The sequence below is a fragment of the Faecalibacterium gallinarum genome, from assembly GCF_022180365.1.
Lineage (GTDB): Bacteria > Bacillota > Clostridia > Oscillospirales > Ruminococcaceae > Faecalibacterium > Faecalibacterium gallinarum.
Window position 1 is genome coordinate 1 of record NZ_BQKV01000018.1, and the last position, 56,408, is coordinate 56,408.

General features: G+C 60.1%; 52 protein-coding genes, 7 tRNA genes and 1 other annotated feature (1 of these 60 running past the window's edge). Of the genes, 12 read left to right on the forward strand and 47 right to left on the reverse strand.

The features are described 5' to 3' along the window. Positions 1-208: 208 nt before the first annotated feature. The 6 genes from JCM17207_RS01810 to JCM17207_RS01835 form a co-directional block, all read right to left on the reverse strand. On the reverse strand, positions 209-2,623 hold the full coding sequence (locus tag JCM17207_RS01810; RefSeq protein ID WP_238315905.1) for an endonuclease MutS2: 2,415 nt from the start codon (positions 2,621-2,623) through the stop codon (positions 209-211). 38 nt (positions 2,624-2,661) lie between these two features. Next, positions 2,662-3,408, reverse strand: a complete 747-nt coding sequence (gene recO / locus JCM17207_RS01815; RefSeq protein ID WP_238315906.1) for a DNA repair protein RecO — start codon at positions 3,406-3,408, stop codon at positions 2,662-2,664. Next, the gene (locus tag JCM17207_RS01820) at positions 3,359-3,529 is read right to left on the reverse strand and encodes a hypothetical protein (RefSeq protein WP_238316068.1); all 171 of its coding nucleotides are present in this window, start codon (positions 3,527-3,529) and stop codon (positions 3,359-3,361) included. Before JCM17207_RS01820 ends, recO begins: the two co-directional genes overlap by 50 nt. A gap of 93 nt (positions 3,530-3,622) precedes the next feature. Beyond that, the gene (era, locus tag JCM17207_RS01825) at positions 3,623-4,555 is read right to left on the reverse strand and encodes a GTPase Era (RefSeq protein ID WP_238315907.1); all 933 of its coding nucleotides are present in this window, start codon (positions 4,553-4,555) and stop codon (positions 3,623-3,625) included. A gap of 53 nt (positions 4,556-4,608) precedes the next feature. Then, the gene (gene ybeY / locus JCM17207_RS01830; protein WP_238315908.1) at positions 4,609-5,100 is read right to left on the reverse strand and encodes an rRNA maturation RNase YbeY; all 492 of its coding nucleotides are present in this window, start codon (positions 5,098-5,100) and stop codon (positions 4,609-4,611) included. Positions 5,101-5,136: 36 nt separating this feature from the next. Continuing rightward, the gene (locus JCM17207_RS01835; RefSeq protein WP_238315909.1) at positions 5,137-6,099 is read right to left on the reverse strand and encodes a PhoH family protein; all 963 of its coding nucleotides are present in this window, start codon (positions 6,097-6,099) and stop codon (positions 5,137-5,139) included. Between the two features lie 345 nt (positions 6,100-6,444). On the opposite strand from JCM17207_RS01835, the gene JCM17207_RS01840 reads away from it, so the two are divergent. After that, positions 6,445-6,520 (forward strand) — tRNA-Thr (locus tag JCM17207_RS01840). Between the two features lie 98 nt (positions 6,521-6,618). Continuing rightward, entirely contained in the window at positions 6,619-7,530 is a 912-nt protein-coding gene (locus tag JCM17207_RS01845) for an alpha/beta hydrolase (RefSeq protein WP_309295398.1), read from the forward strand. Positions 7,531-7,547: 17 nt separating this feature from the next. On the opposite strand, the gene JCM17207_RS01850 is transcribed toward JCM17207_RS01845, so the two are convergent. The 8 genes from JCM17207_RS01850 to JCM17207_RS01885 form a co-directional block, all read right to left on the reverse strand. Continuing rightward, the gene (locus tag JCM17207_RS01850; protein ID WP_238315910.1) at positions 7,548-8,831 is read right to left on the reverse strand and encodes a glycosyltransferase family 2 protein; all 1,284 of its coding nucleotides are present in this window, start codon (positions 8,829-8,831) and stop codon (positions 7,548-7,550) included. A gap of 138 nt (positions 8,832-8,969) precedes the next feature. Further along, on the reverse strand, positions 8,970-10,865 hold the full coding sequence (locus tag JCM17207_RS01855) for an ABC transporter ATP-binding protein (protein WP_238315911.1): 1,896 nt from the start codon (positions 10,863-10,865) through the stop codon (positions 8,970-8,972). Then, positions 10,858-12,642, reverse strand: a complete 1,785-nt coding sequence (locus tag JCM17207_RS01860) for an ABC transporter ATP-binding protein (protein WP_238315912.1) — start codon at positions 12,640-12,642, stop codon at positions 10,858-10,860. The genes JCM17207_RS01855 and JCM17207_RS01860 overlap by 8 nt, the downstream gene beginning before the upstream one ends. 183 nt (positions 12,643-12,825) lie before the next feature. Then, positions 12,826-12,901, reverse strand: a tRNA-Gly gene (locus JCM17207_RS01865). Between the two features lie 38 nt (positions 12,902-12,939). Further along, a tRNA-Phe gene (locus JCM17207_RS01870) sits at positions 12,940-13,015 on the reverse strand. Between the two features lie 4 nt (positions 13,016-13,019). Next, positions 13,020-13,096, reverse strand: a tRNA-Asp gene (locus tag JCM17207_RS01875). A gap of 4 nt (positions 13,097-13,100) precedes the next feature. Next, positions 13,101-13,176 (reverse strand) — tRNA-Val (locus tag JCM17207_RS01880). Positions 13,177-13,182: 6 nt separating this feature from the next. Continuing rightward, positions 13,183-13,258: transfer RNA gene (locus tag JCM17207_RS01885), tRNA-Gly, on the reverse strand. Positions 13,259-13,501: 243 nt separating this feature from the next. Between JCM17207_RS01885 and JCM17207_RS01890 the strand changes: the two genes are divergently transcribed. From JCM17207_RS01890 to JCM17207_RS01900, 3 genes are all read left to right on the forward strand, one after another. After that, entirely contained in the window at positions 13,502-14,344 is an 843-nt protein-coding gene (locus tag JCM17207_RS01890; RefSeq protein WP_238315913.1) for a sulfide/dihydroorotate dehydrogenase-like FAD/NAD-binding protein, read from the forward strand. 2 nt (positions 14,345-14,346) lie between these two features. Further along, positions 14,347-15,744: an NADPH-dependent glutamate synthase gene (gene gltA, locus JCM17207_RS01895; RefSeq protein WP_238315914.1), complete on the forward strand. Its 1,398-nt coding sequence runs from the start codon at positions 14,347-14,349 to the stop codon at positions 15,742-15,744. A gap of 208 nt (positions 15,745-15,952) precedes the next feature. Beyond that, positions 15,953-17,320 carry an MATE family efflux transporter gene (locus JCM17207_RS01900; RefSeq protein WP_238315915.1) on the forward strand — a complete coding sequence of 456 codons (1,368 nt, stop codon included), beginning with the start codon at positions 15,953-15,955 and terminating at the stop codon, positions 17,318-17,320. 81 nt (positions 17,321-17,401) lie between these two features. On the opposite strand, the gene JCM17207_RS01905 is transcribed toward JCM17207_RS01900, so the two are convergent. After that, on the reverse strand, positions 17,402-17,938 hold the full coding sequence (locus JCM17207_RS01905) for a PadR family transcriptional regulator (RefSeq protein WP_238315916.1): 537 nt from the start codon (positions 17,936-17,938) through the stop codon (positions 17,402-17,404). Between the two features lie 212 nt (positions 17,939-18,150). Between JCM17207_RS01905 and JCM17207_RS01910 the strand changes: the two genes are divergently transcribed. Continuing rightward, positions 18,151-19,530 (forward strand): MATE family efflux transporter, encoded by a 1,380-nt coding sequence (locus tag JCM17207_RS01910; protein WP_238315917.1) that lies wholly within the window; start codon positions 18,151-18,153, stop codon positions 19,528-19,530. Between the two features lie 144 nt (positions 19,531-19,674). Here JCM17207_RS01910 and JCM17207_RS01915 read toward each other — a convergent pair whose 3' ends face one another. Then, entirely contained in the window at positions 19,675-20,379 is a 705-nt protein-coding gene (locus tag JCM17207_RS01915; RefSeq protein WP_238315918.1) for a gamma-glutamyl-gamma-aminobutyrate hydrolase family protein, read from the reverse strand. A 428-nt stretch (positions 20,380-20,807) separates the two neighbouring features. On the opposite strand from JCM17207_RS01915, the gene JCM17207_RS01920 reads away from it, so the two are divergent. Genes JCM17207_RS01920 through JCM17207_RS01930 form a run of 3 tightly spaced genes read left to right on the forward strand, consistent with a single transcriptional unit; the run spans position 20,808 to position 24,399 of the window. Further along, complete coding sequence (locus JCM17207_RS01920; RefSeq protein WP_238315919.1) at positions 20,808-22,094, forward strand: galactokinase; 1,287 nt, start codon at positions 20,808-20,810, stop codon at positions 22,092-22,094. Then, complete coding sequence (gene galT, locus JCM17207_RS01925) at positions 22,091-23,590, forward strand: UDP-glucose--hexose-1-phosphate uridylyltransferase (RefSeq protein WP_238315920.1); 1,500 nt, start codon at positions 22,091-22,093, stop codon at positions 23,588-23,590. Before JCM17207_RS01920 ends, galT begins: the two co-directional genes overlap by 4 nt. 29 nt (positions 23,591-23,619) lie before the next feature. After that, positions 23,620-24,399, forward strand: coding sequence for a copper homeostasis protein CutC (locus tag JCM17207_RS01930; RefSeq protein ID WP_373871903.1), 780 nt, complete (start codon positions 23,620-23,622; stop codon positions 24,397-24,399). Positions 24,400-24,535: 136 nt separating this feature from the next. Here JCM17207_RS01930 and tyrS read toward each other — a convergent pair whose 3' ends face one another. The 25 genes from tyrS to JCM17207_RS02055 all read right to left on the reverse strand — a co-directional run bounded on the left by tyrS (position 24,536) and on the right by JCM17207_RS02055 (position 46,060). Further along, positions 24,536-25,753 (reverse strand): tyrosine--tRNA ligase, encoded by a 1,218-nt coding sequence (gene tyrS / locus JCM17207_RS01935; RefSeq protein WP_238315921.1) that lies wholly within the window; start codon positions 25,751-25,753, stop codon positions 24,536-24,538. Between the two features lie 66 nt (positions 25,754-25,819). Further along, positions 25,820-26,081 (reverse strand) — a binding site (T-box leader). Positions 26,082-26,133: 52 nt separating this feature from the next. Beyond that, positions 26,134-27,825: a DNA repair protein RecN gene (recN, locus tag JCM17207_RS01940; protein WP_238315922.1), complete on the reverse strand. Its 1,692-nt coding sequence runs from the start codon at positions 27,823-27,825 to the stop codon at positions 26,134-26,136. Between the two features lie 45 nt (positions 27,826-27,870). Next, entirely contained in the window at positions 27,871-28,359 is a 489-nt protein-coding gene (locus JCM17207_RS01945; RefSeq protein WP_238315923.1) for an arginine repressor, read from the reverse strand. Positions 28,360-28,401: 42 nt separating this feature from the next. After that, positions 28,402-29,259 (reverse strand): NAD(+)/NADH kinase, encoded by an 858-nt coding sequence (locus JCM17207_RS01950; RefSeq protein WP_238315924.1) that lies wholly within the window; start codon positions 29,257-29,259, stop codon positions 28,402-28,404. 41 nt (positions 29,260-29,300) lie between these two features. Beyond that, positions 29,301-30,104: a TlyA family RNA methyltransferase gene (locus JCM17207_RS01955; protein ID WP_238315925.1), complete on the reverse strand. Its 804-nt coding sequence runs from the start codon at positions 30,102-30,104 to the stop codon at positions 29,301-29,303. 32 nt (positions 30,105-30,136) lie between these two features. Further along, complete coding sequence (dxs, locus tag JCM17207_RS01960) at positions 30,137-32,008, reverse strand: 1-deoxy-D-xylulose-5-phosphate synthase (protein ID WP_238315926.1); 1,872 nt, start codon at positions 32,006-32,008, stop codon at positions 30,137-30,139. A 42-nt stretch (positions 32,009-32,050) separates the two neighbouring features. Further along, positions 32,051-32,530, reverse strand: coding sequence for a divergent PAP2 family protein (locus JCM17207_RS01965; protein ID WP_238316051.1), 480 nt, complete (start codon positions 32,528-32,530; stop codon positions 32,051-32,053). 43 nt (positions 32,531-32,573) lie between these two features. Continuing rightward, a complete protein-coding gene (locus tag JCM17207_RS01970; protein WP_238316053.1) occupies positions 32,574-33,455 on the reverse strand; it encodes a polyprenyl synthetase family protein in 882 nt (293 codons plus the stop codon). Then, on the reverse strand, positions 33,455-33,691 hold the full coding sequence (xseB, locus tag JCM17207_RS01975) for an exodeoxyribonuclease VII small subunit (RefSeq protein ID WP_238315927.1): 237 nt from the start codon (positions 33,689-33,691) through the stop codon (positions 33,455-33,457). The genes JCM17207_RS01970 and xseB overlap by 1 nt, the downstream gene beginning before the upstream one ends. Then, positions 33,678-34,892 (reverse strand): exodeoxyribonuclease VII large subunit, encoded by a 1,215-nt coding sequence (gene xseA, locus JCM17207_RS01980; RefSeq protein WP_238315928.1) that lies wholly within the window; start codon positions 34,890-34,892, stop codon positions 33,678-33,680. The genes xseB and xseA overlap by 14 nt, the downstream gene beginning before the upstream one ends. After that, on the reverse strand, positions 34,877-35,818 hold the full coding sequence (locus JCM17207_RS01985; protein WP_238315929.1) for a tRNA (adenosine(37)-N6)-threonylcarbamoyltransferase complex transferase subunit TsaD: 942 nt from the start codon (positions 35,816-35,818) through the stop codon (positions 34,877-34,879). Before JCM17207_RS01985 ends, xseA begins: the two co-directional genes overlap by 16 nt. Beyond that, entirely contained in the window at positions 35,815-36,270 is a 456-nt protein-coding gene (gene nusB, locus JCM17207_RS01990) for a transcription antitermination factor NusB (RefSeq protein WP_238315930.1), read from the reverse strand. Before nusB ends, JCM17207_RS01985 begins: the two co-directional genes overlap by 4 nt. Before the next feature lie 89 nt (positions 36,271-36,359). Next, complete coding sequence (locus JCM17207_RS01995; protein ID WP_309295400.1) at positions 36,360-36,737, reverse strand: Asp23/Gls24 family envelope stress response protein; 378 nt, start codon at positions 36,735-36,737, stop codon at positions 36,360-36,362. Positions 36,738-36,921: 184 nt separating this feature from the next. Continuing rightward, positions 36,922-37,533: a SpoIIIAH-like family protein gene (locus JCM17207_RS02000; protein WP_238315932.1), complete on the reverse strand. Its 612-nt coding sequence runs from the start codon at positions 37,531-37,533 to the stop codon at positions 36,922-36,924. 45 nt (positions 37,534-37,578) lie between these two features. Next, complete coding sequence (locus JCM17207_RS02005; RefSeq protein ID WP_238315933.1) at positions 37,579-38,085, reverse strand: SpoIIIAG-related protein; 507 nt, start codon at positions 38,083-38,085, stop codon at positions 37,579-37,581. Further along, complete coding sequence (locus JCM17207_RS02010) at positions 38,082-38,558, reverse strand: hypothetical protein (RefSeq protein ID WP_238315934.1); 477 nt, start codon at positions 38,556-38,558, stop codon at positions 38,082-38,084. Before JCM17207_RS02010 ends, JCM17207_RS02005 begins: the two co-directional genes overlap by 4 nt. A gap of 2 nt (positions 38,559-38,560) precedes the next feature. Then, positions 38,561-39,670 carry a stage III sporulation protein AE gene (locus JCM17207_RS02015; protein ID WP_238315935.1) on the reverse strand — a complete coding sequence of 370 codons (1,110 nt, stop codon included), beginning with the start codon at positions 39,668-39,670 and terminating at the stop codon, positions 38,561-38,563. Continuing rightward, positions 39,652-40,035, reverse strand: coding sequence for a SpoIIIAC/SpoIIIAD family protein (locus JCM17207_RS02020; RefSeq protein ID WP_238315936.1), 384 nt, complete (start codon positions 40,033-40,035; stop codon positions 39,652-39,654). Before JCM17207_RS02020 ends, JCM17207_RS02015 begins: the two co-directional genes overlap by 19 nt. After that, a complete protein-coding gene (gene spoIIIAC / locus JCM17207_RS02025) occupies positions 40,032-40,226 on the reverse strand; it encodes a stage III sporulation protein AC (RefSeq protein ID WP_238315937.1) in 195 nt (64 codons plus the stop codon). The genes JCM17207_RS02020 and spoIIIAC overlap by 4 nt, the downstream gene beginning before the upstream one ends. 29 nt (positions 40,227-40,255) lie before the next feature. After that, positions 40,256-40,729: a stage III sporulation protein SpoIIIAB gene (gene spoIIIAB / locus JCM17207_RS02030; protein ID WP_238315938.1), complete on the reverse strand. Its 474-nt coding sequence runs from the start codon at positions 40,727-40,729 to the stop codon at positions 40,256-40,258. Then, positions 40,726-41,622 carry an AAA ATPase domain-containing protein gene (locus JCM17207_RS02035; RefSeq protein ID WP_238315939.1) on the reverse strand — a complete coding sequence of 299 codons (897 nt, stop codon included), beginning with the start codon at positions 41,620-41,622 and terminating at the stop codon, positions 40,726-40,728. The genes spoIIIAB and JCM17207_RS02035 overlap by 4 nt, the downstream gene beginning before the upstream one ends. Positions 41,623-41,801: 179 nt before the next feature. Continuing rightward, on the reverse strand, positions 41,802-42,440 hold the full coding sequence (locus JCM17207_RS02040) for a sugar O-acetyltransferase (protein WP_238316055.1): 639 nt from the start codon (positions 42,438-42,440) through the stop codon (positions 41,802-41,804). A gap of 168 nt (positions 42,441-42,608) precedes the next feature. Next, complete coding sequence (spoIVB, locus tag JCM17207_RS02045; RefSeq protein WP_238315940.1) at positions 42,609-43,835, reverse strand: SpoIVB peptidase; 1,227 nt, start codon at positions 43,833-43,835, stop codon at positions 42,609-42,611. A gap of 226 nt (positions 43,836-44,061) precedes the next feature. Then, positions 44,062-45,702 (reverse strand): chaperonin GroEL, encoded by a 1,641-nt coding sequence (gene groL, locus JCM17207_RS02050; protein WP_238315941.1) that lies wholly within the window; start codon positions 45,700-45,702, stop codon positions 44,062-44,064. A gap of 70 nt (positions 45,703-45,772) precedes the next feature. Further along, a complete protein-coding gene (locus JCM17207_RS02055; RefSeq protein WP_238315942.1) occupies positions 45,773-46,060 on the reverse strand; it encodes a co-chaperone GroES in 288 nt (95 codons plus the stop codon). Positions 46,061-46,846: 786 nt separating this feature from the next. On the opposite strand from JCM17207_RS02055, the gene pheS reads away from it, so the two are divergent. Both pheS and pheT read left to right on the forward strand, forming a co-directional pair. Then, entirely contained in the window at positions 46,847-47,869 is a 1,023-nt protein-coding gene (gene pheS, locus JCM17207_RS02060) for a phenylalanine--tRNA ligase subunit alpha (RefSeq protein WP_238315943.1), read from the forward strand. Positions 47,870-47,887: 18 nt separating this feature from the next. Then, entirely contained in the window at positions 47,888-50,296 is a 2,409-nt protein-coding gene (gene pheT / locus JCM17207_RS02065; RefSeq protein ID WP_238315944.1) for a phenylalanine--tRNA ligase subunit beta, read from the forward strand. A gap of 523 nt (positions 50,297-50,819) precedes the next feature. On the opposite strand, the gene aspS is transcribed toward pheT, so the two are convergent. Then, a complete protein-coding gene (gene aspS, locus JCM17207_RS02070) occupies positions 50,820-52,154 on the reverse strand; it encodes an aspartate--tRNA(Asn) ligase (RefSeq protein WP_238315945.1) in 1,335 nt (444 codons plus the stop codon). A 172-nt stretch (positions 52,155-52,326) separates the two neighbouring features. Then, positions 52,327-52,409 (reverse strand) — tRNA-Leu (locus tag JCM17207_RS02075). A 209-nt stretch (positions 52,410-52,618) separates the two neighbouring features. On the opposite strand from JCM17207_RS02075, the gene JCM17207_RS02080 reads away from it, so the two are divergent. Continuing rightward, complete coding sequence (locus JCM17207_RS02080; protein ID WP_238315946.1) at positions 52,619-53,410, forward strand: polysaccharide deacetylase family protein; 792 nt, start codon at positions 52,619-52,621, stop codon at positions 53,408-53,410. A gap of 76 nt (positions 53,411-53,486) precedes the next feature. On the opposite strand, the gene JCM17207_RS02085 is transcribed toward JCM17207_RS02080, so the two are convergent. The 4 genes in view from JCM17207_RS02085 to JCM17207_RS02100 are tightly spaced (at most 32 nt apart) and all read right to left on the reverse strand, a layout consistent with a single transcriptional unit that may run on beyond the window. After that, the gene (locus JCM17207_RS02085) at positions 53,487-54,881 is read right to left on the reverse strand and encodes an aminopeptidase (protein WP_238315947.1); all 1,395 of its coding nucleotides are present in this window, start codon (positions 54,879-54,881) and stop codon (positions 53,487-53,489) included. A 32-nt stretch (positions 54,882-54,913) separates the two neighbouring features. Next, a complete protein-coding gene (locus JCM17207_RS02090; protein WP_238315948.1) occupies positions 54,914-55,477 on the reverse strand; it encodes a lytic transglycosylase domain-containing protein in 564 nt (187 codons plus the stop codon). After that, the gene (gene coaE, locus JCM17207_RS02095) at positions 55,474-56,109 is read right to left on the reverse strand and encodes a dephospho-CoA kinase (protein WP_238315949.1); all 636 of its coding nucleotides are present in this window, start codon (positions 56,107-56,109) and stop codon (positions 55,474-55,476) included. Before coaE ends, JCM17207_RS02090 begins: the two co-directional genes overlap by 4 nt. Next, positions 56,106-56,408, reverse strand: partial view of an L-threonylcarbamoyladenylate synthase gene (locus JCM17207_RS02100; RefSeq protein ID WP_238315950.1) — the 3' portion only. The gene runs 723 nt beyond the window's last position; the window shows 303 of its 1,026 coding nt (coding positions 724-1,026); its start codon lies off the right edge, out of view — the gene reads right to left on this strand; its stop codon occupies positions 56,106-56,108. The genes coaE and JCM17207_RS02100 overlap by 4 nt, the downstream gene beginning before the upstream one ends.

Consider the following 56,408-nt stretch of genomic DNA (forward strand, 5'->3'; position numbering starts at 1 on the left):
CGTTCATTTTGAATGACCTCCCTTTGCTTGGTTGTGCAGTTGGCAGACCGCACTTCTATTTTAAGCAAAGGGAGTTTTTCTGTCACCATGATCGACATAAGTCTTTTTTAGAACCACTCGCCTAGCGAGTGGTTTTCGTTATACAAAAACGCCCTCCAGTTGCAATGCCTGGAGGGCGCTGGATTTTGGTGCAGATCCGGGGCCTGGATTATTTCAGTTCGACGACCGTCACGCCGCTTTCGCCCTCGCCATAGCGGCCCAGCCGGAAGCTCTTGACCATCCGATGGCCGCGAAGGTGTTTCTGGATGGCATTGCGCAGAGCGCCGGTGCCGTTGCCGTGGATCAAGTAGACCATGGTCTGCCCGTTGAGGATGGCCCGGTCGATGAACGCATCGGCCTCATAGATTGCCTCGTCCACTGTCAGGCCCAGCAGGTTACACTCCATTTTGGCGCTCCGCTGGACCCGCTCTACCCGGCCCTCGGTAGGGCCGCCGCTGCCGGTCTGGCGGGAATACCGCTGCTGTGCTTTGGTGACCGGTTTGGTCTGGGTTTTGACCATTTTATCCGGCTGCTTGAGGCCGCTCAGGGGAACTTTGGTCTTGATGATGCCCGCTCGGACCAGAACATCGCCGTTTTTATCCGGCAGCGCCAGCACCGTGGCCAGCTGGCCCAGCTCTGCAATACAGACCTCCTGCCCTACCTGGACGCTTTTGAGGGGCACAAACTCCCGCACCGGGTTGTGGACCACATCGGTATTGGCAAAGAGTTTTTCGGTCTCCTTTTTGGCGATCTCTCGCGCCCGGAGCGCCCGCTGCTGGGCGGACATTTTCTCGTCTTTTTGCAGACGGCGCAGTTCGTCGGTAAGGGCAAATGCCTGCTCCTCCACCTGCTGGGCGATCTGCCGGGCCTTGGCGCGGGCAGCTTCCAGCTCGTTTTCGCCCTGACGGATCAGCTCTTCCCGCTTTTTCTGGGCGGCGGCCAGCTGGTTGGCGGCTTCGCTCCGCATCCCCTCCAGCTCGTCCTGGCTGGCTTTCAGCTGGAGCTTCAAGTCGTCCAACTGGCCCAGAACGGCATCCAGCCGCTTGTCGTCCGCGGACAGGTGCTGCCGGGCCGCTTCAATGATCTGGGCCGGGATGCCCAGTTTTTCGCTGATGAGAAACGCGTTGGATTTACCGGGCACACCGACGCTCAATTTATAGGTCGGCCGGAGCGTTTCCAGGTCAAACTCACAGCTGGCATTGACCACGCCCGGAGTTTCCAGGGCAAAGACCTTCAGCTCGGCGTAATGGGTGGTGGCCATCAGCAGCACGCCGCGGCGGCGGAGCGCTTCGATGATGGAGACGGCCAGTGCCGCGCCCTCGGCGGGGTCAGTGCCGGCGCCCAATTCGTCCAGCAGAACCAGGGTGTCCGGCCGCGCCAGCTCCAAAATGCCGGTGATCTTTTTAATGTGGCCCGAGAAGGTGGAAAGGCTCTGTTCGATGCTCTGTTCGTCGCCAATATCCACCAAAAATTCCTGGAAAACACAGACCTCGCTGCGCTCGTCGGCCGGGATCAAGAAGCCACACTGGGCCATCGCGCAGAGCAGGCCGGCGGTTTTCAGGGTGACAGTTTTACCGCCGGTGTTGGGGCCGGTGATAATCAGGGCGTCGTATTCCTGCCCCAGAGAAATATCCACCGGGACACACTTGGCCGGATCGATCAGGGGGTGCCGGGCCCGGATCAGAGAGAACGAAGTCTCGTACCGGACAGCGGGCTTAAACGCCTTCATCTCCAGGGCCATCCGGGCTTTGGCCAGCAGAACATCAATTTCCAGCATTGCCTGGTAGCTGAACTGGAACTGGGGCTCGATGGCCGCCACCTGTCCGGTGAGGGCGGTCAAAATCCGCTCAATCTCCTGGGCTTCCTGGGCGCGGTACTGCAAAATTTTTGCGTTGGCCTCCACCACGGCCTGAGGCTCCACAAAGACGGTGGCGCCGGTGGAGGAGACATCGTGGATGATGCCGCTGAACTCGCCCCGGTATTCACTCTTGACCGGGACGACGTACCGCCCGTTTCGGATGGAAACGACGCTCTCCTGGAGATACTTGGAGGTGTCCATATTGTGGACCAGGCTCTCCAATCGGTCGCGGATGCTGTTCTCGGTGGCGCGAATTTTCTTGCGCAGCTCATTCAGAGTGTGGGATGCGGTATCCGCCATGGCGTCCGGGGCCAGGATCGAGTCGGAGATCTCCTTCTCGAGGCCAGGCTGAGGCGCCAGCGCATAGAACAAATCGTCGGTGGGCAGGGCCTCATGATCGGTGGAGCCATACCAGGCCACCAAGTTCTGGAAGTTCCGCAGCGCACCCGCCACCAGCAGCAGCTCGCCCATGGACAGAACGCCGCCTTTGACGGCCCGGGCGGCCAGCTGGCTGACTCCCTCTACCCCGCCAAACCGGGGCGAACCGTTTTTGATCAGCAAAGAGTTGATGGCGTCGGTCTGTTCCAGGGCATACCGAACCTCGTCGGGGTCACACTGGGGCTCCAGGGCCAACAGTTTCGCCTTGGCTTCCTTACAGACACAGCCCTCCGCTGCTCGCTGAATGATTTTATCCAATTCCAGGGTATGAAGATAACTGATTTCCATAAAACAATCCTTATGTGGATGCCCCGCGGATTACGCCGTCAGGGCAAAACCGATTTTAAAAAATCATACGATTTGAGGGGTTTGTCCAGGTGGGTCAGGGCGTACCGCTCCGCCACAGCCGACAAACGGGTCAGGCTGGCCGCAGAAATGCGGAAGCCAAAGATCCGCTTATCCTCCACCAGGCAGATATGCCGCAGGGCAAACAGCGCCCCCGCGTCCAGGCCACCCCGCTTGTTTTCCCGGGCGGCGCAGTTTTCGCAGAGCAGATACCCCTCCTGGACATCAAAATAGAACCCCGAGCCGTCGTAGGCACCGCAGCTTTTGCAGCAGAGCAGCTGGGGCATAAAGCCGCACTCGCTCATGGTGCGCAGTTCAAACACCGCTTTGATGACCCGCAGGTCTGCCTTTTGTTCGCTGATCATGTACAGACAGTTGAGCAGCAGCCGCAGCTCTTTGTCTGCTTCCTGGTTGGCGGGCGAAAGGGCCGCCGCCATCTCGGCCAGGTACATGGCCAAGCTCATCCCCTCGATGCTGGATGAGATCCCGTGAAACATATGCAGATTCTCTGCTTCCAGCACGTTGAACATGTTTTTGCCCGGCATCAGGGTAAACTCAGAATAACAAAACAGTCCGCAAGCGCTGAAAAGCTTGTTTTTCAGCCGCAGACTGCTTTTGGCCGAGGCGGAGATTACGCCCTGATCGGGCGTCAAAATCGTAAGAATACGGTCCGACTCTTTATAGCGTGTTTCCCGCAGAACCAGACCCGTGGTGACAAAGCTCTCCATTTTCTCTTCCCTCAGCCGGATGGACGGGCGGTATCTCTGCCGCCTGTTTGTAATCCAGATAACGGTCGATGCTGCCCGTACAGGCAAACATCCGCCACAAAACCTCTGCTTTCGTCTCCATCTGTCAGAACCTCGCTTCCTTCGGATTCTCCCCGTGGTTAGTGTTCACCCTATCCTACCGCTTCATCCGAGGGAAATCTGTCCGGTCCTGCCATCAGCGCCCGCTCTCCTGTTTAAAGCCGAAGCTGTTGAGCAGGAACTCGTTGTCCCGCCAATCCGCTTTCACCTTGACCCAGCATTGCAGGTTGACCCGGCAGCCGAGGAACTCCTCGCAGTCCACCCGGGCTGCGCTGGCGATCTTTTTGAGCATCGCGCCGCCCTTGCCGATCACCATTCCCTTGTGGCTTTCCCGTTCGCAGTAGATGTTGGCGTCAATGTCGATCAGATCGGTGCCCGGGCGCTCCTTGAAGCGCTCCACCACCACTGCAATGCCGTGGGGAATTTCATCCCGCATAAAGAGCAGGGCCTTTTCACGGATCAGCTCGGCCACCAGCTCTTTTTCCGGCATATCGGTATAGGCATCGTCGTCGAAGTAATGGGGGCCCTGGACCGCATACCGGCCCAGCGCCTCAAACAGCGTTTCACAGTTCTTTTTATCCCGCACACTGACGGTATACACTGCGTCAAATACCCCGAGAGCCTGGATCTCGGCTTTGCGGGCCTCCAGATCTTCCGGCGCTTTGACCAGGTCTGTTTTATTGATTACCGCAATGGCCGGCCCGCTCCGGCGCAGCTGATCCACCAGAGCCAGCTCGGACTCATTCAGGGCCCCATAGGGCTCAAAGAGCATCATCGAGACGTCCACATCCCCCATGGAGTCGCTGGCGGTTTTATCCATCCGCTTGCCCAGTTTGTTGCGGGCTTTGTGGACGCCGGGGGTGTCCAGCAGAACATACTGGATCGGGCCGCGGGTAATCACACCGGTGATCCGGGTACGGGTGGTCTGGGGTTTGGAGGTGACAATGGCCACTTTTTCCCCCACCAGCAGGTTGGTCAGGCTGGATTTGCCCACATTGGGGCGGCCGATCACCGCCACAAAAACCGAGGCGGTATCGTAGTGCGGGGTGTTTGTCGCTGTATTGCTCAAAATGATTCTCCTGTCCTTTGATTTTCCTGTGGGCGCCGGATGTAATGGAACGATTATTCGGTGTAGCTCACCGTGCGGGACAGACCCAGCTGTGCCAGGACCGACTCTTCTTTTTCCCGCATACGGACCGCCTCCAGGCCGCCGTTTTCGTGGTCGTAGCCCAGAAGGTGAAGCATGGAGTGGACGGTCAGAAAGGCCACTTCCCGCTGGAGAGGATGGCCGTAAAGGGTCGCCTGCTCCATGGCACGCTCCATGCTGATGACGATATCCCCCAGCATCTTGCAGCCGTTGTTGGCGTCGATATCATACTTGCCGTTTTCGCCCAGAGGGAAGCTGAGCACATCGGTGGGCATGGGTTTGTTGCGGTACTGGTTGTTCAGCTCGGCAATGGCTGCATTGTCCACAAACGTCACGCTTATTTCGGCCGGCCCCTCAAAGTGCTCGTGTTCCAGCACGGCGTTGCAGGCCCGGCGGATGAGAATCCGAAGACCGGAGGGAATTTTGACGGCCTTCTGAGAATCGGTAATTAAAACCTTGTTCGACATCGTCTGTCGCCCCTTTCTATTTTTCATCATGCTTTTTTATCGTTTGGCCGGGTGCGCTGCGGCTTCATAAGCCTTGATAATCTCCTGCACCAGGCGGTGACGCACTACGTCTTTTTCGGTAAAATAACACTGCGCAATCCCATTTACGCCCTTGAGCACCTGCAATGCATCCACAAGGCCGCTGCGGGTCCGGTCGGGCAGATCGATTTGGGTGACATCGCCCGTCACCACCACTTTGGAACCCACGCCCATCCGGGTCAGGAACATCTTCATCTGTTCCGGGGTAGTATTCTGCGCCTCGTCCAGAATGATGAAGGAATCATCCAGAGTCCTCCCCCGCATATAGGCCAGCGGGGCGACCTCGATGATCTGCTTTTCCACCAATCGCTCGTAGGTCTCGGCCCCCAGCATATCAAACAGCCCATCGTACAGAGGCCGGAGATACGGGTCTACCTTCTGCTGAAGGTCGCCGGGCAGAAAGCCCAGTTTCTCCCCTGCTTCCACCGCCGGGCGGGTCAGGACAATCCGGGAGACATCCTTTGCTTTAAAGGCTTTGACCGCCATAGCCACCGCCAGGTAGGTTTTGCCCGTACCCGCCGGGCCCACTCCAAAGGTGATGGCGTGGCTGCGGATGGCTTGCAGATATTCCTTCTGGCCCAAGGTCTTGGGGCGGATGGGGCGGCCTTTGGCCGTAACGATGACAAAGTCATCCGTCAGCTCCCGGACCCGTTTTTCCTCGCCGTCGTGGGCCAGGCTCATGCAGTAACGAACCGTCTGATCTTCCAGCGGGGTGCGATTCTCCATCAAAAGGAGCATCCCTTCCACCGCTCGGGCCGCAGCAGCCACCGAATCCGCCTCGCCCGAAAGCCGGAGAGTCGTTCCGCGGCAGACCGCCGTAACAGAAAACTCTTTTTCCAGCAAACGAATGTTGCAGTCACAGTTGCCGAACACCGCAGCCGCCGCTTCGACGCTGTCCAGTTCTATGCATTTCTCAGCCATGCAGTTCCTCCGTGCCGATTCAATTTTGTCTTTAACATTCTATGCCTGTCCGTACAGACAATGACCAATCTGCCCTTTAGTGTACCCGCCGGGCAAACAATTGCATTTATGCTGGTATTATATCATTATAATAGGGCAAGTGCAAATTCTCCCAGCCAGCTTATTTGTATAGATATTATATCACCAAAACTTTCGCGAGGAAACTGTGAGTTTTACACAAAATCTTTTCCGCGTTCCGAGTGGTTTTCCACGAAAGACGGCGGCCTGTACCATAAGCATCGATCCCGCCGGGCCCTTGACACAGAACCGTTTCTATGATAAAATATTCCACGTCGCAAATCAAGTGCTGGAATAGCTCAGTTGGTAGAGCAGCTGATTCGTAATCAGCAGGTCGCGTGTTCAAGTCACGTTTCCAGCTCCAGAAAACCCTGTAAACAAGTGTGTTTACAGGGTTTTTCGTTGTATGTTGTTTGCCGCTCATACTTTTCCGATCAAAACAGAAAGCGAGGATCACCGGATATGCATACATTTGCAGCCGACGGCAAAATCATATCCATTTTCCCCAGTGATGAACCCGGGGCCCCTATCCTCTACCTCAACACCTTCGCTCAGGAAGGTCAGAACGTATTCAAAGCCGCACAAGCCGCCGGGTGCCCGCCCTTTACTCTGGCGGCAATCAGCGATCTGGACTGGAACCATGACATGGCCCCGTGGGATTGCCCGCCTGCTTTTAAAAATGCCGCACCCTGCACCGGGGGTGCAGAGGATTATCTGGGTCTCCTGACAGAGGAAATCATTCCAAAGGCAGAAAGGAATCTCCCCTCTATGCCGCGGTGGAGAGGAATTGTCGGCTACTCGCTGGCGGGGTTGTTCGCTCTGTATTCACTCTATCAGACGGATCTGTTTTCCTGTGCAGCCAGCGTGTCCGGTTCCCTGTGGTTTCCCGGGATAAAGGAATATCTTGTTTCTCATAAGCCGAAGCGCCGGCCGGATTGCCTCTACTTTTCCCTTGGAGAGAAGGAGAGCAAAACCCGAAACCCCATTTTAAAGAACGTCCGGCAGAACACCGAGGCGATCAGCGCCTTTTATCAAAGCCAAGGGATCCACACGGTATTTCATCTAAACCCCGGCAATCATTACGATCACGCCGCCGAGCGAACCGCTGCGGGGATTTGCTGGCTTCTAAACCAGCAGGCCAAAACCCCTCTCAGGGTTAATCTTTTTCAAATTTTGTTCTTGATCCGGGGCGCTGTGCCGCCGGGCGTTCACAGCAAAGAGGGCCGGGGGAATTTCCCCCGGCCCATTGTTTGTGTTTCACGCCCGATCCATTTTACCGGCGGAAAAACAGCAGCGCCAGCAGAACCGCAGCAGCGGAAACCAGCACGCCAATGTAAAACAGCATGCCCCATAGCCCTTTGCCCAGTTTCATGATCACCCCTCCTTTCGGGTCATTTCCATGCAAGCGCATGTTTTGTCAAAGCGGCCAGATACCCGGTCAGGGAACAAACCGACTGGATTGCCTGAAAAAACAATACAAAGCAAATAAACCCGCAAAAACTGTTCTGGATTCTGACCGCCGGGATCTTGCTCTGAAAGCGGTACACACTGGCCGAACTGATGAGCAGCGCCGGCAGGGTCAACAAGGTCAGCCAACCCACAAACCAGGGCATCCCCAGCAGGGCCAATACTACCCCCACCAGGAAGCCAAAGACATAGGCCCAGTCCAGAAAGAAAATCGAGAGATTCAATGCCTCAAAATAGCCGCTGCTGGCTGCCGGCTGCCCCCAGGGGCGGACGGCACGCAGACCCTCGATCATCCCTTTGGCCCAGCGGGTGCGCTGGCGGCAGAGTGCCCCCAGGGTCCCGGGCGTAAAGGTATACCCAACCGCCTGGGGTTCGTACACCGACGCCCTTCCCTGGGCCAGCAGCTGGTAGGTCAAAACAATGTCTTCCCCCGCGCTCTGGACCCAGCCGCCCGCTCGTTTTACGGCATGGGTATCGTATGCACTGAACGCCCCCTGCGCCACCAGGGTGGATTGGTAGCTTCCCTGGTAGCGTTTAACCGCGGCGATACTGATAAGGTAATCATAAATTTGCATCTTCTGCACCCAGGTCGCAGGCTGCGCTGCCAGCAAATTCCCCGCCACACAGGCAGCCCCGCTGACGGTGATCCGCTCCACAATCGCGGCAACAGCGGTTTTCTCCAACAGGGTGTCGGCGTCCACTGTAAGGAAAAAACGGGTCTTTACCTCTTCCAGGGCGGTATTCAGGGCATAGGCTTTCCCCGGTTGAGCACACTCCAACAACCGGATACGCCGGGTTTGGCTTTGCAGCTGTTCTGCGGCCCGCAGGATCTCAGCCCGGGTCCGGTCCGTCGAGCCGTTATCCACGCAAAGGATCTCGATGGGGCCCGGGTATTCCTGCTCGGCGATGGCACGAATGGTCCGGTAGATAATCCGCTCTTCATTGCGGGCGCAGATCACAACGGTGACCGCCTGCTCTGTGCCCGCCCCGGTGAGGGGCATGAGTTTGCGGTTCATCAGGTTGGACAAAAACATGGCGCACATCAGATACCCCGGCAGCAGCGCGATCCCAAAGACCACCAGCAGCACATAAACCAGGGGTAGTTTTTCGTCCAGATGGGCAATCCACGGGACCGCCAGCCAGATGGACAAAAACAGCCAAACCAGCGCCCCGACGATGCTGAGAAAAAAAGAACACTTCTGCTTCATAAAAAAGACCTCCCAGCCATTCTATGGCCGGGAGGCAACGGGGGTTCAGGGGCTTTACCGTCCACCCGGCGCAGAAAAACCCCGGCCCGCCGCCTTTTTATAAGGCGAAGCAGGCCGGGGTTTCATAAAATGTCCGGATTATTCCGAAACGGATTTTCCGATCTGTTCCCGATGGTATTGGAGGGTGTAGAGCTGGTAATAACGCCCGTGGGCCGCCAGCAGCTGCTGGTGGGTGCCCTGCTCCACAATCTTGCCCAGAGAGAGAACGATGATGTTGTCCGCATGCTGGATGGTGGACAGGCGGTGGGCCACGATCAACATGGTGCCGATGTTCTTCATCTTCTCAAGGGAGTCCTGAATCAGAAGTTCCGTTTCCGTGTCAATGTTGGCGGTGGCCTCATCCAGGATCATCACCGAGGGTTTATGGAGGATGGTCCGGGCGAAGGAAAGCAGCTGACGCTGGCCGGCCGAGAAGTTGTTGCCCCGCTCCCGCACCGGCTCGTCCAGCCCTTGATCCAGCTTCTGGATAAAGTGGTCGGCGTTGACGTAGCGGCAGATTTCCATGATCTGCTCATCGGGGATATTCTCCTCCCGCAGAACGATGTTGCTGCGGATGGTGCCCGAGAAGAGGAAGACATCCTGGAGCATCTGACCAAAGTGACGGCGCAGGCAGGAAATCTTGATTTTGCGGATATCCACCCCGTCGATCAGGATCTCCCCTTTCTGGAATTCATAGTTCCGGCAGATCAGGGAAAGGATGGTGGTTTTGCCTGAACCGGTGGAGCCCACAAAGGCCACCGTATCTCGGGGGTTCACATGGAAGGAAACCCCTTTCAGCACCCACTCGCCCGGGATGTAGCTGAACCAGACATCTTTAAATTCAATCTCGCCCTTGATCTCCTCCAGTTCGATGGCGTCCGGTGCGTCCACCATCTTGGGCTGGATATCCATCACGGAAAAGACCTTTTCCGAGGAGGCCAGCGCCGACTGGAGCCAGTTGAACTGTTCCGCCAGGTTCTGAATGGGGTTGAAGAACTTGGAGATATACATATAGAAGGTGACGATGGTGCCGCCCGTCAGGGTCTGGCCCAGGAAGACCTGATTTTCCAGATAGCCCATGCCGCCCAGATAGAACAGGCAGAGGATGCAGCCGATGTAGAGCATATACACCAGCGGACGGAAGACTCCAAAGACGAAAATCTGTTCCTGCTTGGCCCGGCCCAGCTCCAGGCTGCGGCGGCGGAAATCCTCCATCTTGGCCTGCTCCCGGTCGAACACCTGGGTGATCTTGATGCCCGAGAGATTCTCGGAAAGATAGGTGTTGATGTCGGTGGTGCGGTCCTTGACCCGGCGGTAGGCCCGCCGGGAGAATTTGCGGAAGATCACCGTAAAAATCACAATGAAGGGCACAAAGCAGAGCACCATCAGAGTCAGCTCATAGTTGAGCATCAGCATGGCCACCAGGATGCCCAGGATGACAAAACAGTTCTTGACCAGGTTGGCCAGGAGGCTTGTGAACATCATGGAGATGGCGTTGGTGTCGTTGGTCACGCGGGTGACCAGCTTGCCCACCGGGATCTCGTTGAGCTGCTCATGGGCCAGGGATTCGATGTGGGTGAAAAGGTCTTCCCGCAGATCAGAAACAATCTTCTGGCCCACCTTCTGGAGGATGATGGCCTGGAAGTAGGAGCTGACCATGGAGAAAACCAGAACGCCCGCGTAGACCGCCACCGTGGAAAAGAGTTTTTCCAGCCGGAACTCGCCTACCACCATCTCTTCGATGTAACCCACAATCAGGGGCGAGAAGATATCATAGGCAATCGAGAAGAGGACCAGAACCCCTACCAGCACAAACTGCTTGGTATAGGGCCGGGCGTACACCGCCAGACGGCGGACAATCTCGCCGTCCGCCATGTTCCGGTCAAAGCCCATGGCTGCCTTTTTGTCCTTGACGGAGGCATAGGCAAAAATCAGCAGGGCGGTGATGGTGCCGATCAGGCCGCCCAAAAGCAAAAGCGGATTCATCTCAGACATTGCCGTTCCCTCCCATCTCGTCTTCCAGCCGCTGCAGATCCACCATCCGGCGATAGTCTGCGCAGGCCGCATACAATTCATCGTGGGGGCCGACGGCTACCACCTCGCCGTCCTCCATATAGACAATCTTATCCATCTGTTCCACCGTGGAAATCCGGTGGGCGATCAGGATGGTGGTTTTGCCCGCCCGGCTCTGGCGCAGGTTTTGCAGAATCACCTTCTCGGTCCGGGTATCCACAGCCGAGACCGAGTCATCCAGAATCAGGATGGGGGCATTCTTGAGCAGCGCCCGGGCAATGGAGATCCGCTGCTTCTGGCCGCCCGAGACGGTCACGCCCCGCTCGCCCAATACGGTGCGGTAGCCCTCTTTAAACCCGGCGATGTTGTCGTTGACATCCGCCAGAGTGGCCGCCCGGACAATCTCGCTCTGGTCGGCCTCGTCCAGGCCAAAGGCGATGTTGTTGGAAATGGTGTCCGAGAAGAGGAAATTATCCTGGGGCACATAGGCGCAGGCCGCCCGTACCGAGTGTATGCTCAGCTGGTTGACGTCCTTTCCGTCGATGAAAAGGGTTCCGTCCGGGACGTTGTAGGTGCGGAGAATCAGGTCCACCAGGGTGGTTTTGCCCACACCGGTCTTGCCCACAATGCCCACGCTTTCCCCCGGCTGAATGGCAAAGGAGACATTCTTCAGCACATCGTATTCGCCGTCCGGATACCGGAAGGTCAGGCCCCGGAACTCGACGCCGCCTTTGGCATCCCGCAGCTCCTCCACGCCAGGCTGATCGGCCACGTCAATTTCGGCGTCCAAAAGTTCACTAATCCGGTTGAGGGAGGCTTTGCCCCGGGAGGTTTTCTCAATCAGCATGGAGATGGCCATGATGGGCCAGACAATGGCCGAGAAATAGCCGATGTATTCCACCAGCTGGCCGGCGTTGAACCGCCCCTGATAAACCAGATATCCGCCGTAGCCCAGAATGATGCAGATGACCGACTCCACAAAAGCGGTGACCAGCATATTCAGCAGGGTGGAGAATTTGGTATAGACGACGTTGGCCTCCTCATTCTGCTCGTTGAGCTTGCGGAACGCCATCAGCTCCTTGAGTTCCTTGACAAAGGCCTTGATCACCGCGATGCCCGAGAAATTCTCCTGGGCGAAATCGGACAGATCCGAAAAAGCCTGCTGGCGCTCCTCCCACTTGCGAGTCAGCACCTTGCCCATGATGTTGCCGATCACCAGCATGATGGCCGCCGGGATCATGGCCAGCAGGGTCAGCCCCTGATCCATTTGCCACATCTTTAAAAAGGCCAGTACGCCCAGGAAGAGGGCGTCGCAGAACATCAAAATGCCCTCGCCGAAGCACTCCTGAATGGTGTCCAGATCGTTGGTGTAAAGGCTCATCAGGTTGCCCACCTTATTGACCTGGTAATACGCCTGGGAAAGATTCTTGCTGTGGTCAAACATCCGGTTGCGCAGATCGGTCTCCACCCGGATGGCGGCCCCGAAAAAGCAGATGCGCCACAAAAAGCGGCCCACCACCATGGCAAAGACGATGCCGATCATGGGCAGACAGATGTTCTGCATCAGCACCTCTTTTGTAAAGGCAGCAGATTGCCCGCTCACCAGCACGCTGCCGCTGTTGATGCCGTTGATCAGCATCCGGTATAGCTCCGGGATGATCAGCTGGAAGTAGTCCACCGCAATCAGCGCCGCAAGCCCCAGCAGCAAGATGGGGGCATTTTTGAGGTAATAGCGGTTAATATGTTTGCCAAAGATCACAAGCCCGTTCCTCCTTTTGGGGCAGTCCCCCTGGTTTGTTTTGCCGCAAAAAAACGGCCGGATTCCGGCTGCCGCGACAAATCGTTACAGAATATAAAGTATAGTTTGGCAGAACCTTTCTGTCAATAAAAAAGCGCAGCGAAAAGGCCGCTGCAAACGTCTTTCGCTTGCAGCGGCCTTTGATGGAGCGGCCGACGAGGCTCGAACTCGCTACCTCCACCTTGGCAAGGTGGCGCTCTACCAGATGAGCTACGGCCGCATATGAGATGCGGCAGAATGAATCTGCCGCACCGGGCGTGGTGCCTCCGATCGGAATCGAACCAATGACACGGGGATTTTCAGTCCCCTGCTCTACCGACTGAGCTACAGAGGCATAATGGCGACCCGGATCGGGCTCGAACCGACGACCCCCAGCGTGACAGGCTGGTGCTCTAACCAACTGAGCTACCGGGCCACATTGGTGGAAGTTAACGGGCTCGAACCGCTGACCCTCTGCTTGTAAGGCAGATGCTCTCCCAGCTGAGCTAAACTTCCACAAAATGGAGCGGCCGACGAGGCTCGAACTCGCTACCTCCACCTTGGCAAGGTGGCGCTCTACCAGATGAGCTACGGCCGCACAACTCTATGTGGCGTGCCGGCGTGACCGGCAACGTAGTGCATTATACACTGATTCCCGCCGGTTGTCAAGACTAAATTTCGATTTTTTCCGCCGGGGTCCAGAATGTACCGCCCGGACCGGATTGGGGTTTGCATTATTATATAAAAGTATGTATAATGAATCTTGTCGAGGCTTCGCAGACGGAGCAGCCCTCTGCTCTGCTTGTGGGAAAAGCAATTCCGGGATAAAAGGAGAATCGCAATGTATAAGATCATACAGAAAGTCGCGCTGAATCCTACCGTTACGAAAATGGTGATTGAGGCGCCCCTGATCGCCAAGAAAGCCCAGCCGGGCCAGTTCATCATCGTGCGTCCCTTTGAGGACAGCGAGCGCATCCCCCTGACCGTCGCCGGCTATGACCGCGCCGCCGGCACGGTGGATATCATCTTCCAGATCGTGGGCGGCACCACCATGGAGCTGAACAGCCTGAACGAGGGCGACTGCGTCCACGATTTTGTCGGCCCTCTGGGCCGCGCCACCGAGACCGAGGGTCTGAAAAAGGTCTGCGTGGTGGGCGGCGGCGTCGGCTGTGCCATCGCACTGCCGGTGGCCCGCAAGCTCCACGAGCAGGGCTGCGTGGTCCACAGCGTGGTGGGTTTCCGCTCCAAAGATCTGCTGATCCTGGAAGATGAGTTCCGCGCTTGCAGCGACGAACTGCGGGTGATGACCGACGACGGCAGCTACGGCACCAAGGGTGTTGTCACCGCCGCTCTGGAGGAGCTGATCAACGCCGGCAACCAGTACGACCTGGTCATCACCATCGGCCCGCTGATCATGATGAAATTTGTGGTCAAGACCTGCCAGAAGTATGGCCTCAAGAGCATCGTCTCCATGAACCCCATCATGATCGACGGCACCGGCATGTGCGGCGGCTGCCGCCTGACCGTGGGCGGCCAGACCAAGTTCGCCTGTGTGGATGGCCCCGATTTTGACGGCGACCTGGTGGATTTTGACGAGGCGATGGCCCGCGGCACCATGTACCGCCCCTTTGAGGCCCACGCCCGTGAGGCCGCCTGCAATCTGCTGAAGATGGAGGTAAAGTAATCATGGCTTTCAATATGGACCCGAAAAAGTGCCCCATGCCCACCCAGGACCCCAACGTGCGGAACAAAAACTTTGAGGAAGTTGCCCTGGGCTACACCGCCGAGATGGCCATCAACGAGGCCAAGCGCTGCATCCACTGCAAGAACAAGCCCTGCCAGTCCGGCTGCCCGGTGGGCATCGATATTCCCGGCTTTATCGAGAAAGTCGCCGAGGGCGACTTTGAGGCCGCCTATCAGGTTATCCACAAGGATTCTTCCCTGCCCGCCATCTGCGGCCGGGTCTGCCCCCAGGAGAGCCAGTGCGAGGGCAAGTGCACCCGCGGCATCAAGAACGAGCCGGTGGGCATCGGCCGTCTGGAGCGTTTTGTGGCCGACTGGCACCGGGAAAACGTCCACACTCCGCCGGTTGTCCCCGCGTCCAACGGCCACAAGGTGGCTGTGATTGGCGCCGGCCCTGCCGGCCTGACCGCTGCCGGCGACCTGGCCAAGATGGGCTACAAGGTCACCGTCTACGAGGCCCTGCATGTGGCGGGCGGCGTTCTGATGTACGGCATCCCCGAGTTCCGTCTGCCCAAGGCCATTGTCCAGCAGGAAATCGACGGCCTGAAGAAGATGGGCGTGGATTTTGAGTGCAACATGGTCATCGGCAAGGTGCTGACCATTGACGAGCTGATGGGCGAATACGGCTACGAGGCCGTCTTTGTGGGCTCGGGCGCCGGTCTGCCCCGGTTCATGAACATCCCGGGCGAGAGCCTGAAGGGCGTCTACTCCGCCAACGAGTTCCTGACCCGCTCCAACCTGATGAAGGCTTACCTGCCCACCAGCAAGACCCCCATCCATGTGGGCAAGGCGGTGGCTGTCGTGGGCGGCGGCAACGTGGCCATGGACGCCGCCCGCAGCGCACTGCGCCTGGGCGCCGAGAAGGTCTACATCGTCTACCGCCGCAGCATGAACGAGCTGCCCGCCCGTAAGGAAGAGGTGGAGCACGCCGAGGAGGAGGGCATCATCTTCAAGACCCTCTGCAACCCGGTGGAGATCCTGCCGGATGACAACGGTTTTGTCCGTGCCATCACCTGCATCGAGATGGAGCTGGGCGAGCCCGATGCTTCCGGCCGCCGCCGCCCCATCGAGAAGCCGGGCAGCGAGTTCACCATGGAAGTGGACACCGTTATCATGAGCCTGGGCACCAGCCCCAACCCCCTGATCCGTTCCACCACCCCCGGCCTGGAGACCAACAAGCACGGCTGCATCGTCACGGCCAGCGATGCCGGCGACACCAGCCGTGAGGGCGTCTATGCCGGCGGCGATGCCGTTACCGGCGCTGCCACCGTCATCAAGGCCATGGGCGCAGGCAAGGCTGCCGCCAAGGCCATCGACGAGTACATCAAAGCCAAGGCCTGATTTTCCTCTTTTATATGAAGCTCTCCCCTGCGTTCCTGTGGCGCAGGGGAGTTTTACGTTGATTTTACAGGGGCTTGCCTTTTATTTTACTGGTGATATAATGGTGTCTATGCGCTGTCGTGGGTAGTATCCCACAGCAGCAGCCCCCGCCCAGATCGGGGCGGGAGGATGGTGTGTGTGTAAAATAATTTACAGGAGGCAAACAATCATGGCACAAACAAGCACGGCTGCAAGCGCCACGCGCGGCTCCTTGCTGAAAAACATCATTTTCTTTTCCGTTCCCCTCGCTCTGTCCAGTGTTCTTCAGCTGCTGTTCAATGCGGCGGACGTGGTAGTGGTGGGCCGTTTTGTGGGCAGCACCGCCCTGGCCGCGGTCGGCTCCAACTCCGCGTTGATCAACCTGCTGGTCAACTTGTTTGTCGGTCTGTCCATCGGCTCCAATGTGGTGGCCGCCCGCTGTTTTGGCGCCAAAGATGACGCGGGTGTGCGGAACACGGTACATACCTCGGTGGCCATCGGTTTTATCAGCGGCGCCTTTCTGGCCTTTGTGGGCTTTTTTGCAGCCCGGTATCTGCTGGAGCTGATGTCCTGCCCGGTGGATGTCATTGACCTGTCTACCATCTATCTGAAAATCTATTTCATCGGCATGCCGGTCAACATGGTCTATAACTTCAGCTCGGCGCTGCTGCGGGCTGTGGGTGACACCCGCCGCCCCCTGTACTGCCTGGCAGCTTCGGGTGTGGTCAACGTAATCCTGAACCTGGTTTTCGTCATCGGCTTCCAGCTGAGCGTGGCGGGTGTCGCTCTGGCCACCATCATCAGCCAGGCCCTTTCCGCCGGGCTGGTGCTCTGGCTGCTCTGCCGCGAAAAAGGCGCCCTCCATCTGAACATGCGCGCCCTGAGCATCCACCGCGGCACCCTGATCCAGATCCTGCGGATCGGCCTGCCCGCCGGGCTCCAGAGCACCGTGTTCAGCCTGTCCAACGTGGTGATCCAGTCGGCCATCAACTCCTTCGGTTCCATCATCGTGGCCGGCAACTCCGCCGCCTCCAACATCGAGGGCTTTGTCTATATCTCGATGAACGCCTTCTCTCAGGCGGCGGTTACCTTCACCAGCCAGAATGTCGGCGCCCGGCAGTATCACAACATTGATCGCGTTCTGATCAACTGCCTGGGCTGCGTCGGTGTAACGGGTCTGGTGATGGGCGTGGGCGCTACCATTTTCGGTGAGCCGCTTCTGGGCATCTATTCTTCCGACCCGGCGGTCATCGACGCCGGCATGATCCGGTTAATTATGATCTGCTCCTGCTATTTCCTCTGCGGCTTTATGGACGTTCTGGCCAACTGTCTGCGCGGGCTGGGTTACTCGGTGATGCCCATGGTTGTTAGCCTGGTGGGCAGCTGCGCCCTCCGGTTGATCTGGATTGCCACCATCTTCCAGCTGTTCCACACCACCCGGATGCTTTATCTGAGCTATCCCGTCAGCTGGGGCCTGACCGTGCTGGCACACTTGATCTGCTTCTTTGTGGTGCGCCGCAAGTGGCAGAAAGAACTCCGCGCCAAAGCGGCAGTGTAAAAACAGGATCTCTTTTCAATTTATATAAACAGAAGGCCGGAGGGCCGCAAGCACATGCTTGCAGCCCTCCGGCCTGTTTGTTTATCCTTCTGTCCCATCAAACGGCCCTACCGATGCGATCCACTCTTCCATCGCCTGGGCCAGTATATATTGTTGGCGCAGAACCGCCAGGCCGGCCGCCGGAACATCCGGCACCCCTGACTTTACCTGCAAATTGTTTTCCAGATTCTTTTTCAGCGTTTTGATGTTCTCCGCAATCTCATCAACACACTTTTTTTGCTGCTCCCGCGGAAGCGAATCCAGGTTAACGATCACTGCGTTAAAATCCAAAAAGAGATGAATCGGACTGGATGAGATCTCCCTCATAAGCCGCTCAAATTCAGCCTCCCCTGCTTCCGTCAGGGTATAAACGGCTTTTTCCGGCATCTTCCCTTCCCGAATGATTTCTCCTTGAATCAGCCCTTTTTCTTCCAGTTGAAGCGCCTTTTTGTAGATAGAGGGTGTACTGATTTTCACACATTTGGAGATATTGCGGTATTCCACGAGTTTCTGAATTTCATAAGCGCTCATGGGGCTCTTTTTTAAGATTCCCAATACAATCAAATCAATCGCGGCCATGCAGGCCCCCCTCTCTTACCAGTTTTGAACTGAATCCCAGCCTCTTAAAAATTGCTATAAAATAGAGTAGTATATTTTATCTATTTTGTCAAGAATAATTCCTCTCCCTTTTCTTGACAAGTACTATAAATTATAGTATTATGTCCCTTGCAGCCGGTTGATATAAATTATAGTACTATAATCAATATTATTTAACAGAAAGGAACAATACCATGGCTGAACCAAATCATAAACTTATACTCTTAAGCAGTGCTCCCATCCCCAAAGCTCTCATGGCTCTCGGCTTCCCGATTATGATCGGGATGTTAATCAATGCGTTTTATAATCTGGCAGACGCTTACTTTGTAGGCGGGCTGGGAGAACGTCAAATGGGCGCGATCTCTGTCGTTTTCCCGTTGGGTCAGGTTGTTGTGGGGCTGGGTCTGATGTTCGGAAATGGCGCCGCCTCCTATTTATCCCGACTATTGGGGCGCAAAGACCTGGCAACTGCAAACCAGGTTGCAAGCACGGCCCTTTATTGCAGTGTCCTGCTCGGGGGAGTGGTAATTTTATTGGCAACGTTTTTCCTGCGACCCATTCTAACCCTGCTTGGCGCCACTGAAACCATTCTGCCGTATGCTCTCACTTATGCGCGGATCTACGTACTTTCCTGTATTTTCAATGTTTTTAATGTAACCATGAACAACATCGTCAGCAGCGAGGGGGCCGCAAAAATCGCCATGTGCGCCTTGTTGCTGGGCGCCCTGCTGAACATTGGGCTGGACCCTCTTTTTATTTACACATTGAATCTGGGCGTCGCCGGAGCCGCCATCGCCACAGCCCTCTCTCAGATGGTTTCTACGCTGGTATATCTGGCTTATATCTTAAGTCATAAGAGCGTTTTTACTTTTTGCATCAAAGATTTTTCCCCGACACGGCGCCTTCTGACCGAAATTTTGAAGATTGGCATTCCCACCTTGACATTCCAGCTGCTGACCAGTCTTTCGGTTGCTCTGATCAACCGCGCCGCAAACGATTATGGCGATGCGGTGATTGCAGGGATGGGGGCTGTAACACGGATCAGCTCTATGGGGACTCTGGTTGTGTTTGGCTTCCTCAAAGGATTTCAGCCAATTGCCGGGTTTAGTTATGGTGCGAAAAATTTTGGACGTCTGCGCCAAGCCATCAAAACATCCCTCATTTGGTCCACGGGGTTCTGTGGGGCAGCGGGCCTGTGTATGGCGCTGTTTTCGGCTCAGATCATCGGTCAGTTTTCGGGTGGGAACCCGGAGGTATTATTGGCCGGCCAGCGTTCCCTGGCTGCAAACGGCCTCTCCTTTTTCCTGTTTGGGTTTTATACCGTATATTCTTCCCTGTTCCTTGCCCTTGGCAAAGGCAAAGCAGGCTTTTTTCTGGGAGCATGCAGACAAGGGATTTGTTTTATTCCCATCATTCTGCTGCTGCCTTCTATCTGGGGTCTGAATGGGATTCTTTACGCCCAGCCAATTGCAGACCTTCTCTCCGCCGGGATTACCGCAGTGATGGCCCTACAGCTTCATTGCGAGTTGGATTTAGCGGAACGCTGTATCTCCTTCGGCGGGGCTGGAATATAACCCCATCGAAAGAAAATTGTCTTTCTTAATCCGCAAAATCTACAAAACCCGGCGTGCGGTCTCTCTGCGAGGCGGCACGCCGGGTTTGATCGTTTCTTATCGTTTTTTCTACTGTGCCAAAGGTACAAACGATGCGCTTTCGGATTACTGGCAGCTCTCTACAAAAGCCCGGAAGATCTCGCGGCTGGCTTCGCTGACCTTGTGGGAAAACTCCGGGTGCCACTGCACCGCCCAGACAAACCGCTTGTCCGGCATCCAGACCGCTTCCACCAGGCCGTCCGGCGCATAGGCCATGGCGCTCAGGCTGTCGGCCAGATTTTTAATTCCCTGGTGGTGGCAGCTGTTCACGGGCAGGGTTTTCACCCCCAGGCGCTCGGCCAGGGGGCTGCCCCGCAGCAGCGAAACCTCATGAGAGGGCTGATCGTAGGGAGGCTGCTGATGGTGTACCACCGTGGAGTAGTGCTCCACGGGCAGATCCTGATACAGGGTCCCCCCCAGCGCCGCATTTAAAAATTGAACGCCACGGCAAATGCCCAGAACCGGAAGATCCCGCCGCAGAGCCTCGTCCAGCAGCAGCCGCTCCATCCGGTCCCGGCCCGGACAGCAGGCCCCGCACACTTCCCGCGGGGTCTCTCCGTAGACTTCGGGCGAGACATCGTGGCCGCCGGTGAGCAGAACGCCGTCGCAGGTTTCTGCCAGCCGGGCGATGGCCTCCGGGTCGTCGGTCAGAGGCAGCATCACGGGGATGCCGCCGGCTTCCTCGATTCCCTCGAAATACCCGGGCAGCATCCAGAAACTTTCCCGTTCCTCATCCACCAGAGGAACCACTCCAATCATCGGTTTTTTCATTGTTTCCCCTCCATAGGCCCGCCTGCCTCATATACAGGCCGGGCAAAAACCTAAAAGGACAGCGAACCGATGGCCGGCCTCGCTGTCTGGTGTTTTATTATAGCACCCGCCCGCTGTTTCGGCAAGGCCGCCCGCTGATGGTTCTCCCGGAAGGATTTGCCGTGCCATGAGCGATTTTTCCGTTAAGCGCGCAGCTGGCCACAAAAAGGATTCCCCCGCATTTCAGCCCTCTGCGTCGTCTTAATTGCCGAAATATTTTACAGTCCAGAACATTTTTTGTGGAAAGGCTCTATAAACCCGGGCGCAAAGTTTGTGCAATATTTCATTGATCGGCAACAATAATATATGTAATTTTGCCGCCGGATTCTTTATTATTAAAGCAAAGGGTTTTATTAGAACCGCCGCACATTGAACAAGGAGGAAACAGAATGAAAGACGTTCGTATTTGGAAGCAGGAGCTGGCCAACGGCACTCATGCAGACCGCCTCGCCAGCCTCTATTGCTGCGCCCCCGAGCAGACCGCCGCCTTTGCGGCGCGTTATCAGGCCGTATTGGACGGCCTGGAGGCAACCTTCGGTGCACACAGCGAAGCCGCCCTCTTCAGCGCCCCGGGCCGCACAGAGATCGGCGGCAACCACACCGATCATCAGCACGGTCAGGTGCTGGCCGGCAGCGTCAACATTGACATGATCGCCGCTGTGGGCCCCAACGACCGGAACGAGCTGCGGGTCCAGAGCGAGGGGTACGATCTTTGCATCATCCCCCTGAACGATCTGGAAGCCCGCAAGGAAGAGGAAAACACCAGCGCCGCCATCCTGCGGGGCGAGTGCGCCGCCTTTGTCCAGCGGGGCGCCGTCCTCTCCGGCCTGGATGTGTATATCTCCTCCAATGTTCCCAAGGGCAGCGGCGTATCCTCCAGCGCAGCCTTTGAGGTTCTGATCGGCACCATCCTGAACGAGCTGTTCATGGGCGAGGCCAAGGTCTCCCCCATCGAGATCGCCCAGATCGGCCAGTGGTCGGAGAACGTCTACTTCGGCAAGCCCTGCGGCCTGATGGATCAGATGGCCTCCAGCGTGGGCAACATCGTCACCATCGACTTTGCAGACCCCGCCAACCCCATCGTCGAGCCGGTCAAGGTGGACTTCTCCCAGGCTGGGCTGGCCCTCTGCATCCTGGATTCGGGCGCAGACCATGCCGACCTGACCGACGAGTATGCTGCTATCCCCAACGACTGCCGCGCCGTGGCTAAAGTCTGCGGCGGCGAAGTGCTGCGGGATGTGCCTTTCGAGACCTTTATGGCCAAGCTGCCCGAGTGCCGGGCGGCCTGCGGCGACCGCGCCGTTCTCCGCGCGCTCCATGTCTACGCCGACAACCAGCGGGTGGTCAAACAGGTAGCCGCCCTGCGGGCCGGTGATTTTGACACCTTCCTGGCACTGGTGAACGAGTCCGGCCTGAGCAGCTGGGAGTACCTGCAGAACGTCATCCCCGCCGGGTACAAGGAGCACCAGGAAGTCGCTGTCACCATCGCTGCCGCAAAGCAGCTCCTGGGCGGCCGCGGCGCGGTGCGTGTCCACGGCGGCGGCTTTGCCGGCACGGCCCAGGCTTTTGTTCCCCTGGATATGCTGGACGAGTTCAAGACCGGCATTGAGCGCATCATCGGCGAGGGCCGCTGCCATGTGCTCTCCATCCGCCCGGAAGGAGGCGCCGTGTTATGATTTCTGCTGCCATTCAGCAGCTCGTCAACTACGGCCTGGACACCGGCCTGATCCTGCCTGACGACGAAATTTACATCCGCAACCAGCTCTTGATGACCATGCAGCTGGATTCCTTTGAGGAGCCCGAGGGCGAGTGTTATTACACCGACCTGGAGTCCATCCTCAAGACGCTGGTGGACGACGCAGTCGCCCGGGGCGTCTGTGACGACAACATCACCGCACGGGACCTGTTCGACACCAAGCTGATGGGCGTTCTGACCCCTCGCCCCAGCATCGTGCGGGCCAACTTCTACGAGCGGTATGAGACCGAAGGCCCCCAGCAGGCCACCGACTGGTTCTACAAGTTCAGCCAGGACACCGACTACATCCGACGCTACCGCATCAAACGGGACGTCAAGTGGGTGACCTCCACCGTCTACGGTGACCTGGACATCACCATCAACCTCTCCAAACCCGAAAAGGACCCCAAGGCCATTGCCGCCGCCAAGCTCGCCCCCCAGAGCGCCTACCCCAAGTGCCAGCTCTGCATGGAGAACGAGGGCTATGCAGGCCGGATGAACCATCCCGCACGGGAGAGCCACCGCATTATTCCGGTGGTCATCAACGACAGCGCCTGGAACTTCCAGTACAGCCCCTACGTCTACTACAACGAGCACTGCATCGTCTTTAACAGCGAGCACACCCCCATGAAGATCGAGCGGGCCACCTTCCGCAAGCTGCTGGACTTTGTGGCCCAGTTCCCCCACTACTTTGTGGGCAGCAACGCTGATCTGCCCATCGTGGGCGGCAGCATCCTGAGCCACGACCATTTCCAGGGCGGCCACTACGAGTTCGCCATGGCCAAAGCCCCCATCGAAAAGACCTGGGTTTTCCCCGGCTTTGAGGATGTGGAGGCAGGCATCGTCCACTGGCCCATGAGCTGCATCCGGCTGACCTGCGGGGACGACGAGCGTCTGGTGGAGCTGGCGGACAAGATTCTGCGCGCCTGGCGCGGCTACACCGACGAGAGCTGCTTTATCTATGCAGAGACCGACGGCGAGCCCCACAACACCATCACCCCCATCGCCCGGATGCGGGACGGCAAGTTCCAGCTGGATCTGGTGCTGCGCAACAACATCACCACCCCGGAACATCCCCTGGGCGTCTATCACCCCCACGCCAAGCTCCACCACATCAAGAAGGAGAACATCGGCCTGATCGAGGTCATGGGTCTGGCCGTCCTGCCCAGCCGCCTCAAGAGCGAGATGGCTGAGCTGGAGGTGGCTCTGGCCGCCCGGACTCCGGTGAGCGAGTACAGCGAAGCCATTCAGAAACACGCCGAGTGGGCCCAGGAAGTTCTGGCCAAGCACCCCGAGCTGAACGCCGGGAACGTCCACGACATCCTTCAGGAAGAGATCGGCCTGGTCTTTGCCCAGGTGCTGGCAGATGCCGGCGTCTACAAACTGGACGAGGCCGGCCGGGCCGGGTTTGAGCGGTTCCTGGCCAGTGTGAACTGATTTCTCCCCCATCCCGAAAGGAGAGCACCATGCCGGACAAAAAGCAGCTGCCCAAGATTCTGGAAGTCTGTGTGGACAGTACCGCCAGCGCCCTGGCCGCCAAGCGAGGCGGGGCCGACCGGCTGGAGCTCTGCGCCGACCTCATCATCGGCGGGACAACCCCCAGCCTGGCCCTGCTTCGACAGGTCAAAGCGGAAACGGGTCTGCCGGTGCGGGCCCTGCTCCGCCCCCGGTTTGGGGATTTCCTCTACGACCCCTGGGAGCTGGCCCAGATGGAAGAGCTGGCCTTTGAGCTGGTCTATTCCGGCGCTGACGGGATTGTGACCGGCGTCCTAACCCCGGAGGGCGCGTTGGATCTGCCCGCCATGGAGCGGATCTGCACCGCCGCCCGGAAAGCCGCCGGCCCGGCGGGGGTAGACCTGGCCCTTCACCGCGCCTTTGATGTCTGCCGCGACCCACGCGAAGCTCTGGAGGCCGCCTGTGCCCTGGGGATGAAAACCATCCTGACCAGCGGCCAGGCCCCCGATGTCATGCTGGGTATGGCCACCCTCTCCGATCTGGTAAGGCTGGCGGACGGACGAATTGAAATTCTGGCCGGGTCCGGTGTCATTCCGGCGGCCATCCCCCTTCTGGCCCAGATGGCCGGGGTCCGTTCTTTCCACCTTTCGGGCAAGGAACGGCGGGGCAGTCGGATGACGTTCCGGCGGGAAAATGTCCCCATGGGTCTGCCCGGTTTTGACGAATACGAGCTGTGGCAGACCAGCGAGGAAGTCATCCGCAGCGCGAGACAGGCCCTCGACGGGATTTAAAGGAACTCTCCTCCCCCAGGCTCTTTAAACCCAATACAAAAAGCGCCCCACCGCGTGAAGCGATTTTCATGCGGTGGGGCGTCTTATTTTTGTGTCAAGCATTTAAGCTTTACATGGCATTTTGGGATTCAAGGCCTCAGAGCGTCACTTTGTGGTAGACCTTTTTGCCCTTCTTGATGACCAGGCCCTGGGCCAGCTGCTGGGCGGTGTAGCTGGTGGTGGGGTCGGCCACCTTTTCGCCGTCCACCAGGACGCCGCCCTGGGTCACCAGACGGCGGGCCTCACCGTTGGAGGCGGCCAGGCCAGCCTTGACCATCAGGGTCAGGATGCCGATGCTGCCCTGGTTCAGGTCGGCCTCGGTCAGCTGGGTGGTGGGCATATGCTCGGTATCGGCGGCGCCGCTGAACAGAGCGCGGGCGGTGTTCTGAGCCTTTTCGGCTTCCTCCTTGCCGTGGACCATGCTGGTCAGCTCGTAGGCCAGGATCTCCTTGGCCTCGTTGAGCTTCTGATCCTTCCAGCTGCTCATCTCCTCGATCTGCTCCAGGGGCAGGAAGGTCAGCATCCGGATGCACTTCATGACATCGGCGTCATCCACGTTCCGCCAGTACTGGTAGAACTCGAAAGGGCTGGTCTTGTTGGGATCCAGCCAAACGGCGTTGCCGGCGGTCTTGCCCATCTTCTTGCCCTGGGAGTCGGTCAGCAGGGTGATGGTCATGGCGTAGGCATCCTTGCCCAGCTTGCGGCGGATCAGCTCGGTGCCGCCCAGCATATTGCTCCACTGGTCGTCGCCGCCAAACTGCATGTTGCAGCCGTAGTGCTGGAACATGTAGTAGAAGTCGTAGCTCTGCATGATCATGTAGTTGAACTCGAGGAAGGACAGGCCCTTCTCCATCCGCTGCTTGTAGCACTCGGCACGGAGCATGTTGTTGACCGAGAAGCAGGCGCCCACCTCACGCAGCAGTTCCACGTAGTTCAGGTTCAGCAGCCAGTCGGCGTTGTTCAGCATGATGGCCTTGCCCTCGCCGAAGTCGATGAACCGCTCCATCTGCTTCTTGAAGCAGGCGGCGTTGTGGGCGATATCCTCTTTGGTCAGCATCTTGCGCATATCGGTACGGCCGGAGGGGTCACCGATCATGGTGGTGCCGCCGCCAATCAGGGCGATGGGCTTGTTGCCCGCCATCTGAAGCCGCTTCATCAGGGTCAGGGCCATGAAGTGACCGGCGGTCAGGCTGTCCGCGGTGCAGTCAAAGCCGATGTAGAAGGTGGCTTTGCCCTCGTTGATCAGGTCGATGATCTCTTCATCGGTGATCTGGGCCACCAGGCCGCGGGCTTTGAGTTCGTCGTAGAGTTTCATCTTGTGTTTACCTCCCTTGGTTTGTGTGGGCAGAGGAAACAAAAACGCCCTCTGCCAATCGAATTGGCAGAGGGCGAGAAAATCGCGGTACCACCTCTGTTTGCCGGCCCCTCACGGGGACAGCCTCACGAGTGCGGGCCCCAGAAGTTAAGGGCTACACTCCTGCGTTTGTAACGCTCGCACGCGGCACAGCCTACTAGGGGCGGCACCCCATTCAGCCTACAGCTCCGGGAGGTATTTCGCCTGTGGTTCTGCACGCCCCTTTCACCAACCGGGGCCTCTCTGGGCAGAAAACCGACAGGGTACTTGTTCCCATCAACGCTTTTCTTCTGCGCGGACCAACCGCGCTTAGCTTATTATAGACACAAAAAAGACGATTGTCAAGCGGGAAAACTCCCCTGCTCTTTTTGGGCGGCGGCCAGGCCCAACATCTCCCGGGCGTTGGCCAGGGCCAGCTCGGTAACCCGATCCCCCGAAATCAAATGGGCCAGCGCATCCACCCGGCCCTCCTGGTCCAGCGGGTAAACCTCGGTATAGGTGCGGTCCCCTGTGACGTTTTTCTGGATCATCAGGTGACAGTCGGCCAGGGCCGCAATCTGGGCGGTATGGGTAATGCAGAGGATCTGATGGCTGGCGGCGCTCTGCCGCAGCACTGCCCCGATCTTGCCCGCCGCCTTGCCGGAGACGCCGCTGTCGATCTCGTCGTAGATGACGGTGGGCACAGCATCCCGGTCGGCCAGGGCGTTCTTGACCGCCAGGGTAATCCGGCTCAGCTCACCGCCGGAGGCAATCTTGGCCAGGGGTTTGGGGGCTTCGCCGGGGTTGGTGGAGATGAAAAACTCGATGGTGTCCTGTCCGTGACCGGCCAGCGGCCCCCGGGTGTGGTGGAGGGACATCCGCACCCCCGGCATATTCAGAAAATCAAGGGTATCCGAAATTCGGCGGTTGAGCTCCTCAAACGCCTTGAGGCGGGTCTGGGTCAGAACCTCGGCCCGCTCCCGGGCCAGATGATAGAGCCGCAGTTTCTCCGCCTGGAGCTGCTCCTGCTCTTCCTGGGAGGACTGGATCCGCTCCAGCTCGGCCCGGGCTTTCTCGCCAAAGGCCAGGATATCCTCCACCGTTCCGCCGTATTTGCGTTTGAGTTTATAGATCAGGTCCAGCCGCTGCTCGATCTCGTCCAGGGCCTCGTCGTTGCTCTCGTAATTTTCCAGCCGGCCCACCAGCTCCGCCGAGAGATCCTTGGCCATATAATAAAGATCCATCAGCTGGCCCGCCGGGCCGGCCAGACTTTCATCCAGCTGGGCGGCCGCGTCCACGGCGTTGGAGGCTTCGCCCAAAAGGTCCACCCCGCCCAGGGATTCATCCCCCCCGGAGAGGGCCCCATAGGCCTGGGCAATCCGCTCCCGGATGGCGGAGGCGTTGGCCAGCACCTTGCGGCGGGCGGTCAGCGTCTCCTCCTCGCCAGGGGTCAGGGCGGCCGCGTCAATCTCATCGGCCTGGTAGCTCAGAAGCTCAATCTTCCGCTGTTTTTCGTCCTCGTCGGTGATGAGGGCATCCATCGCACGTTTGACCCGGACCAGCTCCCGATAGACGGTGCGATAGTCCTGATAGGCTTTCTCGTTTTGGGCGTAGGCATCCAACAGCTCCTGATGGTTGGCCGGGTTTAACAGCCCCACCGAATCGTGCTGGCCGTTGATGTTGATCAGCCCGCCGCAGATCTCCCGCAATACCGAGGCGTTGGCGGGCATCCCGTTGATCCGGCAGCTGCTCTTGCCCTCCGCCGAGATCTCCCGGGTCAGCAGCAGCGCATCGCTCCGCTCATAACCGGCTTGTTCCAGCCGGTCCTGGACCGCGGCGGGGATGCCGTCAAAGGCGGCCCGAATCACCGCTTTGGATGCGCCGGTGCGCACCAGGTCCCGGGAGGTCCGGCTGCCCAAAATCGCGTTGATGGAGTCGATCAGGATGGATTTGCCCGCACCTGTCTCGCCCGTCAGGACGTTCAGCCCTTTTTCAAAGTGCACCTCGGCCTTCTGGATCACGGCCACATTTTCGATTTGCAGGCTGGTCAGCATCTCAAACAATTTCCTCCCAACAAGAAAAATGGGCGCAGAGCGCCCTTATTTCTGCCCAATGTGATGGGCCAACTCGGTGCAGATGGTCTTGGCGTCCCGCTCCGAGCGAACAACGATCAGGAACGTGTCGTCTCCCGACAGGCTGCCCACCACGTTCTTCCACTGGAGCGAGTCGAACACCTGGCAGGCGGCGTTGGCCATGCCGGGATAGCACTTGACTAACACAATATGCCCGGCAAAATCCACCTTCAGCACCGACTCACGGAAGATGGTCTCAAACCGGCCCTGTGCCTTGGGGTCATAGCCCTCGTTGTGGCTGGACACATAGCGGTAGCCTTCCTCCGTGGCGGCCTTGACCAGGCACAGCTCACGAATATCCCGCGAGATGGTGGCCTGGGTCACCTCAAAGCCCTCCTGCAAAAGGTAGGCTTGCAGCTCCTCCTGGCGGCTGATGGGATGCTCCCGGATCAGCCGGAGAATGGCCTGCATCCGTTCGTTTCGGGTTTTTGCTCCGTCCTGTATTTTACGACTCATTCGAATCGCCCCCCTGCTTTTTCATATTTGTATGCGCCGCGGTTATCTACGGCTGCGCAGCTTCTTGTCGATCGCCTGGAACTGGTCGGCCTGGCTGAAGGTAATCAGTTGAACAATCTGGTCAGACAATCGGATCTGTGCGGTGGCTCCGGCCCGCAGCGGATAACCCGCCGCGCCGTCACAGCTGATGAAAACTTCATCGTCCGCCACCTGGCCCACACAGACCCCCAGCCTGCGCTCCTGGGCAAACACCATGGCAGGGGTGGCCAGACTATGCGGGCAGATGGGTGTCACCACAATGCCTTTGGTCTGAGAATCCAGGATCGGCCCCCCCGCTGCCAGCGAGTAGGCTGTGGAGCCGGTGGGGGTTGCCACAATCACCCCATCTCCCCGGAAATGCTCTACCAAAATATCGTCGCAGTAGATGCTGAAATCAATGGCCTGTTGCAGCCGGCCTTTGGTGACAACCACATCGTTGAGGGCGTGGCCCTCCCAGCCGTCGTCCCCCAGCACCCGGGCATAGAGCAGCATCCGGCTGTCCAGATCAAAATCCCCCCGGGCCACCGCGCTGAGCTTAGTTTCCATCTCGCCGATCTCACAGGTGGCCAGAAAACCACAGCGCCCCAGGTTGATCCCCAGAATGGGTTTACGATATTTGAGGGAGAGGTTTGCCTCGTGGAGAATGGTTCCGTCCCCGCCAATGGTCAGAATCACATCGGTTTGTTCAAGACATTTCTCCAGCGGCAGATACTGTACTCCCGCAATATTGCAGCTGGACCGGAGCGTCTCCTGCATCAGGACCCCGGCGCCATGGGTCAGCAGAATCTGCGCCGCCCGCAGAGCAACCTCCCCCGCAGAGGATTTGCCCGGGTTGGGCGCAATGTAAACAGTGATGGCCATAGATCCGGCAACACCTCCCCTCTACCCTTTCCATTCGCTTCTCAGCGGTCCAGGGTGGAGTGGCTGGCCGCCACCACCTGATCCACCTGGTCGTCCCCCAGCACGCGGGGCGCATCGCTTTTTTCCACAAACATCAGGTATTCGATATTGCCCTCCGGGCCTTTGACGGGGCTGAAATCCAGGCCCCGGACGGTGAAGCCGTTGGCGGCCGCATAGCCCATGGCATTGTGCAGCACCTCCCGATGGGTGGCGGGGTCCCGCACCACACCGTTTTTGCCGACCTTTTCCCGCCCGGCCTCAAACTGCGGTTTGACCAGGCAGACGCCCGCCGCAGTCTCGGTGGTAATCTGCTGTGCCACCGGGAAGATGTGGTGCAGCGAAATAAAGGAGACATCCACGCTGAAGAACTCAATGGGTTCGGCCAGCATATCCGGGGTGACGTTGCGGATGTTGGTCCGCTCCATGTTCACCACCCGCTCATCCGTCCGGAGGCTCCAGGCCAGCTGCCCATATCCCACATCCACGGCGTAAACCTTGACGGCTCCGTTCTGGAGCATGCAGTCGGTAAACCCGCCGGTGGAGGCGCCGATATCCATGCACACCTTGCCGGCCGGCGTCAGGGGGAACACCTGCATCGCCTTTTCCAGCTTGAGGCCGCCCCGGCTGACATAGCCAATGTCATGGCCGCGCACTTCCACCTTGGCGTCCTCTTTGATCATCTCGCCGGCTTTGTCCACCTTCTGCTCGTTCACAAACACAACGCCCGACATGATCATGGCTTTGGCCCGCTCCCGACTCTGGATCAGCCCATGCTGCACCAGATATTGATCCAATCGAATTTTCAAAACGGTTTCTCCTTTCCCGTATCCGGCTGCCTTTACAGCCGTTCCAGTGCGTCACGCACCGCCTGGGCCAGCTGTTCGGGAGCAAGGCCCAGAATCTCTTTCATTTCCGGCACAGTGGAATGGGTCAATTTGGTATTGTCTACCCCACAGTGGATAAACTGGCCCTTCCAGCCCCGCTGGCTGAGGGCAAAGGACAGATGTTCGCCAATGCCGCCCCGGGCCACACACTCTTCCGCCAGCAAAACAACGTCATACTGCGAGATTTTTTCCAAGAAATCGTCTGTAAAGGGATACAGCTTTACAAGCTTGAAGCCGTCACAGGGGAGGTTTTGCTCCGCCAGAATCCCGCAGGCGGCGAGCATATCCTCCACCTCATCGGCATAGCTGACCATCACAGCCTTTGCACCGGGGACGGAAACCAACCGGTCAAAGTCCCGGCCCGTACAGCCGTACTTGGCCAGGGCTTTGCTTTCGCCGCCCCGGGGGTAACGAATGGCCCGGGGGCCCTCCATCTTGGAATTCAGCAGCTGGTCCAGCCAGTAGCGGAGCTCGGCGTAGTTGGAAGGCGAATAGACCGGGATCCCGATTTGGCTGAGGAACGCCGGGTCATAGATGCCCTGGTGCGTCTCGCCGTCGGCGGGCACCAGCCCGGCACGGTCGATAGCAAAAACCACATTCTCCCCCAGCAGCGACACATCGTGGATGATCTGGTCGTAGGACCGCTGCAGGAAGGTGGAATAGATGGTCACCACCGGCAGCATCCCCTCGCTGGCCAGGCCCGCCGCAAAGGTGACGGCGTGCTGTTCCGCCATGCCCACATCAAAGAAGCGGTTGGGGCATTGGTGCTGGAAAAATTGCAGGCCGGTGCCGTACTTCATGGCCGCCGTGATGGCACAGATCCGGGGGTTTTTCTTTCCGGCTTCTGCCAGCGCTCTGCCGAATACCGTGGAGAAGGACTCGTGCGGTGCCATCTCGGGGTCCAGTATCCCGGTGGGATCGAAGGCCGACACGCCGTGAAATCCGCCGGGGTTGCGCTCGGCGGGCTGGTAGCCCTTGCCCTTGGTGGTGACCACATGGAGGAAAAGCGGACCCGAACGAATCCGGATGTTCTTCAAAGTCTGCTCCAGTTCCAACACTTTGTGGCCATCCACCGGGCCAATGTACTGGAACCCCATATCCTCAAACATGGTAGAATGGTACATCGCCCGTCGGACCAGCGCTTTGCTGGAGCTCAGCGCCTGGCGCAGAGGAGGCCCTACGGCGGGGATCGCCTTTAGGGTATCGCTCACATTGGAGATGACCTGGAGGTATTTGGGGTTGGTGCGCAGGCGGGTCAGATACCGGGCCAGAGTGCCCACATTTTTGGAGATGGACATCTTATTGTCGTTCAGGATGACAATCAGGTTATTGAGGGAACCAATGTTGTTCATCCCCTCGTAAACCATGCCGCCGGTAAATGCGCCGTCGCCAATGACCGCCACCACCTGGCCCGGCTCCCCTTTCAGCTTTTTGGCGCGGGCCATCCCGATCGCCAGAGAAAGGGCCGTATTGCCGTGGCCCGCGATAAAAGCGTCATGCTCGCTTTCCCGCGGGTTGGGAAAGCCGGAAATCCCGTTCAGCTGGCGCAGACCCGCGAACCCCGCTTTCCGGCCGGTGAGCAGTTTATGGGTATAGCACTGATGCCCTACGTCAAACACGATCTTATCCTGGGGCGTTTTCAGCACCCGGTGCAGCGCCACCGTCAGCTCCACCATACCCAGGTTAGAGGCCAGATGGCCCCCGGTATGGGCAACCGCTTCGATGAGGAATCCCCGGATCTCGGTGCAGAGCTGGATCACCTGCCGATCACTTAGATTTTTTAAATCCTCCGGCTGGGCGATACGGTCCAGCAGCGGTGTTCTCATACGATCTCCCCCATCCAGATATTCTTTCGGCACAGGACAGCCTTACACAAAGGTGGTGCTGATCGGGTACAGAAATCCAACCACCACCCCAACGCAGATGCCAGCCACCACCTGCAGCGGCGTATGGCCCACCATCTCTTTCAGGTGCATATTGCGCAGGAAAGGCGCGTTCTTTTCGCTGAACTCGATCCACATCTCGATCATATTGTTCAGTACTTTGGCCTGTTCACCGGTTTCGTGGCGCACGCCCATGGCATCGTGCATGGTGATAATGGCAATCACACACGCGATCGCAAAGACGGCGGAATGCACCCCGACGGTGCGGCCCGTGGCCACCACCATGGCGCAAACCGTTGCGCTGTGGGCGCTGGGCATACCGCCGTCCCCCCACATCCGCTCGAGCTGAAATTTCCGCATCAGGATCGCGTTGGTAATTGTCTTGAGTACCTGAGCGGTAAACCAGCCCAAAAGGGAAACTGTCAGGATTTCGTTCCAAGAGAGTATCTGCCGCAGCAGTTCCATCATTTCATCACCTTATCTTTTCTGTCATCCATGTAACCCGGAATCAGCTGCGGCGCTCCAGCAGAGCACCGGCCATCTCCACCAAAAAGGCAGACCGCGGGCCAAAAGCAGCTTTCAGCGCAGAACAGCAGTCCTCGTTGATCTGCCGGGCCAGGGCCATGGCCGGCTCTACCCCACAGAGGGTTACAAACGTCGTTTTTTCGTTCTCGGCATCGCTGCCCACCGGTTTGCCCAGCTGGGCGGCATCCCCGGTCACATCCAGTACGTCGTCCACGATCTGGAACACCAGCCCCAGGCCATAGGCGAACTGCTCAAGGGTGCGGCATTGGTCAGGGGTTGCGCAGGCGGCTGCGGCCCCCATCTGAACGGCTGCGTTGATGAGCGCACCGGTCTTGTTCCGGTGGATCAGCCGCAGCTGCTCTTCCGTGGGGTGGAGCGCCTCGTATTTCAGATCCAGTTCCTGGCCGTAGACCATCCCCCGGCTGCCGGCCCCGAGGCCCAAAGCCTGGGCCGCCCGCACACGGACAAGCGGATCGGCGGGAGCGTTGGCCACCGCTTCAAAGGCTTCGGTCAGGAGAACATCCCCCGCCAAAAGAGCCGTAGCCTCGCCGAACGCTTTGTGGCAGGACGGCCGACCCCGGCGCAGATCGTCGTCGTCCATACAGGGCAGATCGTCATGAATCAGGGAATAACAGTGGAGCATCTCCACCGCCGCAGCAAAAGCCTCTGCCGCGGCTCCATCGCCCCCCAGCATCTCGCAGACGCTGAGGACCAGAACCGCCCGGATCCGCTTGCCGCCGCCCAGCAGGCTATACCGCGCTGCACGGCAGACCTCCGACTCCTCGGGCAAATAGCGCTCGCAGGCACGTTCCAGCGCCTGCCGGGCCCGCCCGAGGTATTCTTCGTACTGCTGGTGATAATCCATCATGCTTCTGTCTCCTCCGGCTGTTCCGGCTCGCGGCCGGCAGCGCTCAGCTGCAGGTCGATCTCGTCCATCTGCAGCGCAGCTTTATCCAGGGCTGTACGGCAGTACTCCACCAGTTTGGCCGCCTCGGCATAGAGTTTGACCGAATCCGCCAGCGAGGTTTCCTCGCTCTGCATCCGGGCCAGAATCTCCTCCAGGCGGGTCATGCCTTCCTCAAAGGTTTTAGGCGCCTTCATTTGTTTCCTCCACTGACGTAATCACGCAGGCAGCTTTGTGGCGTGCTCCCCGCAGGGTAACGGTCTCGCCCGGGGTCAGCTGATCCACCGAGCGCACGGCGCCGTCCTCCCCCTGCAGGATCGCATAGCCCCGGGCCAGCACCTGATAAGGGCTCAGGGAATCGGCCAGGGCAGCCGCATGGCCCAGACGGCGCCCGCTTTCCCGCAAAGCAGCCCGTGCATCGGCGGGCAGACGGGCCTGGACAGCCGCCAAACGGGCACGTCCCTGCTCCAAAATACGGCGGGAAATGCCCTGTTCCAGCAAAACAGAACAGGTGTTGCATTTATTATAGCATACTTCCCGACACTTTTGCATAATTTCATAAATATTTTGATAAATTTCGTCCACCGAACGGCGGAGCGCCGCCCGGTCCGGGACCGCCAGCTCAGCCGCCGCCGATGGGGTGGGCGCCCGCAGATCCGCCACAAAGTCCAGAAGGGTATAATCGATCTCGTGGCCGATGGCGCTGATGAGGGGCGTTTTGCAGCGGTAAGCCGCCCGGGCGATCACCTCGGCGTTAAAGACCCACAGGTCTTCCCGGCTGCCGCCGCCCCGGGCCACCAGAATCACGTCCGCTTTTCCGGTCTGGTCCAGCCGGCGGATGGCGGCGGCGATTTCCCCGGCGGCCTCAAAGCCCTGGACATTCACCGGGCAGAGCAGCAGCCGGGCCAGGGGCCACCGCCGACCGATCACATTGCGGATGTCCTGCAAAGCGGCGCCGGTGCGGCTGGTGACAAGGCCAATGCACTGGGGGTAGGCCGGCAGCGGCTTTTTGTGGGCGGGGTCGAACAGCCCCTCCGCCTCCAGACGGGCCTTGAGCTGTTCAAACGCCAGCTGGGCCGCGCCGATGCCGTCCGGGAACATATCGTTTACGTAGATCTGGAACGCGCCGTCCCGCTCATACAGGGTAGCGCGGCAGCGCACCACCACCCGCATCCCCTCTTCGGGGCGGAACGCCAGCCGCCGGGCGTCCGAGCGGAACATCACCGCTTTGACGCTGGACTGCTCGTCCCGCAAAGAGAAATAGCAGTGGCCGCTGCGGGCGTTCTGGACGAAGTTTGCGATCTCGCCCCGCAGGGCCAGATCGAACAGAAAATCATCCCCGTCCAGCCGGGCTTTGACGTAGCGATTGAGGGCGGTAACGGTCAGGAGTTCAGCCATAAGCCCGCCTCCCGTGCCGCCAGAATCGACACCCCCATGGCGTTGTCGCTGGCATAGGCTGCGGGGACAAACATGACCCCCGGCAGCCGGCGCTGCACCCAATCCCGGATGATGACGCTGCTCATAACGCCGCCCGCGCAGACCACCGGCAGACCCGGGTAAAGGGCCTGGGCGGCTCTGGTCATCTTGACCAGAGTATCGGCGATGCAGAGCAGGCAGTATTTGCAAACGTAAGCGGGGCTTTTGCCCTGGGCCAGCAGGGCGTTGCACTGGTTTTCCAGCCCGGAGAGGCTGCACTCCATCCCCTTAACGCTGGATTTCGGTTTAACGGGCTCGTCGCAGCTGGCGGCCAGCTCCGAGACCATGGCCCCCGCCGGGAAGGCAAAGCCCAGTTTGACCCCCACCCGGTCCACGGCCTGGCCCGCGTAAAGGTCGCTGCTGGTGCCCAGAAGCTCGATCTGGCGCACCTGGTCGCAGAGCAAAAGATCGGTGGTGCCGCCCGAAACATGGAACAACAGCACCTTCTGGCCGAACAGTTCCGCCCCCCGGGCGGCGAACAGCGCTGCCGCCGCGTGGCCCTGCTGATGGGTGGTGTGGATCAGAGGAATCCCCCGCGCCAGGGCAAACGCCTGGGCCGCGCTGACCCCCGCCAGAAAGCAGGGCATATAACTGCCCTCCACGGGGCGGGGCTTCTGGGAAACACCCACCGCCGCGATTTGGGTGAGATCCGCCTCGGCGGCCAGCTCGGCCATCATTTCCGGCAGGGCCGCTGTATGGTGGAACAGCGCATCGCTTTGCCGCAGGCCCAGCTGCCCGTTTTTCACCGGCAAAAAGCGCTTTTTTGCACAAACAACCTCTCCGGCTGTATCAAATACTGCCAGAGAGGTTGCGTAGTTGCTGGTATCAATGCCCAGTGTATAACTCACAGCTGTACGGGCTCCATTTCCGATTCGCCGGCGTCCTCTGCGAGGCCAGCCTCCCGCGCGACGCTGCCCAGCAGGCCGTTGACAAACTGGTAGTCCTCTTCCGCGCCGTATTTCTTGGTCAGCTCCACGGCCTCGTTGATGGCGACGCCGGGCTTGTTCTCGCCGCCGAACAGCATCTCTGCGATGGCCAGCCGAAGCACCGTCACCGTCACCCGGGGCAGGCGGGAAATGGTCCAGCCGCGCAGATGAGCGCTGATCTGGTCATCCACCTCGGCCGAGTGCTCGTAGTAGGTGCGCAGCAGGTGAGCGCCAAAATCGTCCACCGGGCGCTCCTCGTCGCATTCGCGGTTGGCTTCCAGCGCCTCATGCAGGGGCACATCGCCGAACGTCTGCGAAAAAGCAAGCAGGAACGCATTTTCTCTGGCCTGGCGGCGGGGCAATAGATTCTCCATAATTTTCCTCTCACGACATCAAATCTCCCTGCGGGCAGCCCGCAGAGAGACGGATGTTTTCTTTTTGTATAATTTTTAAAATACAGGGATTATTCTTCCGGCTCTGCGGGCTCGCCGGTCTCGAGGCCGGCAATCACAATATTGACCCGGCTGACCGTGACGTTGGTCATGTTCTGCACAGCAGACTTGACGCTCTGGTGCACCTTTTCGGCCATGGTGGGGATCCGGGTGCCATACCGGACAATCAGCTCCAGGGTAATCTCGGCCGTGCCGTCCCGCATCTCCACCGTCACCGGCGGCTGAATGCTGGCCATCTCAAGCAGCTCTTTGACCGTTTTGCCCTGCTTGCCGTGGGAAACCTCGGCCACGCCCTCTACCTCCAGGGCAGCACAGCGCGCGATTTTGGCGATCACTTCCGTCGAGATCTGAAGGCTCCCGCCCATAAGGTCCATATTCTGCAAATCCATTCTACGGTCCTCCATCCGATCGGGCGGCATCCGCCCTTAATTTTACGGTTGCAGCGCGCCTGCGGCCCCGGGGCACGGCTCTGGGCCTGCCCCCTGCCCCGCGGGCAGAATGGCCGGACGCAATGTCTGCGTTGGATCTATTATAACATTCTTTTTGTATTTTCACAACACCTTACTTTACTTCTCATTTCACTTCCACCACAGTGATATTCTGGGCCGTAACATTGGTTTTACTCAGCACAATATCCCGAATTTGTGCCACCTGGGCCGCCGTGAGGGCCTGGCCCGAGGTCATTACCGTCAGGTCCGCGCGATTTTCCTGCAAAAAACAGAGGCAATCGGCAAAGCCTTTGGCCCGGATCAGGGTCTCGATCTCGTTTTCGGCGTTGATATCCTCAAGGCTCGCGGTCAGCTGGGCGGTATACTGGGCTTTTTCCTCCTCGCTGAGGGCGGTACCTTTCAGAGTTTTCTGGATGGTATCCAGGGCTTCATCGTGGGCTTTTTCCCGCTTGAGGCGGGCCTCGTCGAAGAACTGGCTGCCGGTGTCGTTGGCCACGCTCACCAGCTGGGCCTCGCCATAATTTTTGTTGGCGGCCGACATGGCCTCGGCCTCGGTCAAAAGGGCGTCGGTCACCTCGCCGGAGACGGTCACAGCCGAGGCGGCAGCCGTCACCGCGTCGGGGTCGGCGGTGATATCCGTCCGGGCGTACTGCCAGTTCAGGTAAACGGCCACGGCCAGGGCCGCCGCCAGGGTGATCGCCGTCGCACGGCGGGTATTCTTCGAGACATTTCGCATCGCTGTATCCTCCTTCAGTATCCAAACCATCCACGAAAACCGGGGTCACCGGCTGCGCTGCTCCACGCAGATCCGGTTGGCGGGCACGTCAAGCAGCGCCGAGATCAGCTCGGTGATCCGGGCCGCCACCCGCACATCTCCCCCGCCGTCGCAGACCACCGCCACCCCGCAGACCGCGGGGAAATACACCGTCTCTTCCAGGGCGGTGCCGTCCTCCAAGAGGACGTGGGTCTGCTGGCTCTGGGTCTGTCCCGATTGTGTATCCAGTGCATAGATGGTTTCCTCCCCGCTTTCCAATGTAATCATCACCGTGGCCTGGCCCGCGCCCTCGATCTCACCGATCAGCCCCGACAGCCGCTGTTCCAGCTGGGTTTGGTAGGCTGCGGCGTCCTGCCCGGAGGCCTCGGCCGGGGCGGCGGCACCTGTGCCGCTGGGCCAGATCTCGCTCAACAGGATGAGCAGCATGGCCAAAACCCCCAGCACCACCGCGGCCCCTGCGCTGCCGGGGCGGGACCTCCATTTCTCGAGCAGAGTGTTCCATTGCAGTTTCATCCTCCGCCCTCCTCTGCCACAAACTCCACCGATGCAAGCCCGAGACGGCTGCACAGCTCTGACGCAATCTCGGCCCGGGTATCCCCGGGGCAGTCGGGCGGCAGGGAGACCTGGGCCTCCACCGCCTCCACCCCCTGCCCGGTTTGAGCCAGGGTCAGCTGAAGAGAGGCCGGCCAGCCGGTTTGGGCCAGAATCTGGGCTTCCAGCTGGGTTTCCAGCTTCTGCTGGGCCTCCTGGACAATCAAATCCTCGGCTGAGCCGAAATCCGCCTGCTGGCGGCTTTGGGGCAGGGCAAGGTCCAGGCTTTGGGCCCGCAGCAGGGGCAGCGCATTGGAAATAGCTATTAGAATATATAACCCCGCCGCGGCTTTTATGCATTGTTTGCCCCGGGTATCCCCCACCAGCTGGGCCACCAGCTCGGCGCTGATGCAGGCAATGCAGAACACCGCCACCGCCGTTTTGATTTGCTGCATTGTTACCCACCTCCCATGGAGAGCATCAGCGCGGTACCCACCACCGCGACCCCAAAAAACAGAGCCGTCGCCGCCGCCAGACCCCGCACCGCCTCCCGCAGACAGTCGAACAGGGCGGCGCACCGCCCCACCCCTGCCGCCCGGCAGATCAGCCCGCAGCCGGCCAATAACAGGCTATGAAGCATCAGGGTCAGATAGAGGGGCAAAAACTCCACCGCCAGGATGGCCATGGCCGCAAAGCCCAGCCCGCCCTTGAGCAGCTGGACGCCAGCCAAGACCGTCTGGGCCGCGTCGTTGAGGCTCTGGCCGATCACCGGCACCGTGCCGGTGAGGAGCCGCCCCGCCTGCACCGAGACATCGTCCAGCCGGGCGGTAAAGACCCGCTGGAGCCCCAGCACCGCCCCAAAGGCCCGGCCCGCCCAGCCCAGCATCCGGCGGAGCAGCTGGCCCGCCGCCCGGCAGGCCGAGGCCAGCGGCAGCTCGGCGCTGATGCAGCAGGAGACGCTGAGGGCCAAGTAACTGTGCAGCAGCGGGGGCAGCCCCACGCTCAACAGCTGGGCCAGGAGACAGAGCCCCGTAAGAAACAAGCCATTGGCGGCGGCTGCGGCGGCGGGCTCCCCGCCCAGGGTCAGAACCCCGGAATAGACCGGGACAAACCCCAAGAGAAAGGTGCGCCAGCTCTCCAGCCGCTGGCATACCTCTTCGGCCAGCTCCACCAGCCGTGCCCAGGCCAGCAGACCGCAGCCCCCCGCGGCCGCCAGATCCAGCAGACCGTTTTTGCCGTTCTCCACAAAGAAGGACAAAAGGATCACCGCCAGAAGGAAGGACAGAATCTGCGCATAGTCCCGGGCCGCCGACCGGACCGCTCCGCCCAAGCCTTCCGGGAGGAAACTCTGGAGGGTTTCCAGAGGGTTATGTACAAACTCCTCCAGCTGGGCGGGGCTTTCCTCCAGATAGCTTTGCCACTGTTCCCGGCCGGGCAGGTTGTCCAGGTTGGGCGCGGCCTCCTGAGCGGCGGCAGCCGGGGCCCAGACCACCAGCGCCGCGCACACCGCCCCCGCCGCCAACACGCGGGCGGCCCGGCGCAGGACCTTTAACCGGTGAGCTCCCATATCAATCCGCACACCTCCTCCAGCAGCGGCCAGATGGCCGCCAGCATCAGCACCCGGCCCGCAAGGCTTGTACACCAGGCCAGGGACTCGGCCCCCGCCTCGTCGCAGAGGGTGCGGGCGTAGTCGGTCAAAAGCAGGATCCCCGCACAGCGCAAAAGGCACCCGAAAGCCTGTCCGTCCACCTGTCCCGCCAGGGCTGCGATGCCCTCCACCACCCCCTGAAGGACCAGCACCAGCCGGACCAGAACAAACACCCCCGCCGCCAGAGAGAACAAAAGCCCAAAGGCAGGGGAAACTTTGCTCAAAAGCCCATAGACCAGGGCCGCCAGCACCGCCAGGCCCAACGTCGGCAGAAGCTCGTTCATAACGCAAAGAGGGACTTGATGGTGACAAACAGGGTGCTGATCTGCTGCACCAGCATGGAGAGCACCACCACCAGCCCCGCCAGGGTCGTCATCATGGCCTGATCCTCCCGGCCCGAACGGATCAGCAGCTGGTTGAGCACCGCCACAATGATGCCGATGGCTGCAATTTTAAAGACGAGATCAATTTCCAATCCGGTCATCTCCTTTGATCGCTTCTTCTTCAGAGCACCAAGAGTGCCAACATTCCCCCCACCGCCAGTCCCAGTTTCTGGTCAAGGCCCGCAGATTCGGCCTGCTTTTGGGCCTGCTGCAAAAAACTCTCGAACCGGCTCCGGTAGTATGCAAGCCGGGCGCACTCCTGCTCGGCGGTGGCCCGGCCCAGGCCGGACATACATTCAAAAAAACAGGCTTTTTGCTCCGGTTCCAGCAGATCGGGGGCTTTTATTTGCTGCAAAGTAGATATACTTTGCAGATATTTTTCCATCGGTTTACCGGCATTTTCCGCCCGCAATGCCCCCAGCAGGCGGCCCAGGTCGGCGTGGCGGTATCCGATCTCCTGTTCCAGCCGACCCAGCAGTTCAATCACCTCTTCCAGCATCCGGCAGCGGTTGATCTGCTTCTGGCGGCGGGCCGTACCGGCGCACCACCCCCCCGCCGCCAGAAGAATGGCAGCCGCCAAACGCAGAGAACTCATATCCAGCGCACCTCTTTGACCCGGCCGGGGCTCTGCCGCCCTTCCAGCAGCACCAGCACCCGGAGCATCCGGCGAAGGGTGAGCCGCTCCACCTGAGGGCGATGGGCCGCCTCCTCCAGGGTAGAGGCGTGGAGGCTGGCCACAAAGTTCACCCCGCCGTAAAAGCCCTGTTCCAGCTGTTCCACCTCTTCCATCCCGCCCAGCTCATCCAGCAGAATCACATGGGGCGAGAGGGTGCGCAGGGCCATCTGGAGGGCGCGGCCCTTGGGCAGGCCGGCGATCACATCCAGCGCCTCGCCCCCGGCGGGGCCGCCCTCGGGCCAGACCTCCTGCCGCTCGTCCACCACGGTAACCGTCCGGCCCTGGCCCGCCAGAAAGGCGGCGGCGCTCCGCAAAAGGGTGGTTTTGCCGCTGTCCGGCTCCCCCACCAGCAGCATCCCGATGAAGTGACCTTCCAGCGCCCGGCAGAGCTCGGGCGGCAGGGCGGCGGCTTTCCGCCGGGCGACCCGCAGATTCAGGGAGCGGACGGTCTGCACCACCACCCCCTGTTGCGGGTGGACGAAATATTGGCCGCCCACGCCCACCCGGTGGCCCCCCGGCAGGGTCAGATACCCTTGGGCCAGCTCGGCCTGGTGAGTGTGGACCGACCCGCCGCAGAGAGAGTAGAAAATCTCCTCCATCTGAGGGGGCGTGAGAACACAGCTCCTTAGAAAATGAGGGCAGCCGGAAATCTGGGCCGCCGGGCAGGGCATCCCCCCGATGGTAAAACTCAGGGAACAGCCCTCCCGCAGCCGCAGCTCATGGATCTGTTCCGCTACCGCCGGAGGCATCCGGCCCAGAGGCTCGGCCAGCCAGTCCGGCAGCGATTGGACCGCCTGATAATACTCGTCCAACTTCCCCGCTCCTTTCCCACAGCGCCCGGCCTGGGCCGGGTTTGCTAGTAGTGTATGCGCCCCGCCCCGGTTTAGAACCGCCTGTCCCAGCCAAACGGGCGCAAAAAAAGAGGACGCCTCTCAGCGTCCTCATGGAACCGTGAAAATTATCCTTTGAACTGCGATCGGCAAAGGCCGAATCAGGTTTCCTGCGCCGCCCAGCCCCGCTGGATATCGGCCCAGGCCTCGTCGTCGATCTCCTCGTCCCGGAAGAGTTTCCGCTTGTCGGCGTCGGTGATCTTGCGGATCACCCGGCAGGGGTTCCCCGCCGCGATGCACCAGTCCGGGAGATCTTTGGTCACAACGCTCCCCGCGCCGATGACCACATTGCTCCCCACACGGACCCCGGGGCAGAGGACGGTGTTCCCGCCAATCCAGACGTTATCCCCGATGGTCACCGGTTTGCCGTACTCGTACTGGGAGTTCCGGGTGGCGGGGTGGATGGGGTGCCCCGCCGTGTAGATCGCCACGTTGGGGGCCATCTGGCAGTTGTCCCCGATCTTCACCTTGGCTACATCCAGGATGGTGCAGTTGTAGTTGGCGAAAAAGTTTTTGCCCACCTCAATGTTCTTGCCGTAATCGCAATAAAAAGGCGGATTGATGAACGCCCCCTCCGATTTGCCCAGGAGCTCTTTCACCACCGCGGCGATCCCCTCGAAATCGGAGCGGTCCATAAAGTTGAGTTTTTGAAGGATTCTCCGGCTCACCGCCTGCTCCTCCATGACGGAAGCATCGGACTGATAGGCCAGACCGGCGTCCCGCCGTTCTTTCATCGTCATCATCGGCAAATGCCCTCCCTGTGTCGCGTTTGGATTTCCGGCCCCGGCATGCTGCCGGGAAATTTACACCGTTCATTATAGCACATTTGCCCGCCCGATGCACCGCATCCGGCGCATTTATGTACAGCAGCCCGAAGGCTGCGGGGCGTCCCGCCCGTCTCTCCCCATTTAAGCGATGCCTTCGGCTGTTTCCAGCATGGTCTCGGCGAAGATGCCATAGCCCCGAGTGGGATCGTTGACCAGAACATGGGTCACCGCCCCTACCAAACGGCCGTTCTGGATGATGGGGCTGCCGCTCATCCCCTGCACAATGCCCCCTGTCTGGGCCAGCAGCTCCGGGTCGGTCACCCGGATCACCATATTCCGCACCGGGTCGGCGTCCGAAATTTTCTCGATCTGGACGGTGTAGGCGTGGGTGGTCTCACCGGAGATGGTGGTCCAGATTTCGGCCTCCCCTTCCTCCACCTCCTGGGCAAAGGCCACCTCCATGGAGGTACCCGCAAAGGAGGTTCGGGTGGTGCCGTAAACGCCATTGGAACCGTTGATGCAGATGGTGCCTATGGCATGGGCGCTGACAAACTGCCCTTTCAGCTCTCCCGGGCTGCCGGCAGTCCCGGCGGTACAGCCCACAATCTCACAGGGGACGATCTCGCCGCTGCGCAGGGCGATGCTCTGGCCGGTATCCCCGTCGCTGATGGAGTGGCCCAGCCCGGCGAAGATGCCGTTTTCCGCATCCACAAAGGTCAGGGTACCCACCCCGGCGGAGGAGTCCCGCACCCACATGCCGGCACGCCATTCGCCGGCGTTCTCATCCCAAAGAGGGGTCAGGGTGGTTTCCAGCTGGCGGCCGTCCCGCACATAGACCACGGTGACGGGGTGTCCGCCCGCAGCTTCCAGAGCGGCTTTGACGGCGTCGTTGTTATCCGTCTGGGTGTCTCCGATGCAGATTACCCGGTCGCCCATGTGCAGCCCCGCCTCTTTGGCCGGGTTGGCGGTGCCGCCGCTGGAGGTGGAGAGATCTGAGAACCCCACAATCAGCGCCCCTTCGGAGAACATCTTGACCCCAAAGGGGGTGCCGCAGACGGTGACCGTCATCCGCGGGGTAACCACCGCCCGGATGGTTTTGATGGGCAGGATTCCGCCCAGGGACAAGGTGGCCTGATAGGTGCCCACCGCGCGGGTGCTGGCCACATTCTGGCTGCCCCAGGCGCCCAGGGGTTCGATATATTCAAACCGGGCCAGCTGCAGCGGCTGCCCCGGTTCCAGACATACATTTTCCGGCAAGCTGCTGTAAAGCCACCCCAGAGCCGCAAGGGCTGCCGTAGCGGTATACGCAGCACAGAGCCCCAGCGCCCGCCCCCATGGACGGGCGGGTCTCCGGCGATTCTTGTTCACAAGGCATCCTCCCCTTTTTCGTCAGTTGCCCTGCTAGTATGCGCCGGAATCAAACAAATTATTTAAGCCCGCCCGAACACCGCCACCCGAACACCGCCATCCGAAACCGCCCGAAAATGGAGCGAACACGCCGCGCCCATGCGCTTTATTTTCAAAAGCAAACGAAAAGGCAGGGCCTCCGAAGAGACCCTGCCCTGTACAGATTCGTTTAAAAGGGAGCTGCGGCTTAGTACATGCCGCCCATGCCCATATCACCGCCAGCGGGAGCAGCGGGAGCCGGGGGTTCCGGCAGATCGGCCACCAGGCTCTCGGTGGTCAGAACCATCTCAGCCACAGAAGCGGCGTTCTCCAGAGCGGAACGGGTGACCTTGGTGGGGTCAACGATGCCTGCGGCGATCATATCCTCCACATAGACCTCGTTCTGGGCATCGAAGCCGTAGTTGGGCTTGTTGGCAGAGACGATCTTGTCGATGATGACGCTGCCCTCCAGGCCGGCGTTCTTGGCGATCTGGCGCAGAGGAGCCTCCAGAGCCTTCAGGACGATCTTGGCGCCGGTGCGCTCGTCACCCTCCAGGGTGTCGCAGAGCGCGCGGACAGCGGGGATGGCGTTGATGGGAGCGGTGCCGCCGCCGGCAACAACGCCCTCCTGAACGGCTGCCTTGGTAGCGTTCAGAGCGTCCTCGATGCGGAGCTTCTTGTCCTTCATCTCGACCTCGGTGGCAGCGCCGACCTTGATGACAGCCACGCCGCCGGCCAGCTTGGCCAGACGCTCCTGCAGCTTCTCGCGGTCGAAGTCGCTGGTGGCAACCTCGATCTGGTTGCGGATCTGGCCCACACGGGCGCTGATGGCGTCCTTGTCGCCGAAGCCGCCCACGATGGTGGTGGTCTCCTTGGTGACCTTGACCTGGCGGGCATGGCCCAGCATATTGATGGTGGCATCCTTCAGCTCATAGCCCAGGTCAGAAGAGATGACCTGGCCGCCGGTCAGGATGGCGATATCCTGGAGCATCTCCTTGCGGCGGTCGCCGAAGCCGGGAGCCTTGACAGCCACCACGGTGAAGGTGCCGCGCAGACGGTTGACGATCAGGGTGGACAGAGCCTCGCCCTCGATGTCCTCGGCGATGATCAGCAGCTTCATGCCGTTCTGGACCACCTGCTCCAGCAGAGGCAGCAGGTCCTGGATGACGCTGATCTTCTTATCGGTGATGAGGACGGCGGCGTCGTCCAGGACGGCCTCCATCTTCTCGGTATCGGTGACCATATAGGGGGTCAGGTAGCCGCGGTCAAACTGCATGCCCTCGACGATCTCATTGTAGGTCTCGGCGGTGGTCTTGTTCTCCTCGATGGTGATGACGCCGTCGGAGGTAACCTTCTCCATAGCCTCGGCAATCAGGCGGCCGATCTCGGGATCACCGGCAGAAATAGTGCCGACCCGGGCGATGTCGTTGGAGTCCTTGACCTTCTGGCTGTTGGCCTTGATGGCCTCCACAGCGGCGGCCACGGCCTTGCTCATGCCGCGGCGGATGTCCATGGGGTTGGCGCCGGCGGTGACGTTCTTCATACCCTCGGTGACCATGGCCTGGGCCAGGACGGTGGCGGTGGTGGTGCCGTCGCCTGCGGCGTCGTTGGTCTTGGTAGCGACCTCACGCACCAGCTGGGCGCCCATGTTCTCGAACTCGTCCTTGAGCTCGATCTCCTTGGCGATGGTCACACCGTCGTTGGTGATGACCGGGGCGCCGAACTTCTTGGACAGCACCACATTGCGGCCCTTGGGGCCCAGGGTGATCTTGACGGTATCGGCCAGAGCGTCGATACCAGCGCAGAGAGCCTTGCGGGCGTCCTCGCCCTTCTTAATCTGTTTAGCCATAAAGCATCGCTCCTTCTATCAAACTGTCAAACGGTAAAATCTCTCATTTTGCGGCAATCGCAGAGGGGAATCAATCCTCGACCACGGCCAGAATATCGCTCTGGCGGACGATGGTGCACTCCTCGCCGTCCACCTTGACCTCGGTGCCGGAATACTTGCTGGTGAGCACCTTGTCGCCCACCTTGACCAGCATCTCGACTGTCTTGCCATCCACCAGGCCGCCGGGACCCACAGCCAGAACCTCGGCCACCTGGGGCTTCTCTTTGGCGCTGCCGGTCAGGATGATGCCGCTCTTGGTGGTCTCCTCGGCCTCAACGGTTTTGATGACAACACGGTCTGCAAGAGGAATGATCTTCATAATTCTTGCCCTCCTATAATGAAAGAATTAAACTGTAACTTAGTTGTGCGGGCAGCGCGGCCGCCGGCCTGCTGCGCCGGATTTTTTGTTTAGCACTCCGTTTGCCTGAGTGCTAAGAGTATTGTACTCATCTCGGATGGAAAAATCAAGACCTTTGGGCAAATTTATCTGAAAAATTTTCAATTTCGTAACATTTTAAAATTTTATCTTGTCTGCGTTGTTTTTGTCCGGTTTTTTCGTTTTGTCGGTTCGACTGGGCCATTTTTAAGGAAAGGAGGGATGGTTTCAGGCCCTTTCCCCCAAGGCGCGACGGCGAGGGAAAGCCCCCGCGAAAGGGCTTTTTCTCCCCTGCCCGCCCACAAGAAAGCGATCCCCGCTTGAAAACCGCGGCGAAGTGTGGTAACATAGGCTTTGTTACAAACCTGAATACGCAAAACGCAGCGACGGAGAAAGTACGCGCCGTATGCACAGTACCAGAGAGGGGCTTCACCGGCTGAAAGGGCCCCCGGATGCAGCAGCGCAGGAAGTTCGCTCCCGAGCGGCCCGCGGGAACGGCAGCGATGCCCAGTAGTGCGGGACGGTTTGCCCCCGTTAGAGGCGTTTGAGCGCCGCCCCCAGTCTACTTTGACGGGGCGGAAACCGGGTGGTACCACGGAGCATTTGACAAGGCTTCGTCCCTTGGCTGGCAGTCTGCCGGCTGAGGGACGGGGCCTTTTTTGATCCGTGCTTTACGCGCAGGGGGCCGCCCCCCGCATGTTACAATTTTTGAAGAAGGAGAAAACATCTATGCAAGCAATCATCGACGAGCTGGCAAAACAGGCTGGGGAAAGCCTGGCACAGGTTTCCTCCAAGGAAACGCTGGCTTCCTTCTGGCAGGAATATCTGAGCAAGAACGGCAAGATCGCCGCCCTGATGAAGAACCTGCGCACCGTCGCGCCCGAGGAGCGCCCCGCCATGGGCAAGGTCATCAACGAGCTGAAGCAGAAGGTCCAGGCCGACTACGACGCCGCAGCCGACCGGGTCAACCAGGCCGAGCTGGCCGCCCGGAACGCCGCCGAGGCGGTGGACATCACCTTGCCCGCCAAGGTCCGCCCCATGGGTGCGCTGCACCCCCTGACCCTGGTGCGCAACCAGATCATCGACACCTTCTCGGGGATGGGCTTTGAGATCTACGAGGGCCCCGAGATCGAGGACGACGACCACTGCTTCACCCGGCTGAACGTCCCCAAGGATCACCCCGCCCGGGATATGCAGGACACCTTCTATCTGAGCGACGAGCTGCTGCTGCGGACCCAGACCTCCACCGGCCAGATCCGCACCATGGACGCCAAGAAGCCCCCCATCAAGGTTCTGGTGCCGGGCCGCGTCTTCCGCTCTGACTCGGACGCCACCCACAGCCCCATGTTCCATCAGATGGAGGGCCTGGTGGTCGACAAGGGCATCACCCTCTGCGATTTGCAGGGCATGCTGGACTCCTTCGTCCAGCAGCTGTTCGGCAGCGAGGTCCGCACCCGGCTGCGCCCCTCCTATTTCCCCTTCACCGAGCCCAGCGTCGAGGTGGACGTGAGCTGCTTTGAGTGCCACGGCAAGGGATGCAGCCTCTGCAAGCACACCGGCTGGATCGAGGTTCTGGGCGGCGGCGTCGTCAACCGCAAGGTTCTGGAAAACTGCGGCATCGACCCGGACGAGTATTCCGGCATCGCTTTCGGCATCGGCATCGAGCGGATCGCCATGCTGAAGTACGGCATCAACAACATCGGCCTGATGTTCGAGAACGATCTGCGGTTCCTGAAGCAGTTCCAGGAGTAACAAGGAGGATAGAATAAGATGAAAGTACCTTTCAGCTGGTTAAAAGAATTCGTCGACATCGACGTGACGGCACAGGAACTGGAAGAAAAGCTGTTCTCCTGTGGCTTTGAGGTGGAGGAGCTGATCGACCTGTCCGCCGGCATCGACAAGGTTGTGGTGGGCAAGATCACCGAGATCGAAAAGCAGGAGGGCACCCACCTGAGCAAGTGTGTGGTGGACTGCGGCGAGTACGGCCACGAGATCCGGATCAGCACCGGCGCCGACAATATCTTTGTGGGGGCCCATGTCCCCGCCGCCCTGGACGGCTCTACCCTGCCCGGCGGCATCCAGATCAAGACCCGGGTGATGCAGGGTGTGGAGTCCCACGGCATGCTCTGCTCCGGCGAAGAGCTGGGCCTGAACGACGACCTCTACCCCGGTTCCGAGGTGTACGGCCTTTTGATCCTGCCCGAGGACACCGTCCCCGGCGAGGACATCTGCAAGGTGGTGGGGCTGGACGACTATATCTTCGACATCTCCATCACCGCCAACCGGCCCGACTGCCAGTCGGTGCTGGGCATCGCCCGCGAGGTGGCCGCTGTGCTCCACAAGCCCCTCAAGATGCCCGCCACCGACTACACCGTGGCGCTGGAGCCCGACGAGCCCATCTCGGTCCAGGTGCTGGCCCCCGACCTCTGCCCCCGGTATATGGCCCACTACGTCCGCAACATCCGGATGGGCGAGTCCCCCCGCTGGATGAAGCGTCACCTGGCCCTCTGCGGCCTGCGGTCCATCAGCAACGTGGTGGATATCACCAACCACACCCTGCTGGAGATCGGCCAGCCCATGCACGCCTTCGACCTGAACAAGGTGGCCGGCCGGAGCATCACCGTCCGCCGCGCTCACCCCGGCGAGAAGATCGTCACCCTGGACGAGAAGGAGTTCACTCTGACCGAGAACAACCTGGTCATCTGCGACGCCGAGAAGCCGGTGGCCCTGGCGGGCGTCATGGGCGGCGCAAACTCCGGCATGGACGAGCACACCACCAGCCTGCTGTTCGAGTGCGCCACCTTCGCCCGGGATTCCGTCCGCAAGACCAGCCGCGCTCTGGGCCAGTCCAGCGACTCCTCGGCCCGGTACGAAAAGGGCGTGGACCGCTACTCCCCCGAGCTGGGCCTGGCCCGCGCACTGCACCTGATCCAGCAGCTGGACTGCGGCGACATCACCAGCCTGGAGTTCGACTGCCTCAGCGGCGGCCCCCTGGAGCGGAAGGTCATCACCACCACCCCCGCCAAGATCTGCGGCGTGCTGGGCATCGAGGTTCCCGCCCAGGAGATGATCGACATCCTGACCCGGCTGGACTTCACGGTGGATGCCTCCGGTGAGGAGTGGAAAGTCAGCGTTCCCCTCTACCGCGAGGACGTGGAGGGCTACCCCGACCTGGCCGAGGAGGTCATCCGGGAGTACGGCTACGACCACATTGTCCCCACCTTCCTGAAAACCGCTGCCGTCACCAACGGCGGCCTGAACCCCGACCAGAAGCGGACCCTGAAAGTCAAGCGGCTGCTGGCCGGTCAGGGCTTCTATGAGGCCTCTACCCTGGCATTCTACTCCCAGGCAGAGCTGGATATGCTCCACCTGCCCGCCGACGATGCCGCACGCCAGGCCATCCGGATCCTGAACCCCATCAGCGAGAACCTCTCCATCATGCGGACCCTGCTGGCCCCCTCCATGCTGAACGTCATCGTGGACAACCTCAAGAAGGGCAACAGCGCCGGCCGTCTGTTCGAAATGGCCCCGGTCTACCTGGCCAAGAGCCTGCCCCTGACCGAGATGCCCGAGGAGCGCCAGACCCTCTGCCTCGGCGCCTTCGGCCCCGAGGAGGATTTCTTCACCATCAAGGGCGCCATCGAGGCCCTGGGCGCCGCTCTGGGGCTGAGCTTCTCCTACGTCAAGGAGTCCACCCCCTGGCTCCACCCCGGCATCAGCGCCGCAGTATACTGCAAGGGCGTGCGGATCGGCGTGTTCGGCAAGCTGGCCAACGAGATCAACGCCGAGCTGAAGATCGCCAAGGACGAGAAGGACAGCCAGAACATCTACCTGGCCGAGCTGAACTATGCCGCCCTGGTGGGCTGCATCGAGGGCGAGCTGCGGTACAAGCCCCTGAGCCCCTATGCACCGGTCAAGCGTGACCTGGCCCTGGTCTGCGACGAGGCGGTTACCTGCGGGGAGATCGAGGAGACCATCCGCACCGCCAGCCCCCTGGTGACCGAGGTCAAGCTCTTCGACATCTACCGCGGCAAGAACCTGGGCGAGGGCAAAAAGAGCATGGCCTTCTCCCTGGTGCTGGCCGATCCCAACGCGGAGCTGAGCGCCGACCAGGCCGAGCGCGCCGTCAAGAAGATTCTGGGCAACCTGAAATTCAAGATGGGCATCGAAATGCGCTAATTTTTCATCCGCGCCGTAACTTTGTGCGAACCATAACGCCCATGTCGCGACAGTTGTAGGTACTGCGGCCCGTAAGGTTTCGGGGCTCGTACAAACCCTATTCCGCGACAGCGGTAGGAGCTGCAAGCCGTAAGGTTTTGGGGGCTCGTGCAAACCTCATTCCACGGCAGCGGTTCATCCGTACTGTAACGAAGAGCGGGCCATCACGCCCGTTCTGCGAAAACTTTAAGCTCTGCTGACCATTCGGCCAGCAGAGCTTTTTTGCATTTTATATCATAATATCAAATTGCAGACAAAGACCTACTGGCCCTCAAGCACCTAAAGCTGTCGCGGCATGAGCTTTGCGGTTCGCACAAAGTTACGGCGCGAATAAAAAGCCCTGCCGCCGGGCGTGTCCGGTATAGCAGGGCTTTTGTCTTGTTCAATTGGGGGCAACCGTGGTTATGAGCCGAACGGCCCGCAGCGCCTACAGCTGTCGCGGCGCGGGCTTCGCGGTTCACACAAAGCTACGGCGCGGTTGAAATTACGGGGTCAGACGGTTGGGGCCGCGGAAGAGGAACATAGCCTCTTTGATGCCAAGGCCCACCAGCAGCATGGTCAGCCGGTCGATGCCCAGGCCGAAGCCGCCGTGGGGCGGGCAGCCGTACTCGAAGAACTCCAGATAGAACTTGACGTCCTCTCCCAGACCCTTCTCCTCGGCCTGCTTTTTCAGCACCTCGTAGCGGTGCTCGCGCTGGGCGCCGGTGGTGATCTCCACCCCGCGCCAGATCAGGTCGTAGCCCTGGGGCACGCCGTTCTCATCCCGCATGTGGTAGAAAGCGCGCTTCTCGGCAGAGTAATCGGTGACGAAGAGGAACTCATGGTTATAGTGCTTCTTGACCCACTCGTAGCTCAGACGCTCGGCGTCGGTGGTCAGGTCGCCCTTCTCGGACTCGTCCACCGTGTAGCCGAAGTCCTCCTCCAGGCCCTTGTACAGCTCGGCCAGAGTAACCACCGGGAAGGGAGTCTCAGGGACCACAACCTCCAGGCCGAAGGTCTCCTTGATCTGGTCGCCGTAAGCGTCCTTCACCGCCTGGAGGGCAGCCTTCAGCAGCTCCTCCTCCATGTGCATAACGTCACGGTAGGACTCGATATAGCTGAACTCCAGGTCGAAGCCGGAGAACTCGGTGGTGTGCTTGGAGGTGAAGGACTTCTCAGCGCGGAACACGGGGCCCACCTCGAAGATCCGCTCGAAGCCGCTGGCCATGGCCATCTGCTTATAGAACTGGGGGCTCTGGGCCAGGTAAGCGTCCCGGTCGAAGTAATCCACCTTAAAGACATCGGCGCCGCTCTCGCTGGCGGTGGCGATCAGCTTGGGGGTGTGGATCTCGATGAAGTTCTTGTTCAGCAGGAACTGGCGCATGGCGTTGACCATAACGCTCTGGGCCTTGAACATCAGCTGGTTCTCATCGGTGCGCAGATCCACCCAGCGGTAGTCGATCCGCTGGTCGATGCTGGAGCGCTCCACGGCCTTCTTTTTCTTGGTGGCCGCAATCGCCTTGCGGACGATGGGCAGCGGCGCCGCAATGCTCTCGATCTTGATCTCCGACGGGACCATCTCCACGCCGCCCATCTTGACGTAGTCGTTGGCCATCACCTTGCCCACCACGGTGATCACCGAATCGGGGGTCAGCTGGTCGATGGTATCCACCAGCTCGGGATGATCGGCCTTCTCCACAGTGATCTGGAGTTTGCCGGTGATATCCTTGAGGACAATAAAGGCCATCGCCTTGCTGTTGCGCAGGTTCTCGATAAAGCCCTGCACTTTGACGGTGCTGTCGATCGCCTTCAGCGCGTCCGAAATATAGGTACGATTCATAGAAATCCTCCTCGTATGCCTGTTATCCTATTTATTATACTTCATTTCGGGTCAAAATCAATAGAAGCGGCAGGATTTTGCAGGCCCGGCGGGCATTTGGGGCCTGTCCCCTGCCGCTATGGAACAAAAAAGGAACGGCCCTGCTGCATCTCTGCTGCAAGGCCGTTCTCTGTGGTGCGAGGGAGGGGATTTGAACCCCCAAGGTTACCCACACGCACCTCAAACGTGCGCGTCTGCCAGTTCCGCCACCCTCGCATATCTGCCGCGGTTTTGAACCGCTCGGCGAACTGCTCAAGTATAATACCATATCCCCCCTGAAAAGTCAAGCACGGAATTCCATTTTCATAGATTTTTTTACCAATCATATCTTATAACCAAAAAACGATTTTCAAGGAGGCCGCTCCATGCTCTTTTTACGCTCCCCTTACATAGGGAACCGCCTGCGCTCGCTTTCCCTCTGTCTTATGCTGGCTTTTTCCCTGGGTTTTTTGTCCGGCCAGCTCTGGCCCTCCGTCACTGCGGCCGGGTGCCGTTTGGAGGACCTGACCCAAGACCCGGACACCCACTTCGCAGGGGCCGAACCCGCCCGGCAAGCTGCCGCCACCACCGGGGCCGACTCCACCCACGCAAGCCAAAAGCTGGTCTGTCTGACCTTTGACGACGGCCCCAGCAAAAACACTCCCGCTGTGCTGGAAGTGCTGGAACGGTACGGCGTCCCGGCCACCTTTTTTGTGATCGCCACCGGATACAACGACGAGTATCTGCCCCTGGTCCGCCAGGCCCGCGAGGCCGGGCACCAGATCGCCCTCCACTCCGCCTCCCACGATTACAGCGCCATCTACTCTAGCCCGGCGGCTTACTGGGAGGACATCGACCTTTTGCGGGAGCGGCTCTCCCCTTATGTGGACCCGGACGGCCTGACCTACCTGCGGTTCCCCGGCGGCAGCACCAACACCGTCAGCCGCAAATACGGCGGCGCGGGGATTATGAAGGAGCTGAAAGCCCAGGCCGAGGAAAAAGGCTATCAGTGGGTGGACTGGAACGTCTGCGGCGAGGACGCCGCCGGGGAAAAACTGAGCCCCGGGGAGATCTTTAAAAATGTGGTCAAGAGCACCAACGGCCAGAGCGTCTGCGTGGTGCTGCTCCACGACTCGGCCACCACCTCCACCACCCCCGAGGCCCTGCCGGACATCATCGGCTGGTATAAAGAACAGGGCTATGAGTTCTGCACCGTAGAGCAGCTGTACGAGAAATAACAAGGGCAGCAAAACAGCAAAAGCCCGCAGGCCAGAACGCTTTTCGCGTCCGGTCTGCGGGCTTTTATCAGGTTAATTACTGGCCGTCTGCAAAGAAGGTGCAGAAGGTGCGGTAGGCCATGTATAGGTCCATCTTGTGGATGACCTCAAAGGGAGAGTGCATGGACAGGACGGGCACGCCGATGTCCAGGACCTCGATGCCCTGGTGTGCCACGTACTTTGCGACGGTGCCGCCGCCGCCCAGGTCGATCCGGCCCATCTCGCCGATCTGCCAGGAGATGCCGGCCTCGTCCATCATCCGGGTGACGCGGCCCACCAGCTCGGCGGAAGCGTCGCTGGCGCCAGACTTGCCGCGGCTGCCGGTGTACTTGAAGATGGCCACGCCGCGGCCTGCGTAGGTGCCGTTCTGGGGCTCGAAGGCGCTGGCCCAGGTGGGATCGTAGGCAGCGGTAACGTCGGCCGACAGGCAGACGCTGTTCTGGAAGGCGCGGATGGAGTCGGCCTTCTGGCAGGCGCAGAGCTGCTGCAGGAAGTGGAAGGTGAACATGCTGTTCATGCCGGTGACACCCTCGCTGCCGATCTCCTCCTTGTCGGCCAGGACGCAGACGGTGGTGTAGGCGGGGTTCTTGCACTCGATCTCTGCCCGCAGGCCGGCATAGCCGTCCACACGGTCGTCGTGGCCGTAGCCGCCCACCATGGAGCGGTCGAAGCCCACATCCTGGGCCTTGTGGGCGGGGACAACCTCGATCTCAGCCCGGACAAAGTCCTTCTCGGTGATGCCGTACTTCTCGTTCAGCAGCAGCATGGTGTTCAGCTTGACCTTCTCCTTGATCTGGTCGTCGGCCACCGCCTCGGAACCGATCAGGACGTTCAGCTCCTCACCCTTGATGCCGTCCTTCAGGGGACGCTCGCCCTGCTCCTGGCCCAGATGGGGCAGCAGGTCGGTGATGCAGAAGACGGGATCGCCCGGCTCCTCACCGATCCGGACGGTCACCGAGCTGCCGTCGGCACGGGTGAACACGCCGTGGATGGCCAGGGGCAGGGTGACCCACTGGTACTTGCGGATGCCGCCGTAGTAGTGGGTCTTCAGGTAGCTGAAGTGGCCCGCCTCGTACAGGGGATTGGGGCGCAGGTCCAGACGGGGGCAGTCGGAGTGGGCGATCACCAGACGGAAGCCGTCCTCGAGGGAGCGGCTGCCGATGGTGGCGCAGAGCACCGCTTTGCCCTGGTGGATCAGATAGACCTTGTCGCCGGGGGCGTAGGTCTTGCGGTCGTCAAACTTCTGGTAGCCGGCCTTCACCAGCTCCTTCTCGCAGTAGTCGGCCACCTCGCGCTCGGTCTTGCCCTCGTCCAGGAAGGTCTTGTAACCCTCGCTGAACTCGGATGCAGCCTGACGGGCGGCGGCGTCCTTGTCGCCGGCATAGGCGGGCTCATACATAAGCTCTTTTGCTTTTTCAGTCAATTCGCTCATTGTTTTTACCTCGTATTCTCTCATATTCCTATTCAAGAGCCGTAAAGCTCTGTATAGCATTGATAACGTTCCAGAATTTTCTGGACATAGTGGGCCATCTGGGTGTAAGGAAACTCGGCCAGGATGGTGCCGTCCCGGGTGTACTGCCCATTTTCCAGCAGGGCATCCACGGTGCCCCAGCCGCTGTGATAGGCCGCCGCCGCGGTGGCGATGTCTCCCCCGTACCGCTCCAGGCAGAGCTTTAGATAATACGCTCCAAACCGGATGCTGCAATCGGGGTCATAGAGGCTGTCAAAGTTCAGCGCCTCGTCCGGCGCGATTTTGCTCTTGATCCAGTAGAAAGTTTCCTCGGTCATCTGCATGAGGCCCCGGGCCCCCACACTGGACTCGGCCTCGGGGTCGAAGCTGCTCTCGGTGTGGATAAAGCTATAAATCAGCAGCGGGTCCAGGTCATAGGCAGCGGCCCAGCCCTCCACCTCGGCGGCGTAGCACCGGGGGTAGCGCCATTCCTGTACCTGGCGGAGGATCTGGGGCAGCTGGACAATCACCAGCGTCAAGATCAGCACCAGGGCGGCGCTCTTAAAAAAATGCTTCAAATCGACCGACCCGAGCCCCCTTTCTGCCCGGCGGCCCGGGCCAGAAGCTGGTCCAGCACCCGGCCGGCGACCTGCCGCAGGGTTTCCAGGGTGCCGGTATTTTCCAGCTGGAAGGAAGCCCGGGCGGTCAGGACATCTTCGGGGGTTTGGGCGTCCAGACGGCGGCGGGCCATCTCGGGGGAGATGCCGTCCCGCCGGGCGATCCGCTCCACGCTGGTTTCATAGGGGGCCGTCACCACCACCAGATCGTCGCACTCGGCCTCCAGGGCCGTGCCCACGATCACCGCGCCGTCGATGGCAAAGAGGGGGCTGCCGGCTTCCCGGGCCGCCTGGCGGGCCGCCCGCACCCGGCGGATGATCTCCGGATGGGTGATCTCGTCCAGGGCGGTTTTCCCCTCCGGGGTGGCAAAAGCCCGATCCGCCAGCAGGCGGCGGCGCAACGCCCCGGTGTCCGGCTCCAGAATATCCGGGCCAAACCGCTCCGCCAGTTTTTCCAGCACCGGCGAGCCCGGCAGCAGAATCTCCCGGGAGATCTGGTCGGCATCCGCTACCGGAATCCCCCGCTCCACAAAGAGGGCGGTGACAGTGGATTTGCCGCAGCCGCTGCGGCCCGTGATCCCTACCGTCCTCATAGGTCGATCACCCGGAAGGCGGCGGCCCGGATCAGGCGGTTATACACCGCCATGGAAAGGCCGTCTTTTTGGGGGCAGCGGGCGTAAACCACCCGGTCCCCCTGTTCGTCCAGGGCCCGCAGGCACCGGAACAGGTGCTTGGCCTGGTCCTCGCCGTCCCCTTCCCTGCCGTATTCAATGTAGGGCACCCCCAGCTTTTCCCCCTCGCCGGTGAAGCAGAGGCAGGCCGGGTGCTCCGCCGCGTGGGCCTCGAGATAGGCTTTGAACTGGTCGAAACTGCCGTTCAGCAGGGTGATATC

What these genes read in the sequence shown, in the direction of transcription:
- JCM17207_RS01810 (WP_238315905.1), bottom strand. Translation starts at nt 2,623, where the DNA reads ATGGAAATCAGTTATCTTCATACCCTGGAATTGGATAAAATCATTCAG.
- recO (WP_238315906.1), bottom strand. Translation starts at nt 3,408, where the DNA reads ATGGAGAGCTTTGTCACCACGGGTCTGGTTCTGCGGGAAACACGCTAT.
- JCM17207_RS01820 (WP_238316068.1), bottom strand. Translation starts at nt 3,529, where the DNA reads ATGGAGACGAAAGCAGAGGTTTTGTGGCGGATGTTTGCCTGTACGGGC.
- ybeY (WP_238315908.1), bottom strand. Translation starts at nt 5,100, where the DNA reads ATGTCGAACAAGGTTTTAATTACCGATTCTCAGAAGGCCGTCAAAATT.
- JCM17207_RS01835 (WP_238315909.1), bottom strand. Translation starts at nt 6,099, where the DNA reads ATGGCTGAGAAATGCATAGAACTGGACAGCGTCGAAGCGGCGGCTGCG.
- JCM17207_RS01845 (WP_309295398.1), top strand. Translation starts at nt 6,619, where the DNA reads ATGCATACATTTGCAGCCGACGGCAAAATCATATCCATTTTCCCCAGT.
- JCM17207_RS01850 (WP_238315910.1), bottom strand. Translation starts at nt 8,831, where the DNA reads ATGAAGCAGAAGTGTTCTTTTTTTCTCAGCATCGTCGGGGCGCTGGTT.
- JCM17207_RS01855 (WP_238315911.1), bottom strand. Translation starts at nt 10,865, where the DNA reads ATGTCTGAGATGAATCCGCTTTTGCTTTTGGGCGGCCTGATCGGCACC.
- JCM17207_RS01890 (WP_238315913.1), top strand. Translation starts at nt 13,502, where the DNA reads ATGTATAAGATCATACAGAAAGTCGCGCTGAATCCTACCGTTACGAAA.
- gltA (WP_238315914.1), top strand. Translation starts at nt 14,347, where the DNA reads ATGGCTTTCAATATGGACCCGAAAAAGTGCCCCATGCCCACCCAGGAC.
- JCM17207_RS01900 (WP_238315915.1), top strand. Translation starts at nt 15,953, where the DNA reads ATGGCACAAACAAGCACGGCTGCAAGCGCCACGCGCGGCTCCTTGCTG.
- JCM17207_RS01905 (WP_238315916.1), bottom strand. Translation starts at nt 17,938, where the DNA reads ATGGCCGCGATTGATTTGATTGTATTGGGAATCTTAAAAAAGAGCCCC.
- JCM17207_RS01910 (WP_238315917.1), top strand. Translation starts at nt 18,151, where the DNA reads ATGGCTGAACCAAATCATAAACTTATACTCTTAAGCAGTGCTCCCATC.
- JCM17207_RS01915 (WP_238315918.1), bottom strand. Translation starts at nt 20,379, where the DNA reads ATGAAAAAACCGATGATTGGAGTGGTTCCTCTGGTGGATGAGGAACGG.
- JCM17207_RS01920 (WP_238315919.1), top strand. Translation starts at nt 20,808, where the DNA reads ATGAAAGACGTTCGTATTTGGAAGCAGGAGCTGGCCAACGGCACTCAT.
- galT (WP_238315920.1), top strand. Translation starts at nt 22,091, where the DNA reads ATGATTTCTGCTGCCATTCAGCAGCTCGTCAACTACGGCCTGGACACC.
- JCM17207_RS01930 (WP_373871903.1), top strand. Translation starts at nt 23,620, where the DNA reads ATGCCGGACAAAAAGCAGCTGCCCAAGATTCTGGAAGTCTGTGTGGAC.
- tyrS (WP_238315921.1), bottom strand. Translation starts at nt 25,753, where the DNA reads ATGAAACTCTACGACGAACTCAAAGCCCGCGGCCTGGTGGCCCAGATC.
- recN (WP_238315922.1), bottom strand. Translation starts at nt 27,825, where the DNA reads ATGCTGACCAGCCTGCAAATCGAAAATGTGGCCGTGATCCAGAAGGCC.
- JCM17207_RS01945 (WP_238315923.1), bottom strand. Translation starts at nt 28,359, where the DNA reads ATGAGTCGTAAAATACAGGACGGAGCAAAAACCCGAAACGAACGGATG.
- JCM17207_RS01950 (WP_238315924.1), bottom strand. Translation starts at nt 29,259, where the DNA reads ATGGCCATCACTGTTTACATTGCGCCCAACCCGGGCAAATCCTCTGCG.
- dxs (WP_238315926.1), bottom strand. Translation starts at nt 32,008, where the DNA reads ATGAGAACACCGCTGCTGGACCGTATCGCCCAGCCGGAGGATTTAAAA.
- JCM17207_RS01965 (WP_238316051.1), bottom strand. Translation starts at nt 32,530, where the DNA reads ATGGAACTGCTGCGGCAGATACTCTCTTGGAACGAAATCCTGACAGTT.
- JCM17207_RS01970 (WP_238316053.1), bottom strand. Translation starts at nt 33,455, where the DNA reads ATGGATTATCACCAGCAGTACGAAGAATACCTCGGGCGGGCCCGGCAG.
- xseB (WP_238315927.1), bottom strand. Translation starts at nt 33,691, where the DNA reads ATGAAGGCGCCTAAAACCTTTGAGGAAGGCATGACCCGCCTGGAGGAG.
- xseA (WP_238315928.1), bottom strand. Translation starts at nt 34,892, where the DNA reads ATGGCTGAACTCCTGACCGTTACCGCCCTCAATCGCTACGTCAAAGCC.
- nusB (WP_238315930.1), bottom strand. Translation starts at nt 36,270, where the DNA reads ATGGAGAATCTATTGCCCCGCCGCCAGGCCAGAGAAAATGCGTTCCTG.
- JCM17207_RS01995 (WP_309295400.1), bottom strand. Translation starts at nt 36,737, where the DNA reads ATGGATTTGCAGAATATGGACCTTATGGGCGGGAGCCTTCAGATCTCG.
- JCM17207_RS02000 (WP_238315932.1), bottom strand. Translation starts at nt 37,533, where the DNA reads ATGCGAAATGTCTCGAAGAATACCCGCCGTGCGACGGCGATCACCCTG.
- JCM17207_RS02005 (WP_238315933.1), bottom strand. Translation starts at nt 38,085, where the DNA reads ATGAAACTGCAATGGAACACTCTGCTCGAGAAATGGAGGTCCCGCCCC.
- JCM17207_RS02010 (WP_238315934.1), bottom strand. Translation starts at nt 38,558, where the DNA reads ATGCAGCAAATCAAAACGGCGGTGGCGGTGTTCTGCATTGCCTGCATC.
- JCM17207_RS02015 (WP_238315935.1), bottom strand. Translation starts at nt 39,670, where the DNA reads ATGGGAGCTCACCGGTTAAAGGTCCTGCGCCGGGCCGCCCGCGTGTTG.
- JCM17207_RS02020 (WP_238315936.1), bottom strand. Translation starts at nt 40,035, where the DNA reads ATGAACGAGCTTCTGCCGACGTTGGGCCTGGCGGTGCTGGCGGCCCTG.
- spoIIIAB (WP_238315938.1), bottom strand. Translation starts at nt 40,729, where the DNA reads ATGAGTTCTCTGCGTTTGGCGGCTGCCATTCTTCTGGCGGCGGGGGGG.
- JCM17207_RS02040 (WP_238316055.1), bottom strand. Translation starts at nt 42,440, where the DNA reads ATGACGATGAAAGAACGGCGGGACGCCGGTCTGGCCTATCAGTCCGAT.
- groL (WP_238315941.1), bottom strand. Translation starts at nt 45,702, where the DNA reads ATGGCTAAACAGATTAAGAAGGGCGAGGACGCCCGCAAGGCTCTCTGC.
- JCM17207_RS02055 (WP_238315942.1), bottom strand. Translation starts at nt 46,060, where the DNA reads ATGAAGATCATTCCTCTTGCAGACCGTGTTGTCATCAAAACCGTTGAG.
- pheS (WP_238315943.1), top strand. Translation starts at nt 46,847, where the DNA reads ATGCAAGCAATCATCGACGAGCTGGCAAAACAGGCTGGGGAAAGCCTG.
- pheT (WP_238315944.1), top strand. Translation starts at nt 47,888, where the DNA reads ATGAAAGTACCTTTCAGCTGGTTAAAAGAATTCGTCGACATCGACGTG.
- aspS (WP_238315945.1), bottom strand. Translation starts at nt 52,154, where the DNA reads ATGAATCGTACCTATATTTCGGACGCGCTGAAGGCGATCGACAGCACC.
- JCM17207_RS02080 (WP_238315946.1), top strand. Translation starts at nt 52,619, where the DNA reads ATGCTGGCTTTTTCCCTGGGTTTTTTGTCCGGCCAGCTCTGGCCCTCC.
- JCM17207_RS02085 (WP_238315947.1), bottom strand. Translation starts at nt 54,881, where the DNA reads ATGAGCGAATTGACTGAAAAAGCAAAAGAGCTTATGTATGAGCCCGCC.
- coaE (WP_238315949.1), bottom strand. Translation starts at nt 56,109, where the DNA reads ATGAGGACGGTAGGGATCACGGGCCGCAGCGGCTGCGGCAAATCCACT.